The sequence below is a fragment of the Enterococcus sp. 9D6_DIV0238 genome (assembly GCF_002174455.2).
Taxonomy (GTDB): Bacteria; Bacillota; Bacilli; order Lactobacillales; family Enterococcaceae; genus Enterococcus_L; species Enterococcus_L dunnyi.
Genome location: NZ_CP147246.1, coordinates 1,743,258 through 1,800,928, shown reverse-complemented (window position 1 = coordinate 1,800,928; position 57,671 = coordinate 1,743,258). Strand labels below are relative to the sequence as shown.

Genomic DNA, 57,671 nt, shown 5'->3' with positions numbered 1-57,671 from the left:
AAGCACGTTGGCAAGATCTGTTAAACGCTGAAAAAACGATCATGGATGATAAGGGCGTTATCCCATTGTATCAAAAAGCAGAAGCACGCTTACGTTCTGAAAAAATCAAAGATGTTGTGTACCATTCAACTGGAGCAAAATATGATTTCAAATGGGCATATATTGAAGAGTAATCACTTGAATTGAATGTTTGAGACAAGAGAATAAAACAAAAGTCGCTTAAGTTCGAGTGACTGGAGTAATGGGACTGGGACATAACTCTACGAGTTACGTCCCAGTCCTTTTTAAAACGATTAAACGGTGGAAGCAGAAGTAACTCCTTCGGAAATAAGTTGAAATTCACAAAAATTTGAAAAATAATTTTCGTGAATTCCCTCTTATTTCTTGGAGTTGAACACTTCTGTTCCATCCTCGTTGTAAAATTGACGAAAAATCTGACTTTTGGCTAGTACCTATTAAGAATTGGCATTCTGGACTTTAGCTGTTGCATATCAATGAAGTCATGTGAACGGATTTAGTTGTATTAGAGTCAGAAAATTAAAAAACGAATGATATTCATTAAATATTTATAAAAAAGATAAAAAAATAATATTTTTATGTTTGAATTATCTTATTATGAAAAAAGTGAAATTTATAATAGGGAGATCGATCATGAAAAAGACAATGCTTAGTTTATTTATTCTAATTTCAGCAATTTTTTTGTTACCTTCACACAGTGAGGCTGCACAACTCAATTTTTATGACATTGTGACGCTTAATGCGCAGGAACAGGCAAAGATTATCAAAGAAAAGCCAACTGTAAGCGGCGAATACGGACAATACAATCTGATTTATGAAAAGAATGTCGATACGACTAGTGTCAGTTCCAATGCTACAGGTACATCAAATAAAGCGAATGATCAAGGAACGACGACTAAAACAACAAAGCAAGCGAATTTGCCTAAAGCTGGGGAAAACAGACAATTTCAACTAGTGCTATTTGGGACGGGCTTCATTTTGATTAGCTTTTTTATTTTATATAAATATAGAAAATATTCAAAGTTATTATTGATTGTTATCATTCCGATGGCATTTGGTCCATCTCCTATGAAAGCTTTGGCTGCAGAAGCCTCGCTCATTCCATCTGAGAAGCTGGAATTGTCTGAGGGAGAAGCTAAAATGATTGAGCCTAAGGCTATTGAAGGATATACATATGTCGGCTATTATCCATCAGAAAAAGTGGTTCTGCCAGCTGGGGAATCTAAAATAACTGTATTGTATGTGGATGAGAATAGTCAGGAGATCCATTCACCGCAAGTGCTTTTTGGGAAAATAGGAGAAAGTTATGATGTTTCAACAGAACAATACAAATTAGCGATACCTGGGTATGTACTGAATCAAATGAAATTGCCGCCGAATGCAGTTGGGACTATCAAGGAACAGGAACAAACGGTCGTTTATGAATATCAAAAGGAATTAGCTCAAAAAGGTCGAGTCACAGTTCACTACTTAGACATGAATGGTCAGGAGATTCAGCCGAAAGAGCATTTAAGTGGTGAAATAGGACAGACATTTCAGATAGAAACGAAAGAGATTTCGGGATTTTTATTCGATCATGCTGAGGGTGATTTAGAAGGAACTTTTGGAGAAACTGAAAAGGACATCCAACTATATTACACGGATGAAGTAACGGTCAATATACATTATATCGATAAATGGACGAAGCAGCCGTTGACGCTGAATTCAATCACACCCTATGCAGATTATTTAAGACCGGATATTTCTGATATCGATGGTTACTATTATACTAACTCATATAATGGCAAAACATATGCACAAGGAGAAACAGCATCTGAAGACCAGCTGACAGTCAAAGTAGGGGCAAGTTATACTTTGCCGAAAGAAATCAGATTTTTGATAACTAAACCAACTGGGGAAACGATGAACACACTTAATTTTCCTAAGCCTATTGAGGATTTAGGCTGGGCCGTTGCCATCGATAGTTACTCGAACTTCTTGTATTTCCAAGAAAAACCAGAATATATACCTGCTAATTACACAGGAGTAGCGGATCAAGCAACAATTGATGTTACGTATGAAGTAACATTTATTCCAACGGTAATTCCAGCCCCTTGATTATGATAAAGAGAGAGGTTGAGACAGAAGTGTCTAATCCCGAGAAATAAGCTAGAATTCACGAAAATTGTTTTCCAAATTTTTGTAAATTCTAGCTTATTTCCGACCTTCAAAGCTTAGGGCTTTAGCCCTTAGCATTTGATGAGATCGGAGTGCAACGTAGTGGGATTGCTTCTGCTCTCACCGTTTATCCGGATTCCAGGTGTCTGGGATTTGACTCACAGAGTTTTGTCCCGCTTTTTAAACGCGAATAAACGGTGAGAAAAAAACAGCTCCTTCGGAAAGAAACACGTTTATCTCAGTCTCTTTTGAATAAAGAAATGGAACGATTTTGCGTTGCCTTGTCGAATAGGTCAATATATAGAATAGCCATTGTTTCATTTTTATCGAGATCGAGCAGAACCAAACAGGAAAATACCCGAAAAACTTCGCAAAAGTTCGCCGTAGTGCGATTCTTGTTTATGACCAGGCGAGATATTTGGTAATTTTGGCGGTACGTTGATAAGCTGTGAGGGAACGCCATTCTTCTTTTTTCGGTAAACGAATACGACTTCCTGTGGTTCATCTTTAAACTCACCTTCCTGTGAATGAGCAGGAGTTACTAGTTCCCAAAGTTGACGATCTGCGCCCTTGGCATAATAGACGATAGTTGTCGGCTGAATGACTAATAAAGAAATCAATAAGATAATTAGAAAGTAGATCCTAAAAGAGCGTATTTTTTTCATTTTCTTTCTCCCTCAATTCAATGACGATATCAGCAAATTTAGCCCAGTCAGATGGTGTCGGAGGCTGTTTCCAGACGATTTGCTGACAAGTTGCTTTTCTTAGGCGGTAGTCGGATAGAACGATCTGCGTATCATTATTAAACCTTGTTTGCACAGCAATATTTAAATCGCGGAAGCGTTGTAGGCTCTGACAAATATATTCTGTGTAAGCTGCGCCGTGAGAAAAATCAATATAAATATTGATCGGTTTTCCAAGCTGAACAGGTTCTAGTACAGAAAGCACAGTAAACATTATGTCGTAATAAAGCTTTGCTTGATCATTTTTAGATAGTTCTAGAGATGAAAGAAAATGCTCTTTACGAATAAATCGCAAAATCAATCTATGTAAGGAAGAATATACTTCAGCAAAATAGCGATAAGCTGCTGTATCAACAAAAGTCGTATAGCTTTGTCTAAAAATAGACAAGCAAAGTAATTTTTTTAAGAACGAATCATACAATTCCTTTTTTTGAAGCTCTTTAACTGGAAAGTGTAACGTTAGGCTAGTCAACAGCTCTTGAGCTGTGCTTTGTGTCTGACTAAACAGTTCTTTATTGAATTGTAGATCGAGCTCAAGCATTTCTGAAACAAATAAGAAGGTCAACAAGTAATGACTTTCCTTGAAAACTTCGGATGTAAGATCGGCTGCTGGTGCTAAAGCTTGCTCGATCGTCCTCAGTTGACGATGATACATTTGTTGAGTCGTCTCACTAACTGCACAAAGATTTTCATTTATGATATGTCTATTTTTGATTCTAAGCTGTATGATGTGAATGAATAATGATAGCTTCTGTTTTTGAAAGAAAGTTAAGTCTAAGCTGAAATAAGAAATTAAAAGATTCAGTAATTGCTTTGCGTCACTTCTGCTTTCGGTGGAAAAAGGGTATCTTTCGCCAAAATAAAAATAAGAAATAATATCGAAAATGATCGATCGGACATGCATCTCTGGTCCGATCATTTTATTTTTTTTGATCACTATTTTTTCTTGCTTTAAACAATTCAATACTTTGGTTCGTATTTGATAAAGCGTTGTTTTGGCAATATGCTGTTCTTCCTGAAACTTGTTTAATGTTTTTTCTTCGATCAATACTTCAATAAAAAAACGGAATTTCAGTGAACGTTGGGCATAGATATGTTGTGTTTTTTGAATCGTATCATTTGAGATAGGATGATAAGTCAATTCATCGTAAAGCTCATCAGAAAGCCCTAATTCTGGACAATCCTGATTCAATTCTTTCAAATATTTTTCCAATAAAAATTTGGATAATCCTGTTAATTCTATCAGTCGTTTCTGTGTCAGGTATTGGTCATTGTAAGACTGTAACGTCATAAGAACCTTGAGCCTGTCATGGTCTTCGTCCTCTAAAAAGTCTAAGTACTCCATATGTTTTCTCCTAGCGTATTATAACGATTATTCTGTTAGTGCAGCTAACGGCCATTCTATTTTGAATGGTGTATTTTTTTTGCAGTGACTTTATAGGTTTCTCCGATTTTTCCAGTCAGAGTGTTTGGTTTAGCTATTTCATTGCCATTCTCATCGACAAATTTGACGGTTACAGAACCTACACCGTCTCTAGACTTGTTCGTTTTACGTTCACTTTTTTTAGAAGGTACCGATTTTGGCTCTCTAAAACTTGCTAAAGTGTCTGGTAGGGAAGAGAGATTCTGAGAATCCACGGTCCGTTCATTTGTATTTTCTATGTGAGGAGAAGTGCTTCCTGAAACAACAACAGGAGAAGTAATCAAATCGATCAATTCATTAGCTATAGAAGTTTGTGTCGGATCTGCAGCAGTAGGTACATCGGCGTTATTGCTATCTGGCATATTTGGCAACTCATTTTTTTTATAGATATATCGGATCGTTTGAGCTTGTTTAGTGAATGTTCCTTCAGTAGGTCCAATTTGTTGTATCAATTGATAATGGTCTATTTGCTTAGACTGCGTCTGATAGGAAGCGCCTATTTTTCCACTTAAGGTTTCAGAAGGTGCAATGGGTTGTTCATCTTCATCTGTGTATAAAACTGTGACATCTGCACCAGATGCTTTTTCATAAACAAAGGTCATTTCCTGAGCGGCTTGGGTAAATGTTCCTTCTGTTGTTTCTGGGCTCGAAAATAAAATCCAGTCAGTCAATTCCTTAGGCTGTGCAGTGAATGGTTCACCGACGTTTCCAGATAAAACGACCGGATCAGCAAGTTCCGCCCCTTTTTGGTCATGAAAATTGATCGTGACCAAGCCTCTAAGAATTGGATCGTCAATGATCGAAAAGGTCTGTAGATAGGTCCCAGAAGAAATCGAATAAAAATTAAAGTTCGCCGGTGTAGCATAGCTTCCAACGGGATTGTTGATCCGGGCATTATAGTACATGGTCGCTAGATTGTTGTACTCATCTTTTTGAACATTTAAAACAGTAATGCCATTTTCTGTAACCTGTAGGCGATTTGAAGGTAGTTGGATATCGTTCAATTTAAGGATCATTTCACTAGCGGAAGTTGAAAGTGAAAATGGCGGTAAATACCCATCAAAATTTTTTAGGCGGCTTGGCATCAAAGAAAAGGGAATAAAAATAGTTTCCTCTTCAGGTGTATAAACCAGTTCTGAACGTGTAAGAGTCATAACGGGATCCATTCTTCCGATATTTTGACCAAAAGCTGCCAAATCATTTAATGCAGGAAAATCATTGATGACGGTAAAATCTGTCACACCGCAAAATTGAATAGAGATCGATCGTAATTTAGGTAAGACTTTTAACGGTTCGATCGTCGTGATCCCCATATTTGAATCTAGATAAAGGCGTTCCAATTGTGCGAACTGTGTCAACTTAGGGAAAACCTCATTGGTCAGTTGAGCAGAACTTGCAGATATGCGAATGATGCCGCTGCTTTTTTTTAGGTCTGGAAAATTAGCAGAAGTCAGGTTTTTACCACTTAAATCAACGAACTTAAGCGAAGATAGCTGCTCTAACGGACTAAAATCTACGACATTACTTGATCCTAAGAAGAAGTCTGCTAAATTCACTGCATACTCTAACCCTGACAAGCTATTGATTTGAGCTGAGATATCTGCAGGAATGTATAAAGAGACCAAAGTCGCTAATTCCTGCTGTGTCAACGTACTTCCGGCAGGCTTGCCCAACGTGGCTAGAATGAATTCTTTTAAAGACGGATCTGGAATAAGCTCTTGTGTCAAAGGAGCAGACTGAGTGATCGTTTGTAATAAGCTATCTGCTTTAGGAGAGTTATCAGTTGCTTGTTCTCTATTTTCAATAGCTGAATCAACTGCAATGACTTCAGTAGCACTATTGTTTAAAAGGTAGAGACTTAAGCATAATGCTGAAGGCAAAATTGCACGTTTAAAAGTATTCAATAGTAAAGCACCTCGATATAAATAATAAAATAATATGTTATGAAAAATAAAAAAATATGTAATTGAAAGAATTTCGAACATTAGAAAAGAAATATTCGTTTGAAATATCTTTTTAAACTGATAGAAGTATCTTTTATAAAAGAAATCCATTAATATAATACACTTTTTAATAAAAAGCATCTAGATGAATTCCTACTTTTTTTCTTTATTTTTTCAAAAGTTCAAAAAAATCGCGGAAAATTCGGAAAAAAGAGGAAAAAAGCGAATGAGCTGTCATTGTTTTTTACTTGGATTTGAAAGAATATTAGTAAAGTGAAAGATAAATAAATATCATTTTTATTTGAAATCGAATAGAGATGAACAGATATATTTTTAATTTCACTAGAAAAATATAAATAGGAGAAGAAATGATGAAGGTAGGAATATTGGATACTGAAAAAATAATCAGTAGAGAATTTATTACTGGTCCAACCTCTACACACCTCCTTGAAGGAAAAGAGATAGTAGAGGAAAAAGATTTGAAAGGGATCGATGCATTACTGATCTGTAAAAATCAACAGTTTGGCATCCGTGAAATCTGTGAATGGGTCATTAAAATCAAAACACATGAGAGTGTACCTATTTGGGTAGCGACTACCGAAAAACAATTAGGGGAGAAAAGCATCTATTTACAGCTAGGTGTCTGCGGCATATTTGAAAAAGATTATACAGTTGAAGAAATCGATCTGTCGATCGGTAATAGTTTACAGGCAATGAAGCAAAATAAAAATACGCAAGATGAAACATACTCAGGAAAGTCCTTTATATTAGACCCTTTAAGACTGAGCTTATCTATTGGGAAAAATAACGTCCCTTTAACTAGACTGGAATATTGTTTATTAGAGGTTCTTTATGAAAACAAAGGAGAAGTTTGTACATATAAAATGCTTGCGGAAGCTTTGTTAGGCAAAGAAATGCTTGCTGATTTTGATTTGGCGCAGAGCAGGATAGCCAATATCGTGTGTAAAGTCCGAGCAAAAATTGCTCAGACGAATCGAGGAAAACAGGATTTGATCAAAACGATTCGATCAAGAGGGTATATGTTGACTCTATCCGCATAAAGAAAAAGGGTTCAACCATGGAGAGGGGGTGATACATGTAGTTTGGGGACCGATCATAAAAGATGAATTCCTACTCAAAGTAAACAGCAGTCAAATGGAAAAAGAATGTCAGTCAAAACAGTCGTTAAAAGTAGAGCATGCTCACTTCATATATGGAAGGTGTGCTCAGGAAATGTGGAGGGGAGGCAACGATGAAAAAATTGATTTGGTCTAGTATGTGTATGCTGTTCTTATTTATTCCATTTTTTGGAACGATTGCGCAAGCCTCTGGAAAGACACAAGCTGACGTTACTTTTACACAAGGAGAACAGCCTAAAAAACCGATCATTGATAAAATCATCAATTCGGATGACAAAGGAATACTGCCACACACTGGAGAACAACTAAGTTTATATTTATTAGTCATTGGGATTTGTCTTTTAAGTTGTATTATCTACTTAAAAATGAAAAACACACGAAAGAAGGAACAAGAATGAAAAACAAAGTAATCGCAAGCTTATTATTGAGCGGGCTCGTTTTGAGCTGCTCAGCCACAGGCGTTTATGCAGAAGAAAGCACAGCAAAAACAAAAGCTGAAACAGAATTTACTGCAGGAGATCGTCCTGATCCATCAAAACCAGAGGAAGGGCCTAAAGACCCAAGTCCGCTGGATCCAGATCCGGATCCGGAAGATCCATCAAAGCCTAAGCCACTGCCTGAAGTAAGCAATGTTTATGTGACTCATTTACCAGATATTTCATTTGGTTCAAATAAAACGAATTTAAAAACAACAGAATATGAAGCATTGACTGAAAAACGTACTAGAAATCAGGGCGCTGAAGCTTTTTATATGCCCCACTCAGTACAAGTTGCGGACTTATCTGGAAATAGCGCTACAAAATGGAAGCTAAGTGTACACCAAGATGACATATTCAAAACAAAAGATAGTACACCTCAAAAATTAACGAATACCCGCATTCGTATCTATGGAAATACACTAACAAGTACTGCTTATGCAGCAAGTGATCTGACAGATAAAGTTGCAGGAGTAGCAATGGATACAACAGACGAATTTGGTTCATTCTCAACGATTCCTGTTGTAGGTGACACTCAGGGTGAATTGGTTGTTTTAGAAAATAAAACAGAAGGATTTACGTTGAATTCCTATACATCTTCTGTATTTGCTGACAGCTACACAGAAGAAAATTACGATTCAGCAAAAACACCTTCTGCTGAACGTTATGAAGGGATCAAACTAAATGTACCAGCGAGTGATCAGTCACAGGCTAAAGCTTATTCAACAAACTTGACCTGGACATTGACAGTAGAACCATAAAAAAGCAACAAAGATCACTTGTCATCAGAAGAAAAGGAGCAGAAAAAATGAAAACAACTAAAATTTTAGGTCTAAGTTTAATTGCGGTGGGAGTGTTGGGCTTTTCAGTATCAGCTTCTGCAGAAACTGGCGCCGTAAAAACAGATGGGAAAGCATCATTTGTTCCCCAATCAGGAGATATCAATACGATCAAACCGGGAACTGACGAAAAAATCGATATGGTTGATGGGAATAATGAACGTGTAACGGTAGAGAATGTTCAACTAATGCACGTACCAGATTTTGATTTTGGAAACAATGAAACAAGCGTCGATACAAAAAATTATGATGCGATTTATGAGCATTACCAAAAATCAGGAGATACTACTAAATATTCCATCCCGCATTTTGTTCAAGTCGGTGACGTTTCAGGGGTTCAAGGAACAGCATGGACAGTCACAGTAGAACAAGATTCATTATTTAAAGAAACTGGAGGCCATTCCTTGAAAGCTTCTAGAATCAATGTTTATAACCAAACATTGACAAATAATGTCCAAACAAGTGTGGCGGATGTTGTGACAGGGTTGACGATTCCAAGTGATTCTGCAGTCCAAATTCCTGTAAAAGGGTCAGATACAACTGGAGCAATCGCGGTATTGACATCAAAGGCTGGTAAAACTGACCAAACCACAACAAATGGAACGATCAGTTCTGTTGTTTTCCAAAAAGAGTATGACGAGTCAAATTACGGCAAGACAGATTCGCCAGCGCTAACGGATAAAAATGCGGATGTCAAACTGAATGTTCCGCAAAGCGATGGGGTACAAGCGAAGTCTTACAGCGCTAAACTAAACTGGACATTAACAGTAGAACCATAAATGTAGTGTGTGATTGGGGTCGGATAGTTACCATCGGGTCTAAATGAATTGAAGCGAAATGAAACGGTAGGAAAAATCATTTAGAAACAATCGTATTTTACCGACCTCGATTTTGTTAGAAAGGATAAAATTATGAGAGTAAAAAACCAATCAGCGTACTTGTTTTTTCAAGTCATGTTTTTTTTAAGCCTGACTTTTCTAGTGTCGTTTTCTCCAGCATATGGAGCAGAAGTGCCGATTTCCGTTAAAGCGATTTTACCGGACAACCAGATCGCCAAAGATGCAGGTTACTATGATTTGAAAGTCAAACAAGGAGAAAAGCAAGAGCTTTCTTTTCAACTGTATAACCAAGGAGAAAAAGATGCAACAGTCAACATAGAGATCAATCCTGCTTACACTGGAGATGGGGGTTCATTTGTTTATACAGAGGATGATACAAACAAAGATTCTTCCCTAAAATTTCCCCTATCCAGTATTGCTGCATCAGAGCAGACGGTCAGTATTCCGGCAAAGGGCACGACTGTGACAAAAGTGAAGCTGGAAATTCCTGAGGAGCCTTTTGAAGGGTTGATTCTTGGAGCGATTCGTGTCACCAGCGCAGATACGAAGGAACAGGAAACGGGCGAGTCAAAACAGGGGTTTAATATCTCGAATAATTTTGCCTATTCAGTCGCAATTCAGTTAAGGGAATCTGATGATCTGCCCAAATCAGAGCTGAAGATCAAGAAAGTATTTGCCTCTCAAGTTGCTGGACGTAATACAGTCAAAATCAATTTACAAAATCCAACAGCGACGATCATCGACAACGTATCTTATGAAGCCTCTGTCAGTAAAAAAGGCGACAGCACGCCACTTCATGAAATAAAAGTGAAAGGCTATCGCGTTGCGCCGAACACCAATTATAATATCCCGATAAGTTGGGAAAATCAGCCGTTTGCGGCTGGCACATATACCGCTAAGGTAAAAGCGAAATCAGAAGATACAGGACAAGAGTGGACATTTGATCAAGAATTTGTGATCAGTGCTAAAGAAGCAAGAGAGTTAAATGAGCAAGCAGTTGATTTAGAAAAAGACTATTTACTATATGTGATCATCGGTGCTGCAGCATTTGTTTTATTAGTGATCATTTTGATCATCGTCTTGGTCATCTTATCTAAGAAAAAGAAAAAACGTAAGGCAGCAGCAAAACGGGCACGACAAAAAAAGCGTAAAAAAGGAAAAGAACATGACAAACGACCAACCAATGACAAACGAAAACAACGACCAACAAATGGAGCCGCTTCTGGAAAATCAGGAAGAGCTAAACGAAAATAAGCACTATCCATTGGCTTTTTATGTGACGCTTTGTTTGCTTATTCTTGTAGTGATTGCTGGAGGTTTCGCAGGCTATCTCTGTTACCCGTTTACTGCAAAGATCGAGGGCCATTGGGCATCAACTGATGAAACACTGAAGTTGAGAAGTACAGGTCGGTCATGGGAGCTGACGATTCCAAATTATCAGCAAAACAAAGGCTTGTCTTTGCTATACGCAGGTACTTGGAAGGCTTCTGGCATCAACACGTATGAGGGTGACCAAGTGAAATTATTGATGAAAATAAACAAGGCTGATTTTTCTAAAGAGGAACTTGATAAGCTGAAAAAAAAATCAGATATATATATAGTTTCTAAACAAACAGATAAAGAGCTCACATTACAATATACACAAAAGGGGATTCAAAAAATTCAATCACAGGCTGATTTAAATAAAGTTGTGCATGTGACATTGGAAAATATTCACTGGGATAAAAAACAAGAAAAACTATTTTTAAACAGTAGCTATTTTTCAAATGAACGGATTGAATTTGCATATGTAAAATGAAAATAAACAAGGGTTGTTGTTATTTATCGAACGAAATGAGAGGAGTGAACCATTGAAATAGCTATTATTTCAATACTTAACATGAAAAACAAAAAGTATATTCTCTCTTTGATGGTTTTAGGGGTTAGTTTAATAATGAGCTTTATTTTAATGACCTCCTTAAGTGCAAAAAATAAGCTTCAAGCACAAGAAATAAAAGCAACAAGAGCAATCACAGACAATATTTTTCAAAGTGTCAAAATCATCGTTCCAGCAGAAAAAAACCGAGTGATGAAACAAGAAGACTACCTGAAAAATAATTCAGAAGTAAAAGTAACGATGAATTTCAAGTTCACCAATAAGGATTATAAAGTCGGTGATACATTTGAAACTACATTACCGCAAGGATTTACTTATTCAGCGGTAATTGAAGGTGAATTAAGTGATACGGCGGTATACAAGATCGATCCAACGACCAGAAAACTGACATTGACTATGGTCAAAGACGTACAGTCAGCTGAATATAATTTAGATTTAGTGACACGGATCAATTTTGATACCTCGCTAAATTCAAAACAAGAGATGCCCTTTGAAACACAAACACCAACAATTTATATCTTTCATCTCTATGTGAAAGATAGCAGTCAATATTTATATGGTAAGACATTCGATAAAGAAGACAATGAGGTCAGCCTGATGCCTGATTGGGGCGGTAAATTTCCTGAAATGAATGTCAATTATATGCATGTCGATTTATCTCAAAATATGCTTCAGGTAGACTGGGGTCAAAAATTGCTCCCAAGTTACTGGACGGATGGCTATGTCAATACGACACATGACCTTAATTCTTACAAATTTTACACGTATGAAACAACGATCAATGGGGATCGAATCGGCGAGAAAAAGGAACTAAAGATCGGTGAAGATTTTACTGTTGTCCCTAAAACAGCTGGTTCTGCTCAGTTGAAGTTCAACGAACGCTTTCATGAAGCACTAGAAGTATCTGGAGGTGAAGTGACCTTTGACTATACTGGCTTCAACCCGATTTCAAACGGGAAAACAGGCTCTGTTTCAATGGCAATCTCTTTTTGGATCTATCAAGGAGAAACAACAAGCAATTTTCTTTCTCTAAGTAGATACTATTTAAACTTTAGAGTCGTTGAATTAGGCTATCTGGGCTTAGGAACGATCATCTATGACGCAAATGTCAAAGATAATGAACGAATCGTTAAAACACCGATCTATATCAATGGAACCAATCAATCGTTGAAAAAAGGGGACAGCTTTACCTTGACGAATGAAGGTGATCCGGCATTAGTGGCAATTGACACCAAGTTAGCTCAAGAGTATAAGGTAACATTCAATGCGAATGGGTCGATCGTTGAAGGGACTAAAAAGGGGATCAGTAACTGGGAAATCACTAGTGATGTCTTTGGGCAAATCACATTGACGTATTTAGGTGAAGATACAACAGATACATTTGGATTAGATATTTATGTGGGGATGGACGAAACAGTAAAGAATCCTTACAATAGTCGCTTTGTTCTTTCAGGAAATGGTTATCAAACTAGTGGAGGAACAACATTTAAAGGCCAAGACAATAATGTAAAAACAGGAACCTTCAATACAGATAAAAGTGTGATCAATTGGACTGCAACCGTCAATTCTCTGTATCAAGAAGTCACTAAAATCACAGATACTTTTGGAAATGGCGTTAAAGCTGGAACACTAAACAATCTGAAGATCACCTCTGTTCCCTTTGGGAAAAGTCTGATACAAAAAGAGTTAGTCGAAGGAACCGACTATGAGTTAGTGACTAAACCAGATTCTTTTGAGATCAAATTTTTGAAAACGATCAAAGAAAAATTGACGATTACTTACAGTACGGAAGTCGATTTACTGACGGTGGATAAATTGTACTCACGTGCAACGAACACGATCACTCCAAAGCTTAAATTTGCTTCTTCAGATGAAAAAGAATTTCCTACAGTAGGTTATGCGTATGTACCAAGCTATCTTATTACAAATGCGCCATTTTTGCTTAGTAAAAATAATTCAAATTCAATGACAGAACTCTTAAAAGAACAACCAGTAAATCAAGTGAAGCTATTGATCAATCCTGGAGGAGCCAAAGTGTCTAATAATGAGATAGTAGCCAATTTTAAAAGCTTGGACGTAACTATTTTAGATGGAAAATTTTCGGTCAATACCGTGAAACAATTTTCTACGACTGACTATAACAACTTACTATTGGGAGAAGAGCTTTCTTCTGACAATGAAGAGTATCCAGAGTTGAAAATAGAGGACGGCCAACTGGTTATAAAAAATAAAAAATTGACGAAACCGATCATTGTTAGTTTTACTTTTGCTAAAAATAACTACTATAATGTTGCTGGTGATGCTGTAAAACTTTCCCAAACAAATGAAAATACTGATCCTGTCAATCAAACATCATGGCTGTATTTCAATAATCGACTGCCGGCTAGCTTTACCTTTGCTACGAGCCAATCTTATGCAAATATTGCAGAAGCAACATTGACGATCAAAAAAAATAATGGGTTTGCTTTGATAAAAGGAACACAAGTCACAATTGCCTCGATGGTACCGGCAAATGAAATGAGGGAATTGCCGAGTCTGAGAGAAGTCACTGATGGAGGTGGCAATCCTCTGCCAGCATCGACAGTTTCAATAGGCGGAGGCGGTTATTCTAATTGGTATGTAAACATCAACGATGACCAACTTAAAAACGGATTGATCGTAAAAACGACATGGAGTTTCAATACGAGTGGAACCAAAAACTATTCTGGTGGAGGAGCTACACATCCATTTACGAACTATAATAATAATGTTACGACACAAGGTTATATGTCAAACTACTGGTCAGGAAAATTCGATATCGATAACTCTGGTGCTGGCGGCGGTGGAAATCTGATTTTGAAGGATATGACGATCAATACAGTTGACTCTGTCACGAACAAGCCGGTCGCAGGTGCGACTTATGAAGTCATCGATAAGAATGGCAAGCTTGTAGATACGGTCACGACGAACGCTAATGGTCAAATCGTTTTAAAAGACTATGTCGTAACGAATTATACATTGAAAGAAATCAAAGCACCGGACGGTTATTTATCAAATGAAGAATACGGCGAGCCTGGAAAAGAGATCGTCCTGTCACCGACACAGGAAAACAAATTGACGATTCCCTACGTCAAAGAAGGTAAAATCGTGGTTCATTTTACGTATCAGGATGGGACGGATATCGAAACGGTCACGCCGATAACGATTGCAGGCGGTAATGGTTCAACGATCGATTTAAAAGAACAAAAAGAAGTGAAAGAGCAGCTGGCAAAAATGAATACAGAAAGTGCAGATTATCGTTTCTTGAATTTTGATCAAGGAAAAGTCACAGGAACAGAAGAAGCAGCTGTATTTCCTTATGACAGTGAAGCGGTCTACTATAAATATGAAGGACTGCTGACTTTGACAGTTCCTGATTTATTGACCTTTGAAACAGGATTCGTTTCGCCGTTTGAACAGGTACTTGCCTATGATAGTACAGATGATTTTGAAGTAGCGTTAAGAGATAATCGGCAAATCACTAGTAGCGGGTCGACCAGTGCAGCTAAGACTAGAGGGAATATTCGGTTGAACGCGTTCTTATCAAAAGAATTTACGACAGCTGGAAATAAAGTGTTGAAAGATGCACGACTGATTTATCAAAACGGTACAAACAATATCATCTTGAACGGTACCGGTGGTGAACTGGTGAATAACAAGCAAGACACTAACGATAAAGCGAAAAAAGAGTTCAATTTTATCTTAGATAAAGCTGAAAATAAGAATCAAGGATTTAAATTGGAGGTTCCGGCGAAAGGAACATTAGCTGAAGAATACACAGGTGAAGTGACCTGGGAAATCATTCAAGAACCATAGACTTGTTCATAGATTGGACAGTATACAAAAATAGAGACGAAGCATCGGCAGATAACTTCGCCTCTATTTTTAGTATCTTACATGAAATGCTTAAGCTAACCCTAACATTCGTAGCAAGGTATAGGCTAATTCAAATGTAATACCAAGTGCATTTTGAACGATATCAACAATACTTAATCCCAAATGCATCCAATCTCCATACATCGCACTTTGAACAACTGCACGAATCGAGTCGAATAATCCCTGTAATGCCATTCTCTCTCCTCCCTTCATAAAACAGTATATAGATAGTACTTTTTGTTATACATCTGTTTTTTATAAGAAGAGGACGAAAAAGAGAGAAAAAGTTGGCAAAACAGGGTCATAATCGGATAAAATTCAGTAAACTGAAGAAATCATCTTTATTATCCTTGAGATTGCATAAAAATATCGCTGACTTCTCTATTTAGAAAACTGGCGATACTAAACGCTAAAGAGTCAGAAGGTTTATATCTGCCCTTTTCAATACTTTGAATCGTTTGGATCGAAACATTGACTTGATCTGCAAGTTCTTCTTGTGTGATATCACAGGTACTGCGGACTTCTTGTAGCTTGTTTGGGTTTTTACTGTTTTTTCTCATGGACTCTCCCTCTTTTTAAAGTATAAAATAAGAAATGCATTACTTATGATCGTAATAGAAGAAGACATAACATTAAGAATTTTGATCAAAGGGATCCCTTGCTCCAAAAGATGATCGTTTCTTCATATACATATCAAAGTATACCAAATATCTTCCCTTTAGTAATAATATCAAATATCCAAAATATTATAAATAGTTTATCAATAGTTTTTGTATAAAAACAAAAAGTGTATTTAGAGTTGATTTTAGTTTTTAGCTTTAATTGAGAATTTCAAATTTTTATGAAGAAAGTTGTCTGTGATACTGCTTAGATAGAAAATAGTGAATAAGTCCTTTTATTCCAATTTAAAAACCTCTATAATGAGACATAGAAATCAAAAGAGAAGAGGAAATTTTTTGCGTATATTATTTATAGGCGACGTTGTTGGTTCAATGGGGCGTGAGGCGATCAGCACTTATTTACCTAAACTAAAGAAAAAATACCGTCCGCAAGTAACGATTGCGAATGGAGAAAATGCTGCATCTGGTCGAGGGATCACTGGGAAAATCTATAAAAAGTTTTTACAAGATGGTGTAGATGTGGTGACTTTAGGCAATCATACGTGGGATAATAAGGATATTTTCGAGTTTATCGATGAGGCAAAAAAGATGATCCGTCCAGCCAATTTCCCAGAAGGTACCCCAGGACAAGGAATGGTTTTCGTGAAGGTCAATCAGCTTGAGTTAGCAGTGATCAATATGCAGGCTCGAGTGTTTATGGCAGATATCGATGATCCGTTCCGTAAAGCAGAAGAATTAGTCTCAGCAGCACGCAAAAGAACACCGTTGATCTTTGTTGATTTTCATGGAGAAACAACCAGTGAAAAACAAGCTATGAGCTGGTTTTTAGACGGAAAAGTCAGTGCTGTTATAGGCACACATACACATGTACAAACGAATGATGCACGTATTCTTCCGGCAGGAACCGCTTTTTTAAGTGATGTTGGTATGACAGGTCCTTATGATGGCATTTTAGGTATGAAGCGTGGACCGGTCATTGAAAAATTCTTAACAGCATTACCAAAACGATTTGAAGTCGTTGAAGAAGGACGCAGTATTTTATCAGCATGTATCATTGATATTGATGATCAAACAGGGCAAGCAAAAAAAATCGAGCCGATACAAATCAGTGAAGATCGTCCATTTGAAGAATAATTAAATTAAGATAGAGCCGAGCGACTGTTACATGGATGTGACAAAGAAAGTCGCTCTTTTTTTGTCTGTTCTTTCTTGAGCGTTTTTGCACAAGAGTAACGCAAAGTATTCTATAATAACAGAGAAGCATTTGAACGGAAAAAATAGATGATCATAAGGAGACTACGATGCGAAATTCTTTCATGGGAAAAAAAGAGCGGATGAAATTTGAGTTATTCAAGGCAATTGTTTTCGCAAAGAATGGGCTAAGCTTCAATGAATTACTGGACACCTATCATCTGACCAAGAGTACCCTCAGCCGATATATACATGATTTAGCAGCAGAGGTAGAGGATGCCTTTGAGGATAACGTTCACTTGATCCAAAATAGTCATACGGGTACCTATCAGATTCAGACTGAAAAAACGTTTAGTATTGGCTATTTGATCGATTATATCCATCTATTTTATGTTCAAAAAAGCGGAATATTTTTCTTGTTGGATACCTTACTGAAAAAAAATTATCCATCGATCGATGCAATGGCGCTGGATATGCATATGAGCAGCTCATCAGTGTATAAACAATTGCGGGTGTTAAAGGAAATGCTGATTCCCTTTGGCGGAAAAATTTCGTTTGAAGAGATATCCAGTCCGTTAATAGGAAATGAAATCGGTGTACGATTATTTAGTTTTTATTCCTATTGGTCTGTCTTTAAATCTACGACGTTTGATAATAAAAATTATCCTGAAGCGTGGTTGGAGACCAAAGACTTTGAACACTATTTTGACCATGCAGACTCTTTATCAGAATCTCAGCAGGCCAAATTACGATTTATCCAACTGATCACCCTTAGAAGGGCACTTTGGCAAAAGAATTATGTCGCTCTTTCGGAAGAGTTTTTAGCAGATATTGCTTACTTTGATAATAAAGAACTGGAAATATTGCCGATATTGAAACAGCATGTCTCAACAGAACAATACCACAAAGAACGGGCATTATTGCTGTTTGCAACTAGAGGCTTGATCTACAATTTAGATTCGCCTGAGACAAGAAAGAAAATCGTGGAAGCTTACCAACGCTCATCACTTGAAATTGCTAAACATACCACGAAGTTGATCGAGGAAATAAGAATAGAATTTGACTTAAACTATTCAGAGGAAGGTTACACGATATTTTATTTTTATTTGCTTATATTGCTTATTTATATCAAGCATATCACGATTGATATTTCTGGTTATTATCGAAATGATCTTTCATTTCATTCTATGATCGACTATGATGAGAAAAATGTGGAGACATTTCAGAAAATCACCACGATCATTCAGCGTCAAGAGTTTTATCCAAAGATCAAAAAGCAAGCACTCAATGGTGTAATATCGATTCTGACCTTGACGCTTTATTCAGGGATCTACCTAAACAAAAAGGCTGGCAGTTTACTGATCTGTGTGATTTTTAATAATAATTTGATTTTGGCTGAAGGAATCAAGAAGATTATTCTAGATGTTTATAATCATGAGCGGATTATATTTACTAGCGATGTACTGGCAGCAGATTTGGTCATTTCAGATTCTTATGAAAACATTGATCCAAAAACAGAGCACTTTTACTTTGACGAACAGCTAAACCCTGAGCAATGGGGAAAAATGATCGATATGATCAACCAAATTTTTTACAGGGAATTATTTCTAAGCCTATGATATACAAAAAAACATACTAGAATCAGATGATCAGGCAGATAAAACTGCTTTTTCATCATGGTTCTAGTATTTTTTTTGAAATTGAAACAAACTGTTTCAAAAATATACAGCCACTTTCTGAAAAAAAATGTATTATTTCATATGTGAATGAATGCTTGTGTTTTTATGCACATTATTAGAGATAGTAGAGGTGTATGATGAGGAAAATTAGAGTACATATTTTCTTTTTGGCCTTCCTTATACTAGGTCATTTGATTTGGGCGGATCATGTTTTCGCTACAGCAGCGACACCGCCTGCGGGCTATCCTTTAGGTATCTCGACTAAGACGAATTTAACTGCTGGCGGAACATTGTATTTCAATACGGATCAACTTCAGGACAAGCAGATAGTGGGGCAGTTTTTAGCCAGAAATATCACTTCAACAGGTTCATCAGGTCTAGCTAAGAGTGCTTTTGAAAACTATCAGAGCGCACAAAATAACTGGGCATTAGATCAATTGGATCCATCAGTTGTTTCTGAGAAAATCAGCGGTGAGGATATGATTCGTTGGTATGCCAATGACAGCAGCTTTCGGTATACCAATAAAGAGCAATTACATTATTACATAGAGAATGCGCCAACAGAAAATGAATTGATGGAAGCATTAAACTATTATCCTGATCTGAAACAAAACTTTTCTGAACGACTTTATCAAGATCCGGTGCAATCGTTTCCTTCCTTTGCGAATAATAATATATCCAACTTTTCTCAAATAACAGAAAATATCCAATCGATCAGTGACTATTATGCAGGACTGACAGACTCGAACCAAAAAATCATATTCAATTCAGCTGTTCAGACAGCAGAAATCAATACAGAACAAAAAGTCGTCAATCCAAATGATTGGGGCGGCCAATCTGCGATTCAAATCAACGTAGCTTTGAAAAAAGGGGCAGCAAATCAAGCAGTGATCATTGTAGATGTAGATGGTCAAATCGATCATTTTGAACGTGCACAGGATATTTCGATCAACTATACGAATTATGATCCAGAAACGATGCCTACTCCATACTTGATTCTTAATTATAAACATTTTCCAACTTTCAATTTTAGTGGCAGTACCTTTTTTCATGCGGCTGCTTACCCAAGCTTGCCTGGAGATGAAGAGTATAAATTTGAAGGAAACCAGGGTGTCTTTTTTGAAGGGAAATATGCAGATAAAGAAATACCGTTAGTCAAATCAGACAGTCATACGATTCCATCAGAGTTAAAAGAAAGAACGTATAAAGTAGCAACGCATCTTGTTCATAATTTCAATGATGAAGAGCAGGAAATTCAATTTAGAAGCAACGCTTCTTTATTTATTGGCACTGTTTTCGCTCCAAAAGCTTCTGTCTTTCTTGACGATACACAAGGGAAAGTGCTTGGGAGCGTGATTTCAGGACATGATATTCATACAAATATGTCGATCAGTGCGGAGGAAAGTGATGCTACGTTTGATTACAATGACTTTCCAGAGTTGGGAGATATTGTTGGCGGAGAGGAGCTGGAAGCACCGATCAAAACAGGTAGTCGTTTTGATTATATTGGCTCTGAGAAAAAGCTATTGTACCGTATTTCGCAAAAGCTTCCTGTCTATTCTCAACAAAAACCGATCCATAGTGTAGAAATCACAGATCAGTTAGCACCAGAATTGGCAGTATCTGCTCAAGATATTGTGATAAAAGACGAGCTGGGGACTGAGGTGACCGATCAGTTTACGATAACTAAAAGTGAGACGAATGAACTGAGGATTTCGGCCAATGCTGAGAGCTTAGAAGATAGTGGTTTTTACGGGAAGACATATACCATTGATCTAGTTGGCAGCGTACAAGTTGCTCAAGAAATTTTAGTAGATGCTACTATCGATAATCTTTTGATTCCGAATACGGCGGCTGTAGCTTTAAATGAAGAGGAAAAAACGAGTAACGAAGCGTTGCTCGAGGCAGATTTTATTGAAGGAAAACCGGTGACAGTAAAATATGTAAATGAGGACGGGCAGGAGATAGCACCCCAAAAAAATATAACAGGTCGAATCGGAATGAACTACCAGACTAAGGCAGAGACCATCTCGGGTTATACATTGATCAAGCAGCCGGAAAATGCTGAAGGAACTATTTCTAGTACAGACCAAACAGTTATTTACTGTTACCAGGGACATCTTGCCTTTTCGTCTGTTCCAGAACAGCTTAGCTTTGGGACTCATGAGTTGTCTGTAGAAAATAAAGAATACGCGGTTGAATCGATGGATCAGGATATCGTCGTAAAGGATACACGAACGCTGGGTTCTAATTGGCAGTTACGTGCGACATTAAATAAACCATTGACAGGTGAGCATACTCAAGCCGTTTTACCAGATGCATTAGTTTACACGAATGGTAGCCAAACTCAGACATTGCAGTCAAATACATCCACAGTTATCCATTCAGCGGTGACAACAACGCATGATGATTGTAATGTCAGTCAAGGATGGAAAACTTCTGAACAGGGCTTGAAGGTCAAGGTGAAGTCAGGTGAAGCACGAGCTGATCGCTATTCAGGAGAAATTCGTTGGGAACTGTACGATGTTGTTGCAAATGAATGATAGGAGTACGGATGTGAACAGTAGAAAAAAAGGACTTGGCTATTTGCTTCTAATTGGTATTTGTCTTAGTCAAACAGTAACTACAGCTGATGTATATGCTGCAAATGGAAAAGCAACAGTGGGTTTTTATGAAGTAGAAAAAGAAGAACAAAAATGTCAGAACTTACCTCTTACAGGAGAAAAGCAATCGACAGAATCGGTAGTAAAAACAGGCATATCCATTCTAATGGTAACAATTGGAATGTTTGCATATAGAAATTTAACATATGAGGAGCGAATTTAGATGAAAGCAAACAAAATTTTAGTAGGAATAGTAGCAGTTATGATGGTGTTAAGTACTAGTGTACTTGCTAATGCCGAAGAAGTTGACAATAAAGACTCAAAAAGCGATGTAGGCTTCACAACGCCGACAGAGGGCGCATTGACTTTAGTCAATGTTGCGGATTTTGACTTTGGTTCTAACCCTATTTCAGCAAAAGACGAAGTCTATAAAAACAAAGCAGAAACAATAACTACGGTCCAAGATATTCGCGGAACAGAAGCTGGCTGGACTGTCCAAGTTGCACAAAACGGGCAGTTTAAAGCGGATGAAAAGGAATTGACGAATGCCCAAGTGACATTAAAAACACCGACGATTTCAGCAGATTCATCAAGCTCAGCAACTGTCAAAACAGATGTTGTATTGAATACAGATGGTTCAGGAACGACGATTTTAGCAGCAGCTGCTGAACAGGGAAATGGTGTGACGATCGAAAGTTTTGCTAAAGATGCGGTAACTTTGGAAGTTCCAGGTAAAACAACAAAAGTAGCGAAACAATATGAAACAACGCTGACTTGGACACTTTTAGATCAACCAGAAAATAGTTAATCATCGTTTATTCAGGTAAGATCAGCTGGGCTGTAACTCTGAGCGTTATGCCCAGCTATCTTTTTTCATGGAAGATAAATTTATACATAGGAACAAAAAATGGAGGAATCGATATGTTGAAAAAAGTACTTAGTAAGGTGATGCTGGTATTGGGATTTATCTGTATCAGTTTTACAGGAACGATGTCGGGCTGGGCGCAAGAAGCAGAATATGAAGTCAAAGCTGTACCTTCTTCTGCACAAGTGGATACAACGAAAACATACTTTGATCTACGTTTGAAACCAGAGGAACAGCATACAGTCAAAGTTGCAGTGACGAATCGGTCAAATGAAGCTTTGACGATCGATACAGCAGTCAAAACGGCAACAACGAATACAAATGGGGTTGTAGAATATATCAATAGTGAACAAAATAAGTCTGTGAAACTACCTTATGATTTAAGTCAGCTTGTTCAGACAACAACTAAAAAAGTCACCATAGCTCCACATGAGACACAAAATGTAGATTATACGATCACGATGCCAAAACAAGTGTTTTCTGGTATATTATCCGGCGGTTTGGTTTTTACAAGTGAAGATAATGAACATCCAAAAGACTCGAACGCAGATGTGACGATCAACAATCGATTCGGTTATGTTATTGCGTTGGTTTTACATGGGGAAAAGGAAGTTCCTTCTGATCTACAATTAGCAGATATTCGCTTAGGACAAGTCAATGATCGCAATGTTGTATTTGCCCAGTTAGAAAATCCTGAAGCTGCATATTTGAATCGTTTGAACTTAAGCGCAAAAATCAAAAAGAAACATACGAACACGGTTCTTTATGAAACAAGTCAAAACGATGTACAGATGGCGCCAAATTCACAGTTTGATTATCCGATAGGTTTAGAAGAAACAGCCTTTAAGCCTGATAAATATAGTTTAACTATCCACGCAGAATCTAAAGGGAGAACTTGGGATTTTGAGAGAGACTTTGAAATCAAGGATGAAGAAGCAAAACAATTGAATGATCAAGCATATATCCATAAAAATAAAACAAATGATTGGTGGTACCTTCTTTTAGTGATTGCTCTGTTACTCCTTCTTTTCATTAGTTACATTTATAGAAAAAGACAACAAAAAATCAACGCACTAAAAGCGCAAGTAGAAGAATTGAAGAGAAAATAACGAATGCCTCACTTGTAGAACATATTTTTTATTCTGCAAGTAGAGGCTATCTTTTTTTGAGGAAATAATCTCTGTTCCGTTATCATAAGTATCCTTTTACGATCATCCACAAATTATAGGAATTTAGAAGAATGACTAAAAAAATAACGAAACTATACAACTGTGCAACATGTTGTTCAGACATTTTTTTACTGAATACTCCACCAACATATCCTCCTAATAGAGCCGCTGGGATTATTGCCCACAACATCGTCAAATCAAATCCTGCAAAGCCTGTTGAAAAAGCAATCGTTCCTAATTTTGCCAGCTGTGAGAAGAAAATCGTGATGATGGAATAAACCGTAGCAGATTTGATTTCCATACCGAAAAAGAAAATCAAGCAGGCTACATTGATCGGTCCACCGCCAATACCTAAAAAAGTAGATAATATACCCAAAAAGAGCCCCACAAAAACAAAGACGCTGCTTCGTTTGAATTGAAAGTGCCAATCAGAGAACTGGTTATATAACAGTACGAGAATTAAAGTAACCAACATGATACTATACTGGATCATTTGAACTTGTTCTTGATTCGAAGTTGCTATCAACGCTCGATTAAGCAACAAATCACCGATCATTCCACCAATCAATGACCCCATAGAAACGCCTGCAGCTTTTTTCCATTGAATATGGATCCCATTTTGATACTGTTTGTAAGTAGATGAAATCGACATTGTAAAAACGGCTACGCTTGAATAAAAAGCAATGGTATTTAAAGAATGATATCCGAGAAAGTCCAAAGCGGGTTTGATGATCACGCCACCGCCCATGCCAGATAAAGCGCCAACTGTGTTAGACAGAAAAACAGTCACAAAATAAATCAGTAAAATCTTCATAAAACCACCGCCGAATCATTTTCTTACAGTGTATCATTAAAGAAATTGAATTTCATCAAAAATATAAAATAAATTAATGTTGAAATGAAATTTCTTTTGTGTTATTCTACAGATATCAAGAGAAAGCGTATTCAAGGAAGGGGCAAAAAGCAATGACAGTATCGATCGGCATTATTTTAATTTTATGCTTGTACACAGTTGTCGGTGTTCTTGATCAAATTTCCATTCAAATTGGTCCATATACACCATTATTCGCTGCAACATTTACAGGGTTAGTTTTAGGGGATGTTCAAACAGGACTGATGATAGGAGCGACATTGCAATTAATGACTTTAGGAGTTGCAACTTATGGTGGAGCAACTGTGCCTGATTTTCTATCAGGAGCGATTATGGGAACAGCTTACGCAATTATTTCCGGTAAAGGTGCTGAATACGGAATTGGTGTTGCTGTACCGATCGGATTATTATTGACACAACTAGATATTGTAGGAAGAATGGCTAATACTTTCTTCCAGCATAAAGCAGACCGTTATGCTGAAGAGGGCAATTATAAAGGAGTAGAACGTTGTAATGTATTAGGTATTTTTCCATGGACGCTTTCTCGCGTGATTCCAGTATTTATTGGGCTAGCTTTTGGAGAACACGTTGTAAATGCTATCAACAATTGGATTCCAGTGTGGGTGATGAGTGGATTGAAAGCTGCTGGTGCTATTTTACCAGCGATGGGGATCGCTATTTTGATGCGCTATTTGCCGATAAAAACCTATTGGCCGTACTTCATTATTGGTTTTGTCTTACTAGCTTATGGCGCACAATTCTTCTCTGTGTTAGGTGTTGCATTGGTTGGACTAGCGTTAGCAGCAATTTATGTGATGAATCAAAATAAAGGCGGTGCTGCTACAACGAGCGGAACAGTCATTTATGAGGACGATGAGGAGGTTGAAATCGATGACTAGCAAATTAACAAAGAATGATATCAACAAAGTATATGTCCGCAACCTTCTTGGCTATCAATGGGGCTGGAACTATGAAAAAATGCAAGGATTAGGTTATTCATGGGTGATGATGCCTGCCTTGAAGCGTTTGTATAGTGAAGATCCAGAAGCGATGAAAAAAGCATTGAAAACACATTTAGGGTTTATGAATACGACACCTGCGATGTCACACTTGATCGTAGGCGCAGACCTGGCGTTGGAAGAAGAAATAGGAATGAAAGATGAAACAGCAATCACTGGGCTTAAAACAGGTCTGATGGGTCCTTTTGCGGGTGTAGGAGATACGATTTTCATTGCGATTTATCGGGCGATCGTCTTCTCGATTGCAGCTTATATGGCGCAAGGAGGCCAGATCGTAGGTTTACTGATTCCGCTGATTGCAGGAGCTGTAGTGCTATGGGTACGTTATAAATTTACTTGGATCGGGTACCATCAAGGAAAGAAAATAGCGACAGAATTTGCTGACAAAATGAAACTATTTACCCAAGGAGCTGCTATTTTAGGGTTAACGGTCGTCGGTGGGCTGATTCCATCAGTTATTACCTATAAGCTGGATTTGACTTATAAAATGGGGGACGTTACTTTGTCTGTTCAAGAAATGCTGGATAAAGTGTTACCAGCATTGATTCCATTGGGGATCGTTCTTTTATCCTATTGGTTATTGGGGAAAAAGAAAATGAATTCTACACGTTTGATTTTTGTCTTGATTTTTATCGGTATGATTTTAGGCAATTTACAACCAATGTTAGCTTGGATCGGCAGTTTATTTTAAAAAAATAGTATATAATAGGAGAGATTTAGTATGACAATTGTACATGCAAGAGTGGACGAGCGTTTAATTCACGGACAAGTAGCTACAGTTTGGACCAATACCGTAGGGGCGCAAAGAATCATGGTCGTGAATGATTTAGCGGTCAAGGATCAATTACAGATTGGTGCTTTAAAAATGGCTAAACCAGCAGGGGTCAAGCTATCTATTTTATCAAAACGTAAAGCGATTGAAAAAATTTTAGCAGGAAATTATGAAGATGAGAAAGTATTCTTGATTACAAAAGATATTGCTGATATGGCGGCTTTGATCGATGGCGGCGTACCATTGAACACCTTTAATATCGGCAATATATCACAAAAAGAGGGTAGTAAAGCCATTAAAAAATCTGTTGCATTGACAGAAGAAGAGATACAAACGATTCATCGATTGATTAGTCAAGGCGTAACGATCACCGCACAGATGATCCCGTCTGAGCCGGATGAATCGGTTGTAACATTTATAAAATAGAAATGGAGATGAGAAGATGGACCCGATCCGTTTAATCAGACAAAAGTATAAGGATTTTTCCAAAGTAAATAAAAGAATAGCAGATTATATATTGAAGGATCCGACCCGTCTTCTCTCGCTAACGGCTAACGAAATTGCCAGCAATAGTGAAACCTCCCCAGCTTCTGTGACACGTTTTTCGAAACAGCTTGGTTTTGATAGTTGGGAAGAGTTGAAATTATCCATTGCGGCAAAACAGGCAGTCGGTAATGGTAAAAAAGATATTGATCCGATCATCGCAGCAGATGACTCGGTAGATACGATTTGTATGAAGGTAGAGTCGTTATTAAATGCAACGATCGAAGATTTATTTTATACCGTAGATAAACAAGCCTTGCAACGGGCTATTACTCATGTGAAAAAAGCAGAAAAAATCCATTTGGTAGGAATCGGTGCGTCATCCTTGACGACGTATAATCTTTATCACAAGTTTAATCGAGCAGGCCGGCAAGCAATTTTTAATTATGATAGTCATATGATGTTAGAGTTTTTAAACTATGCGACTGACCGGGATATTTTGATCGCTGTCTCATATAGCGGATTGACGAAAGAAGCCTTACTTGCGTGTGAAATCGCAAAAAAAAGAGGCGCAACAGTCATTTTTATTACCAGTAATGATGGTGATAGCGTTCAATCATTAAGTGATGAAGTCTTGCTCGTTCCAAATAACGAACATCTAATTCGAGTGGGGGCGATCTCTTCGATTGCTTCGTCTATGGCAGTAGGAGATGTCCTGTATCTAGGATCGATCCAAGATGATTTAGACACCGAAATTGAACGAAATATGATCGAAACGAGCAAACTTGTCAGCCGCCTGAAAGAAAAGTAGGGGTGTGCAGGATGAAATTAGAAGAATTGACGACAGAAGCTAGAAATGAAGCAACAAAAAAAATAGACCAAGTCTCGACGTTAGAAATGGTTACCTTGATCAATCAAGAAGATCAAAAGGTTGCTGAAGCGGTTCAAAAAGTTTTACCGAAAATCGCTGAAGCGATCGATAAAGCTGCAGAGCGATTCAAAAAGGGTGGTCGTTTGATCTATTGCGGCGCAGGAACTTCCGGCCGTTTAGGGGCTTTGGATGCAATTGAATTGACACCAACATACAGTGTTTCGCCTGAGCGTGCCTTTGGTCTTCTAGCTGGCGGGGAAAAAGCAATGTTTCAAGCGGTAGAAGGGGCAGAGGATTCAAACGAATTGGCGATTGAAGATTTGAGGAATCATCAGTTAACGGCACAGGACGTGGTGATTGCAATAGCTGCTAGCGGCCGAACTCCATATGCTATTTCTGCCATTGAATACGGGCAAGAAGTTGGCGCATTAACTATTTCTGTGACGTGTAATGATGTAAGTCCGATGAATCAAATAGCAGAGATCGGGATTGCGCCGATCGTAGGTCCAGAAGTCGTTACAGGCTCAACTAGAATGAAGGCAGGCTCTGCCCAAAAGATGGTTTTAAACATGTTTTCAACAGGCATTATGATCAAAGTCGGCAATATTTATCAAAATTTGATGGTGAATGTACAGCCAACCAATGAAAAATTGATGCAGCGTGCAGCTAATATTATCAAAGAAGCGGCTGAAATCGATGAGATCGATGCCAAAGAATATTTAGAGAATGCTCACTTTGAAGTAGCACCAGCGATCGTTATGGCAAAAGCAAAGGTAGATTACTTTAAAGCTAAAGAATTATTAGCAGAGCATGACGGCCGTATTTCAGAAGTTTTAGCATAAATGTGATGAAAAGAGGAAGTTATGAAACCAAAATTAATTTTAATGAGTCACGGAAATATGGCTAAGGAAACATTTGCTTCTACTCAAATGATTGTTGGCGATCTAGCGAATGCTGAAATCGTCTCAATGAAAGCAGAAGATGGTTTAAGCGGTACTCAAGCTAAATTACAAGCGATTTTACAAAAAAATGGGGATGTTTCTACAATCATCATAGCAGATTTAAAAGGTGGAACGCCCTGCAATGTTGCTATGATGGCGATGGGAACCTATCCTCAATTACGAGTTGTATCCGGACTTAATTTAGCAATGGTGATTGAAGCATCTGTTTCCTCATTGGAAAATGTAGATGAATTAGCTGCTTATCTAACAACTATTGGACAACAAGCGGTTGAAATGATTGAACTACCAGAATTAGATGAGGAAGAAGGATTTGAAGAATAGTTGCTTAAATAATGTGATCGATAAGTTCAAGTTCGTTATTAATTTTCAGCTATTCAATAAACAGTCGAATATAATACGAAATGATGAAACGGTATCAGTGAGTGAATAATCACTGATACTGTTTTTGTGTATAAAATATTGAACGGTTGAAGAAAATACTTCAAACAAAAAATAACTGATCAAAGAAATCGATCATTAAGACATTTACCGTATCAAAGAGAAGTTGAGTGGTATCCTGAATCAGGATATACAGCTTTTTTCTCTCCACAAACTGTTGATTCTGCTCGAATTATGTTAAAATAAATAGACTTGTTTTAGAATAAAATCCTACTCAAGAATAAAGGTGTGAAATCATGGAGCCATCCATTACAGATAAAAAAATCAACGAAGAATTAATGAAACTACTCGCCTTGATCGGTGAAGATGAATTGATTCAACGCTACAAAAAAATAGAAGAAAAAGTTCAAAATAACGAAAAACTGACAGAGCTGGTCGAACAAATCAAAGCTGCTCAAAAAGATGCTGTCCAGTTTGCACATTATGACAAACCTGAGGCAGAAAAAGCAGCTATCCAAAGAGCAAATGAGCTGACGAAAGAATTTGATGAGCACCCATTAGTAGTGGCATATCGTGAACAACTGATGGAAGCGAATGACTTATTACAGCACGTGACGGATATGATCCAATATAGAATCAATGAAGAACTAGAGAAAGAAGGGTAACAATGCCGCAAAAGACCAAAAATACGCCAATGATGGAACAATACTTAGCAATCAAAGACCAGTATCAGGATGCATTTCTTTTTTATCGCTTAGGTGATTTTTACGAAATGTTTTATGAAGATGCGATCAATGCGTCGCAATTATTAGAGCTAACATTGACGAGCCGTAACCGTAATGCAGATGAGCCGATCCCAATGTGCGGTATTCCTCATCATGCAGCTCAAGGTTATATCGATACGCTGATCGAAAAGGGATATAAAGTCGCTATTTGTGAGCAAGTAGAAGATCCAAAGACGACCAAAGGAATGGTCAAACGTGAAGTTGTTCAACTGATCACACCTGGAACAGTCATGAACAGCAAAGGCTTAGAAGCAAAAGACAACAACTACTTGACCGCCGTAGTCGAAGCAGCTGGACAATTTGGATTAGCCTATGTTGATTTAAGTACAGGAGAACTAAAAACAGCAATCTTAAGTGATGAGGACGGATTGATCAATGAAGCATCTGCCCTGCAAACGAAAGAAATGGTTTTGGGCAGCCCTTTATCAGAAACACTTCAGGAAACTCTTAAAAGTCGGCTGAATATCATTTTTTCAGAGCAAAAAGAAGCAGAAGAAAATGCTGAATTTAATTTCCTAACAAGTGAATTGACGGAACCCTTAGAAGTAGAAGTCACAGGGAAATTGCTGACTTATTTGACTACGACACAAAAACGCAGCCTAGCTCATATCCAAAAAGCAGTGGACTATCAACCAGATCATTTCTTAAAAATGGATCATTATTCAAAATTCAATTTGGAGCTGACGCAATCGATTCGAACCGGCTTGAAAAAAGGCACGTTGTTGTGGCTGCTGGATGAAACAAAAACGGCGATGGGCGGTCGTTTATTAAAACAATGGCTGGATCGTCCATTGATCCAAGAAAAACAAATTCGGACAAGGCAGGAAATGGTTCAGTCATTATTGAATGCTTATTTTGAACGTGTTGATTTACAAGCGACCTTGACCAAGGTCTATGATCTTGAACGCTTAGCTGGACGTGTCGCGTTTGGGAATGTGAATGGGCGTGATTTGATTCAGCTGAAGACATCACTAGAGCAGGTACCGTTAGTCCGTGAATTGATCGTCGGCATCAATCAGGGAGAATGGAACGAATTACTTTTAGACTTGAATCCAGCAGAAGATATCGTTGAATTGATCAACAATGCGATCAATGAAGAGGCGCCATTAGCGATCACTGAAGGAAATGTCATCAAAGATCATTACAATGAAAAATTAGACGAATATCGTGATGCGATGCGACATGGAAAACAATGGCTAGCCGAATTGGAAGCAAAAGAGCGTCAAGAAACAGGAATCAAAACTCTGAAAGTTGGCTTTAATCGTGTATTTGGCTACTACATTGAAGTAACCAAGTCGAACTTAGCTAATCTAGCAGAAGGCAAATACGAGCGCAAGCAAACATTGGCAAACGCTGAGCGTTTCATTACGCCGGAACTCAAAGAAATGGAGACTTTGATTTTAGAAGCAGAAGAAAAATCAGTCGATCTTGAATATCAGCTATTCTTAGAAGTTCGTGAAAAAGTCAAAGCGAATATCGAACGTCTACAAAAACTAGCCAAAACGATCAGTGCCGTGGATGTGCTGCAAGCTTTTGCCACAGTCAGTGAACGTTATCAATACGTCCGTCCAACACTGAAAAGCAATAGTAAAGAACTTCATATCGTTGAAGGGCGTCACCCCGTTGTTGAAAAGGTCTTAGGTCATCAAGAATATATCCCAAACAGTGTGCATATGGATAAAGAAAATATTATCCTTTTGATCACTGGGCCAAATATGTCCGGTAAAAGTACCTATATGCGTCAGCTTGCACTTACAGTAGTGATGGCGCAAATCGGCTGTTTTGTTCCTGCTGAATCAGCAGAATTACCGATATTCGATCAGATTTTTACTAGGATCGGTGCATCAGATGACTTGATTGCAGGACAAAGCACCTTCATGGTAGAAATGATGGAAGCCAATCAGGCACTTCGTCATGCGACACCGAATAGCTTGATTTTGTTTGATGAGCTTGGTCGTGGTACAGCTACATATGACGGTATGGCTTTGGCTCAGGCGATCATTGAGTATATCCACAGAGAAGTTAAAGCGAAAACCCTATTCTCTACCCACTATCATGAACTAACAGTGTTAGATGAAAATCTGAAGGGATTAAAAAATATTCATGTTGGTGCTGTGGAAAAAAATGGCGAAGTCGTTTTCCTTCATAAAATGATGGATGGTCCAGCTGATAAGAGCTACGGGATCCACGTAGCAAAAATTGCCGGTTTACCAAGTGATCTTTTGGAACGGGCAGCGACGATTCTATCTGCTCTGGAATCAGAAGAACAACCGGTGAAGACAGTCGAATATCAAGACGAAATCAATGAAGATACAGAACAGTTATCTTTATTTAAAGAAGTGTCGACAGATGAATTGAGCGTGATCGATACATTGAAAAAAATGAACCTATTAGAAATGACACCGATGGATGCATTAAATAAATTACATGAACTGCAAAAAAGAATCTAACGAACGTGAAGCAAGGAAAGGATGGGACAGATGGGAAAAATCCAAGAATTATCAGAACAACTTGCCAATCAGATCGCTGCTGGTGAAGTCGTCGAACGTCCTGCATCCGTTGTAAAAGAACTTGTCGAAAATGCAATTGATGCTGGCAGTTCTCAAATCGATATTTTCATCGAAGAGGCAGGGCTAAAAACGATCCAAGTGATTGATAATGGTGATGGAATCGCAAAAGATGATATCTTGAATGCCTTTAAGCGCCATGCAACAAGCAAAATCCATACGAGAGACGATTTATTCCGCATTCGTAGTTTAGGATTTCGTGGAGAAGCTCTTCCAAGTATTGCTTCTGTTTCGGAAATCATCGTAGAAACAGCTGTCTCAGAAGAAGGTGAAGGCAGTTTTATTCAAATGAAGGGCGGTAAAGTCGAAGAACATCGTCCAGCAGCCTTGAGAAAAGGTACGAAAATCACTGTTTCTAATCTGTTCTTCAATACGCCGGCACGCTTAAAATATGTCAAGACGATCCAGACTGAGCTAGCGAATATTGGGGATATCGTCAATCGTTTAGCCTTGAGCCACCCAAACATCGCTTTTCGTTTAGTCCATGATGGAAATAAAATGATGAACACGACAGGAAATGGTGATCTAAAACAGACGATCGCAGGCATTTACGGCATCAGTACCGCTAAAAAAATGTTGAAAATAGAAGCGGAAGATTTAGATTTTAAATTGACTGGGTATGTCTCTTTACCAGAAGTGACGAGAGCGAGCCGCAATTATTTATCTACGATCATCAATGGGCGTTATATCAAAAACTTTTCTTTGAATAAAGCAGTGGTTGATGGGTATGGCTCAAAACTGATGGTCGGCCGTTTTCCGATCGCTGTTTTAGAAATCGAGATGGATCCTTTGTTGGTGGATGTCAATGTTCATCCAACGAAGCAAGAAGTTCGTTTGAGTAAGGAAAAAGAATTGATGGCACTCATCAGTGAAGCAATCCGTGAAGTCTTGAGTCAGGAACAGCTGATTCCAAATGCTGCAGATAATCTGCGTTTCAAAAAGAAGGTCGAGCAGCAGCCGAAAGTAGAGCAAATGGAAATCCCTTTGACAGAACAAGAGGAAACAGCAAAACCGATTCGAAAGCCGGGAAGTTTAGGTTACGATCCTACTAGTGGTAATTTCTTTGTCAAAGAAACAAAGGCAGACTTTTCAACACAACCATTACCTGAAAAGCCAAAAGCAGAAAGTTCTCCAACTGAACAAGAGAAAGAAGCATTGATGGCCCATGCATTTAGTTCGCCCTATGAAGAACGACCGATTGAAGAACCTACTGTTGAATCGACTGAGGTATCTATGGATTCAGAAAACGCAACAATAGTAGATGAACAAGTGTATGAAAAAGAATTGAGTCATCATCCAGAGTTTGATTTTTCAGCAAAGAATAATGAACGACAATTAGAGCAGGCACTTAATAAGTTATCATCTGAACGTCCGAAAGAACGTTTTCCAGAATTAGAGTATTTTGGTCAAATGCATGGCACCTATCTTTTTGCCCAAAGTAAAGATGGACTATATATCATCGATCAACATGCTGCGCAAGAACGGATCAAATATGAATATTTTAGAGAAAAAATCGGTGAAGTTTCTGATGATCTTCAAGAGCTTTTAGTACCGATCGTGATCGACTATCCGAACAATGATGCGTTGAAAATCAAAGAAGCGAAAGATACTCTGGCTGAAGTGGGCATCCATCTAGAAGACTTTGGTCAAAACAGCTTTATTGTGCGTGCTCATCCTACTTGGTATCCAGCAGGTGAAGAAGAGAGTATCATTCGAGAAATGATCGATATGTTTTTAACAACTGGAAAAGTCAGTGTGAAAAAATTCCGTGAAGCAACAGCGATCATGATGAGCTGTAAACGCTCGATCAAAGCAAATCATTATTTAAATGAACAACAGGCTAGAGTGTTGTTAAAAGATCTTAAAACATGCGAGAATCCGTTTAACTGTCCTCATGGCCGCCCAGTATTGATCCATTTTACAAATTCCGATATGGAGAAAATGTTTAAACGAATTCAAGACCCACACTAAAAATTGAAAAAGGTGACAGAAATGGCAGTAATTCTAGCTTCACAATCTCCGCGCAGACGGGAGTTGCTTGGACGAATCGTCTCGGATTTCGAGATCGTCCCGGCAGATATCAACGAAGAGGTAAAAAGCTATTTTACCCCAATGGACTATGTCTTAGAGATGGCTACACAAAAGGCAAAACACATTGCTAAGAAATACCCGAATGATTTAGTGATCGGTTGTGATACCATCGTTACGATCGATAATGAGATTTTAGGAAAACCGACATCACGAGAAGATGGTTTCCGCATGCTGAAGCAGCTTAGCGGTCGGACACATAAGGTTTATACAAGTGTGGTTTTGATGAAAGACGATCAAGAATCCTCAGCGACTGTTCCGGCAACTGTGGAATTCTATGAATTGAGTGATGAAGAAATCAATCGCTATTTAGATACTGATGAATATAAAGATAAAGCAGGAGCATATGGGATCCAAGAACAAGGCGCTTTGTTCATAAAAAATATTCAAGGTGATTACTATTCGATCATGGGACTTCCCATATCCACGCTGTATCGCATGCTGCCGGCGTTTGATTAAGAATAATAGAAAGAAGGACTATCGATGAAATGCTCAGAAACAAGAGCGATTCAAACTCATATTATTACGTATCCTTATCTAAATTTTCATAAGACATTATTTGGTGGTCAGTTGATGGCTTGGCTGGATGAAACCGCTGGGATTGCAGCTGTGCGTGTGTCAAGATCAGCCATTGTGACGGCTTCTGTGGATCATCTAGATTTTTTAGCGCCATTAAAAGCTAATCATTCTGTTTGTATCGATGCGTATGTATCTGGTGTTGGTACACGCTCAATGGAAATTTTTGCTAAAGTGATCGGTGAAGACTTATTTACAGGTGAACGTTATCTGGCGGGAACGTGTTTCATGACATTTGTTGTGCCTAAAGGTGCGGAGTTGCCAGAAATGATCGAACCTCAAACAGAAGAAGAACGCTTTATCTGCCAAGGGTATGAAACAAGAAAAGCAGCTCGACAAGCCAAACGTCAAGAAAGTATCGATCTTGCAAAAAATGTAGATTTGGACATTCCTTGGAGTTAATAAACGCTTAAACACTTATTTTCTAAACAGGAAATAAGTGTTTTTTTCTGAATAATGCTATTATTAAGATAATAAAACTAGTAAGGATGTGATTTGTCGTGGAAAAACCTTCAAAAGAAGAGCTGAAACAAAAATTGACCGATATTGAATATGCAGTAACCCAAGAAAACGCAACAGAGCGTCCATTCTCAGGAAAGTATGATGATTTTTATCAAGATGGGATATACGTCGATATCGTCAGCGGTGAGCCACTCTTTAGTTCGACTGACAAATATGATGCGGGCTGCGGTTGGCCTTCATTTACTCACCCTATAGAAAAACGCGGTGTCAAAGAAAAAGCCGATTTTTCATTGGGAATGCATCGGGTCGAAGTGCGGAGTAAAGAAGCAGATTCACATTTAGGTCACGTGTTCACAGACGGTCCCCAAGATCAAGGCGGTCTCCGCTATTGTATCAATGCAGCTGCTCTAAGATTTGTTCCAGTAGAAAAGTTAGAAGAAGAAGGATATGGAGAGTATAAATCCTTATTTGAATGATCAATAAAGCGTCTAGTGTTTTCTCACACTAGATGTTTTTTTAATTTTTTATATCACTTGTTATTTTATGTGTGACTAAAACAGTTGCTATTCTGGATTCTTTTTAGTATTATAAGAATATTCAAAATATTAAAATTTGAAAAGAAAATTATTATTTATTAAGGAGAATAAAATGAAAAAATCGAAGATGACTAAATTGATCAGTGTTATGATGTTGTCGACACTTGCTTTAGCAGCATGTGGAGGCGGAGGAAAAACCGATTCGACAGGTAGCAGTACTGGAGGGAAAAAAGCTAGTGGGGAACAGCTTTTTAGAGTAGTTGTGCAACAAGAAATGCCAAGTGCTGATTTATCAGTCGCAACGAATACAATTAGCTTTTCGGCGTTAAACAACGTTTATGAAGGGTTATATCGTCTAGATGAGAACAGCAAACCTCAGCCGGCTGGTGCTATTGAAATGGCTGAAAAAAGTGAGGACGGACTGACATATAAATTCAAACTTAGAGAAGATGCTAAATGGTCTAATGGAGATCCTGTAGTGGCAGCAGACTATGTGTATGGCTGGCAACGTACAGCAGATCCTAAAACTGCAGCAGAATATGCCTACATGTTTGAATTAGTGAAGAACGGGGCAGATGTCTCAGCAGGTAAAAAAGGGCTTGATGAGCTTGGGATCAAAGCGAATGGCGATCATGAATTAGAAGTAACATTGGAGCAGACAACACCTTATTTCGATTACTTATTAGCATTTCCATCGTTCTTCCCGCAAAATAAAAAAGTAGTGGAAGAACAAGGGAAAGACTATGCAACGAAGAGTGAAGCATCTGTTTACAATGGTCCATTCACATTGACTGATTTTGATGGTCCAGGAACAGATACAGAATGGTCATATACAAAAAATGATCAATATTGGGATAAAGACACTGTACAATTAGATAAAATCGAAGTGAAAGTGGTCAAAGAAGCACCAACCTCTCTAAACTTATTCCAAGATGGTCAGACAGATGACGTTATTTTAAGTGGTGAACTGGCTCAGCAAATGGCAGATGATCCACAATTAGTCATCCAAAAAGAAGCCCGTACTTCTTACTTGGAATTTAACCAAAGGGATGCAGATTCTCCTTACCATAATGAGAACTTAAGAAAAGCAATTTCTTACTCTATCGATCGTGATGCTGTTGTTGACCGAATTTTAGGTGATGGGTCTATTGCTTCAACAGGGTTAGTGCCGGAAGGAATGTCGTTCTCGCCAAAAGACAATAAAGATTTCGCAGAAGAAAACAAAGGAATCTTGAAATCCGACAAAGAACAAGCGAAAAAATACTGGGAAGCAGCGAAAAAAGAACTGGGCATCGATTCATTCAAATTCGATATTGTCGGAGATGATACAGACTCGACGAAGAAAATCTTAGAATATATTCAGGGTGCTGTGAAAGAAAACCTTGACGGTGTAGATGTAACAGTGACCAATGTACCATTTACCGTTCGTTTAGATCGTGGTAAAAACGGTGATTTCGAAGTGATCATGGGCGGTTGGGGTGCTGATTATGCAGACCCAAGCAGTTTCACTGATTTATTTGTAACTGGTGGCGCGTATAATAGAGGCCGTTACTCAAATAAAGAATATGATACTTTAGTACAGGATTCTGGTAAAAAGAATGCTGCAGATCCTGAAAAACGTTGGGATGACATGGTTCAGGCTGAAAAGCTGATCCTTGATGAAATGGGTGTTGCTCCAGTTTATCAAAAAGCGGAAGCTCACCTACGGAACTCAAAAGTCAAAGGTGTCGTTGCACATGGTGCTGGCGCAACTTACGATTATAAATGGACGTATATTTCTGAATAATCATAGAAAAAATAGGCTAGCCTTAAGGTCAATCTTACAGGCTAGCCTATTTTGCTCAGAATAAGCGTATTTTTGATGCTACTTCTTTTCTCTAACTTGTGTTAAAATGGAAACGTATGTGCGTGTCAGCACAAAAATATGCTGAATAAAATGTTGGAACAGTATCGCTTAGAAAGGTGAAATTATGTACGAATATATCCTTGGTAAAGTGACCTTTATCAGTCCTTATTATATTGTTGTAGAAACAAACGGCATCGGCTATCAAATCTCAGTAGGCAATCCTTACCGCTATTCAGGAAAGACAGAACTGGAGATCAAGATCTATGTTCATCAAGTCATTCGTGAAGATGCCCATACGTTATATGGCTTTAGTGATCTAGATGAGAAACAGCTCTTTTTGAAGTTAATCAGTGTTTCAGGGATTGGTCCCAAAAGTGCGCTGGCGATCATGGCATCTGAAGATCATGGCGGTTTGATCAATGCGATCGAAAGTGAAGACGCGAAATATTTGACGAAATTCCCAGGAGTAGGGAAAAAGACTGCTCAGCAAATGGTGCTGGATCTAAAAGGCAAACTCGGTGAATTAGAGACATCAGACGCAGCGGTTGAAGCGATGGCGCAGACACCACAAGCATCTTCGAATAATCAGGCATTGACAGAAGCATTAGAAGCGCTTAGTGCTTTAGGCTACAGTGAAAAAGAAATCAAACGAATCACACCAAGTTTAGAAGGTTTAGGCGTTCAGCCAACAGATGAATATTTACGTAATGCATTGAAATTGATGATGAAGCGTTAAGGAGGAAGAGCTATGACTGAAGATGAGAGATTACTTTCAGCGCAAAGCAGCGAAGGTGAAGAGTCACTGGAAAAATCACTACGTCCGCAATTTCTCGAACAATATATCGGTCAGGATAAAGTAAAACAAGAGTTGACGATTTATATCGAAGCCGCTCGAACACGTGAGGAAGCTTTGGATCATACCCTTTTATATGGCCCTCCTGGTTTGGGGAAGACAACAATGGCAATGGTCATCGCCAATGAAATGAATGTCAATATCCGTACAACTAGCGGGCCTGCGATCGAACGAGCAGGCGATTTAGTGGCTATCTTGAACGAGCTGGAGCCCGGAGATGTGTTATTTATTGATGAAATCCATCGACTGCCTCGTTTAGTAGAGGAAATGCTATATTCAGCAATGGAAGATTTTTATGTGGATATCATGGTTGGACAGGGAACGACTGCTCATCCCGTTCATTTTCCTTTACCGCCGTTTACATTGATCGGTGCGACAACTCGAGCAGGAATGCTCTCGGCACCACTTAGAGACCGTTTTGGAATCATTTCACATATGGAGTATTACGAGACGAAAGATTTGAAAGAAATCGTTCAACGTTCAGCCGACATTTTTCAGACAGAAATCGTTGAAGAAGGCGCCTTTGAAATTGCTCGACGTTCTCGCGGCACGCCTAGAATTGCTAACCGTTTGTTGAAACGTGTTCGTGATTTTGCTCAGGTGCAGTCAAATGGTGTGATCGATCGAATGATTGCCGATCAAGCACTGACCCTTTTGCAGGTGGATCATGAAGGATTGGATTATGTCGATCAAAAGTTGCTGAAAACGATGATTGAATTGTATGGCGGCGGACCAGTGGGATTAAGTACGATCGCAGTCAATATCAGTGAAGAAACTGAAACAGTCGAAGATATGTACGAACCCTATCTGATACAAAAAGGATTTATCAAAAGAACGCCAAGAGGACGTATTGCCACACCACTGGCGTATGAACATTTTGGCTATGACTCTTATTATTCAGAATAAATTAGTAAAAAATAAGACACATAGAATTGTCATTGAAGCAATTCTATGTGTCTCATTTTTTGTCTATTTTTTTAGAATTCTACGATATATTTGTAGTTGATCACTAATGGAGTACCATCTTTGTAAGCAACAAAATCAGTTCTGTCTGCACCCATATAATCAGATTCAGCTCCAGGGAAATCGATTTTTAGATCGTCAACTTTAACTAAAGAACCAACCTCAGTTGGGTGAACGACTTCTTGATATAAAACATAGTCTTTTGTATTGTCGTCGTATACATAGTGACGGGCAATTACAGGAACGATATATTGAGAAGTTGCTCCAGAGAAAATAACTTCATGAGTACCATTTTTCTTCAGTTGTGATACTTCATTTTTTTCAACGCAAACGCTAGGATTTGTCCGAGTTGCTTTTACGGTTGCATTTTCGAAAGATTTGTCAATATCCCCTAAAAGTCCACCATTTGCGAAATAGACACTTTCCGGATCAGATGACCAGTTATAGTTAGCCATATTCTTCATGTTTCTAGCCACTGTTTTGTAATTAGAAGTTAGATTAAGAGGAACATCATCCGTAATGATTAGATTTGCTTCTTTGTACTCTTCACGAACTACAGCTCCATTATATGCGCGCAGCATTTGTTTGTCTGCATGTAAAGCAGATAAAGAACTATTGATATCGTGAGAAATACCTGTGATTGAGCTCCCTGCATCTTCTGCTTGAATATGTGCAATGATTGAACGAGCTCCAGCAACTTTCCCTTCACCGATAACTGTAGCACCTTTCCATGCATAGATATCACGGTACGCGTAAATTCCTGTACCATTGCTACTTACACCTTTAAGAACAGCATCATAGTAAGGTTTGATATCATTGTTACTGTAAACACCGTACTCTGAACCAGAGGCTTCAACAGAACCGCCTTCCATTTGGATTTCATTTTCTACTTTCAATCCAATTTTTGAAGCAGAGGCAGTAACTTTCCCTTTACCATATTTAGTTGTTTTGAAAGCTCTGAAATGCGTTCCTACATTGATAGCGACATCATCTGTCGTATCTACGTTCATTTCACCATTTCCGCGTAATTCTAATGTGTGTTTTGCATTGATTGAATTCACGTTTACAGGCTTTGTATTGTTTAAAGTAATGATGATTGATGATGAACTGTAAATTTTCGCATTTTCATTTAACACGTATTCCCCTTTTTTTGTCGTTAATACGTTTGTTCCATCATTTTGTGTAGTGATCGTTGCAGCGTATCCTTTTAAATCTGTACTCTCAGTCAAAATCGAAGCGGCATCAGCAGATTGACCAGCAAAAAGACCTAAACCTAAAGCGACAAGTGATCCACCTAATATTTTTTTGTAACTAATCATTTTACCCATCCTTATTATTTTTTTCTGCTAATTATATAAATAACACTAGCAGTACATTGAATATAACATGACGGAAGAGGTTATTTTTTCCTCTTATTTTCCATTGGATAAAACTTTTTGATAAAAAAATGTCTTTTTGTTCTTTTAAAAATCATATATATTTTATAAATGGAATATATGTAGTGCTAAAGAACCATTAACAATTGTTAAAAGGATACTGCAACTTTATATTTTTCTGTCATTCTTTGGTATGATGAGTATATCTAAAAAAAAGTGAGGACAAAACGATGAGCGAAGCACAGATTACCAAAAAAGCGATTTCGTCTGCATTGATCGACTTATGCGGTAGAAAATTATTTAGCAAGATCAGTGTACAAGACATTACGAAAGAAGTCGGCTTAAACCGCCAAACATTTTATTATCATTTTACAGATAAAAACGACCTACTACGTTGGATTTACACCCATGATGCGTTGATCTATTTGGATTCACCAGATACGAGTATCGACAATTGGGAAGAGCAAGCCTTAAAAATGCTTAAAGCGATCCAAGAAAAAAATGATTTTTACTATAATACAGTCAATTCTGATTCTGAGATTTTAAGAACTTGTTTTTCTGAGATCACAAACAAATTATTTATTCATTTATTTGAACAGATGGATAAAGAAAAGCAGTTGCTTCCAGAAGATAAAGTCTTTTATGCCCGTTTCTTTTCATATGGCTGTAGCGGAGTACTGATCGACTGGATCTTAGGTGGTTATAAAGAGTCCCCGTTAGAGATTGCAACACAGCTCTTTCGATTAGCAAAAGATACAGAATTTTTCTCTTACCGTCTTTATGCACAAGAAAACGAACTATTATGACAAATCGACTAGAGTGTCTAAAAAGCTGACGGAATGGAAAGGCTATCACAAGACTTTTCTAATGAATCATTGTACGCTAGGTTCATAAAATGAATCGGAGGGATTTTCATGAAAAAAAGACATATTGGATTAGTTACTGCGGGTGTGTTAGGTGCAGCCGTTCTTGCCAAAAAAGCATCCGTCGATAAAAAAACAGCAAAACTTTCAGAAGTGGAAGAAGAAATCAATAGCCGTTATTATGGTGATAAACAAGTCTATCTCATCGGTGGCGGTATTGCGACGATGGCAGCAGCAGCTTACTTACTTCGTGATGCAAATTTTAACGGTAAAAATATCCATGTGATCGAAGGAATGAAAATTCTTGGTGGTAGCAATGATGGTATAGGTACAAATGAAAAAGGTTTTGTTGCTCGTGGTGGCCGCATGCTGAATGAAGAAACCTATGAAAATTTCTGGGAGCTATTTAGCACTATTCCTTCATTGGATTGGCCTAATCACAGTGTGACAGAAGAAATATTGAATTTTGACCACTTACACCCAACACATGCACAAGCACGCTTGGTTACAAAAGAGCAAGAAATTCTTGATGCCCATACTATGGGCTTTGACAATGAAGACCGTTTGGCTATGTCTAAATTATTGGCAACTCCTGAAGAAAAGTTGGATGGTGTGACGATCGAAGAATGGTTTGGCCCTCATTTCTTTGAAACAAATTTCTGGTATATGTGGCAAACAACCTTTGCATTCCAAAAATGGAGCAGTGCCTTTGAGTTGCGCCGCTATATGAATCGAATGATCTTAGAATTTTCTCGAATCGATACGTTGGAAGGTGTTACTCGTACACCGCTTAACCAATATGATAGCGTGATCCTACCTTTGAAAGCTTATCTAGAAAAACATGGGGTTGACTTTACACTAAATGAGGATGTTGTGGATCTAGAATTTAAACCAGGTTCCGATATTACTGTGACTGCATTAAAATTGGGCAATGGTGAAACGATCGATTTAAATGAAGAAGATGTGGTCATCATGACCAACGGTACAATGACAGACAGCTCTACCGAAGGAGACTGGAGTCATCCGGCGCCGGAAGTGACAGAAGAGTCACGTTCGGCAAGACTTTGGCGTAATATTGCGAAGAAAAAAGCTGGATTAGGAAATCCTGAACCGTTTTTCGGTAATGAAAAAGAAACCAATTGGGAAAGTTTTACTGTGACGTGTAAAGGTGACAAGTTATTAAAACGTATTGAAGAATTTTCCGGTAATATTCCAGGTTCGGGTGCATTGATGACCTTAAAAGATTCAAGCTGGTTGTTAAGTACTGTTGTGGCAGCTCAGCCGCACTTCAAAAATCAAAATCCGGATACCACGATTTTCTGGGGCTATGGCATCTATACGGATAAGATCGGTGAGTATGTGAAAAAACCAATGCGTGACTGTACAGGAGAAGAAATCTTGTATGAATGGATCTGTCAAATGGGCTGGCAGTCAGATTGGGAAGAAATCAAAAAAGACATCGTCAATGTGATTCCAGCGTATATGCCTTATATTGACGCCCAATTTCAACCGCGAAAAATGAGTGATCGTCCAGCTGTTGTACCTGAAAACAGCACAAATTTTGCGATGGTCAGTCAATTTGTTGAGATACCAAAAGATATGGTCTTTACAGAAGAATATTCTGTTCGAGCAGCTCGAATTGCGGTATACACGCTGTTTGATATTGATAAAGAGATTGTGCCAGTGACTCCTTATAACCGTGATCCTAAGGTTTTGGCAAAAGCGGCACAAACGATGTTTAGATAGTAATGAAAGTGACTGGGATATAACGCGTAAAGTTATATCCCAGTTATTTTAATATAGAAGACTAGCTATGTTACTATAATAAAATGAGGAGGGATAGGATGAAAAAAGTACTATTTGTCTGCTTAGGAAATATTTGCCGATCACCTATGGCAGAAGCTGTATTTAGAGAGAAAGTCAAAAAGCACAGGTTGGAAAATCAGGTGCAGGTTTCTTCGGCTGCGACTAGTCGCTGGGAAGTAGGCAACCTACCACATCAAGGTACACAAGAAATCTTAAAAAGGCAGGGGATTTCTTTTAGTGGAATAAAAGCAACACAAATCAAAGAACTGGATTTTTTTGAGTTTGACCTTCTTATTGGAATGGATACAGAAAATGTAGCGGATTTAAAACGGGTCGCACCTTATGGAACAGAAGAGAAGATTCATTTATTTATGGAAGTTGTAGCCGGTAAAGAGAAGATGGATGTTCCAGATCCTTATTATACTGGTGATTTTGATCAAACCTATACATTGGTCGATCAAGGAACAGATGCTTGGTTAATTTATCTGGCTAAAGAATAAAAAATAGAAAAGAAATCAAAATCTCAGACTAAAGGTGGATGTATCTTTTTTATGAATATTTTACAATAGAAAAGTAGAGCAACAACGTAAAATGATCATTAAAAAGATTGGAGGAAATAGAAGATGAAAGGCTCATATAGAACAGTTGTATTTGAGACGAGCTTGTATTATATTTTATTGGCGATTGTACTGCCCTTGATTTACGCTGTTACGTATCATGTCGCTTTTTTATCTGTGTTCACTACAGAATGGCTGGCAGTGACACTATTTCTATATCCGATCGTTTTAGTTTTATCGACCATCCGCTATGGCTATATTCGAATCAGAAAGACAAGTCATTCATAAAAAAGACTGAAACAAAAAAGAAATCTCTTTGTTTCAGTCTTTTGCTATTTTATAGGGTCAGTTGTTCCATTTGGAAAGCGTCAGTCATTTCTTTCGTCGCTTTATCGATTGGGGTAACTGATTCTAGTTCACCTTGAACTGCGATTCGAGTTGTCGCATACATGTCACCGCAAGTAATCAGCGTGATCATTTTCTTGCCGGGAACATCATCGATCAACTCCACGCGTGAAGGATCGATCTTTTCTACATAATTGATTTTATACGTATATACGTTATTCAAGTCCGTTGTGTAGATCAGCTCACCTGGTTTAGAATATTCTAATGGTGAAAATAGCGAAACCATATCTTGCACACGATGACTGGCAAGAGCATAGTTGCCTTTACCCATCTCCTGATCTGGTTTCATTGTACCAGCACCGGTCAATAGCACAACATTGTCCAGTCCTCTGAAAATCGGTAAGTTGATTTTCACATCAGGAAGCGCTACTGCTCCGATCACAGGTAAATTTCGGTTTCCAAACTGAGCTTTGATGACAGCTTCTGTACTAAGCGATTCAACAGCTTCAAAGTCAAAGGAAACATCTTTTTTATTATTTTTTTCGATATCTTCAGGCGTTAGTTTTTCTACAGCATACGCTTTTCCATTTTGCTGGATCAGCAGATTTCTAATTTGTGTGTTGAAGACTAAAGCTAAACCAACGATCAGCAATAGGAATAAAAATATATTGAGCAGCCAATTTCGTTTTCTGGATTTTTTCTTTTTAGGTACTTTTTTTCTTGAGGCCATAAGCTCCCTCCTTTTTTTATAAGTGTATCATAAGTTGATTTGAAACCCTAGCTTAAAAACTTTATTTTTTTCTAAAAGTTCGTTTTTAAAAAGGATCGTTAAAAAAACGAACGACTTTTAAGCAATGAGAAAAATAGCTTATATAGACTGCGCTAGATGGAACTTTTTTAACTCTTTGTAACTGAAACTTAAAATAAAAGACACAAGCTTTTATTACAGAAATATTGTAGAATGGAAGTAACGAAAAATGATAGGGGGATCGAACGAATGGTAGAATTGATTTATGTACATATCGACATGACCAGTAATGCAGTTTTATCAAAAGGAATCACACATGCAGATTTTACGCATTCGATCGTTCATCACCCGAAAAATCTTCTTTTGCTGAATCCATCTGCAGAAGAAGGAGAGTATGATATGCATAGTGGTTTGAAGATCATTCGCGGTGAAGAGAATGTAAATCAGTATTTTTCAACCACTCACCGCAGAAAAATGAATGAGGAAATCAAGTGGATCGATTTTTCAGATGTCACGATGCTGAAAGAGCTAACACCATTAGAAATCTCAGAACTGCTCTATTTTGGTCATATGAAGACAAGTCTTCATTCACCATTTTTTTATAAATTACAAAATAATTTTGTGTTTTTTGAATTTGTTGATCATATGACACGTATTTATTATCGCTATATCGATGAGTTTTATCGAATCTTAGCGGATAAAATCACTCGAGTGATTTTAGAAAAAGTCAATGATCGTAAAACATTCTTTAAGAGAGGGATTCCAGTTGAAAAATTGGATGTCGATATCCTAAAAGAAATGAAGACGATTTTACAAGAAGGTGTGGTCTTTTGCTTCGATCAAATGGATATCAAAGGTAAGGAGTATCACATTCCCATCCACGTTGTAGAAGATTCATTGTGGAAAACGAAAAACTTTGCTTACCGCAATGAACCTGTGATCGCTATTTTGATTTATAATACAGCCAAACGCTCGTGGCGTTTGATTCATGAAGATGATTTTGAATTTTCTGGATTCCCAAAACAAGCATAATTTAAAAACACTGATAAGAAAGCCGTAGTTGCTCTCTTATCAGTGTTTTTTTAGATGTTTTTTTGTAATCTCAGGCGTTTAGCAATTTTTTCGATCAAGAAAAGGGCAGGTAATTGAGAAGTCAGCTCGATCGTTTTGTCATGGTTATCGCTTGTTTTGTAGATCGTCTCCCGATTGATCGTATAAGGAATGTTCAAATCGGACATTCTACTGATCGTTGAGCTGTCGCTGTTGGTGATGGAAATGATCGGGCATTTTTTTGTATTCAGACGTTTGATGTAGTGGATGATTTCTTTCGTTTCACCTGTGACGGATAGGGCGATCACACATGTTCGTTCAAGGATATCATCAGGAAACCATTCAATTGGGTAGTTAGAAGGATCCTCGATTCGTAAGGCTGTTTGAGACAAATTAGTGAAATAAAGAGAACCATAAGCGGCAATCGGTTCAGATGAACCGGAACCGAGAAAAAGGACTAACCCTTTATCTGCTAAAAGTGTGACAGCTTGCTCAATTTTATGATCAAGGAAAGGCTCATTGACACGTTCTAAGAAGTGGATATGCTGAGTTTCATCGACATCAGCAATTTGAGCCTGATTGATCGATTCATAATATAAATGTAGTTTGACTTTGAATTCAGAGAAACCATTACACTCAAATTTATGACAAAAGCGTAAAATACTTGCAGTACTGGTATGTGTTTCAGTAGCTAAATCTCTGATGCGCATGTAAGTGACAGTCTTTAAATTGTTGGCGATATAGTGGTAAATTTCATACTCTAAAGGATTCAAATCAGGGATATAATCTAAAAAAAGCATAGTGGCCTCCTTGTAGTTACAGACTGTGACAAAATTGTGAGAAGTGACAAAAGCCGTCAATTATCACAAAGGAATGAAAGCGTATAACAAACATTATAATCAATGCTATACTCCAATTATAGATTGTGAAAGCGCAATCTGCAAGCAGAATAAAAAGCGTTTTAGCTAACAAAAAATCAATATTGGAGGATAAGGTGGATGAACATAGAATTTCCAAAAAGCTTCTTTTGGGGAGCGGCATCAAGTGCAACACAAGCGGAAGGCAGACAAGCAGGAGATGGAAAAGGAGAAAACATTTGGGATTATGCTTCTAAAAAGTATAATCATCGATTTTATGAAGGTGTAACGACAGAAAATACCTCGTATTTTTATCGGGATTATCAAGAAGACATTCAAAGAATGCAGGATATTTCTTTTAACTCTTTCCGGACCTCGATTTCCTGGTCACGTTTGATCCCAGATGGCATTGGAGACGTGAATCCTAAAGCAGTAGCATTTTACAATGATATGATCGATACACTGATTGAAAAAGGTGTTGAACCATTTATCAATTTGTACCACTTTGATATGCCGATGGAATTACAAAAAATCGGCGGATTTGAAAATAGAGAAGTGATCACCGCATATAAAAACTATGCGAAAACTTGTTTTGAATTATTTGGGGATCGAGTGAAATACTGGTTTACGTTTAATGAGCCAATGATTCCGGCTGAAGCAGGGTATCTTCATGATCGTCATTATCCATATGTTGTTGATTTCAAACGTGCGGCAACGGTTTTACACCATATCATCGTGGCTCATTGTGAAGCAGTTAACGTCTATCGTGAATCAAAACAGGAGGGGAAAATCGGTATCATCATGGATGTGATCCCAGTGTATCCAAGAAGCCAAAATCCGGCAGATCTGTATGCAGCAGAGATGGCAGACCTTTTCTATACAAAAAGTGTGAATGATGCGATTTTAAAAGGAAAGTACCCAGAGAAACTAAAAGAAGTGCTAGTAAAATATGATCAATTACCAGGAGTTACGGAGGAAGACATAGCGCTGATCGGTGAAACGAAAATCGACTTATTAGGCATCAATTACTATCGGCCTCGTAGAGTCAAAGCCAAAGAATGTTTACCGAATCCGCAGGGTGTTTTTTCACCTGAATGGTTCTTTGACGAATATGTGATGCCGGGCAGACGGATGAATACGTCACGAGGGATCGAGATTTATCCAAAAGGAATTTATGATATTGCTAAAAAAATTCAGACAGAATATGACAACATCGATTGGTTTGTTTCTGAAAATGGGATCGGGATCGAAGGAGAAGAAGCATTCATCGCAGAAGGGATCGTTCAAGATCAATACCGTATCGATTTTTTGAAGGAACATTTGAGGTATTTGAACAAAGCGATGGAAGAAGGAAGCAACTGTCTTGGTTATCATATGTGGACGTTTGTGGATTGCTGGTCATGGGGCAATGCTTATAAAAATCGATATGGTTTTTATCGCTTGGATTTAGCGACAGGAGAAAAGACGGTGAAGAAATCTGGGTTGTGGTTTAAAGAAATGGTGAAGGAAAATGGGTTTGATTAAAGAAAGGAAGACAGATTTTTATGATGAAGACGTTTGATAGTTTAGCAATGAAGTTACTGCCGATCGCGAATGCGATCGGTAACCAGCGGCATCTACAGGCGATTCGAAATGGATTGATTTCGATTTTACCATTAACGATTGTTGGATCATTTTTTACAATACTGCTGAATTTACCGATTCCAGGCTATTCAGAATTGATCGCTCCGTATTTGGCAGCGCTGGATGTTCCATTTCGATTTACGGTGGGGTTGATGTCTTTGTATGCAGCGTTCACGATCGGCTCTTTTTTAGGCAATACGTACAATTTAGACAAGATCACTAGTGGATTTCTTTCCATGCTGGCTACATTACTGATGGTTGTACCGATCAATCTTCAAGAAGGAGTGGATATTGCCGGCAATGCAGTTGCTGGCGGCCGTTATATTCCGATCACGCCATTAGGTTCGCAGGGACTGTTTGGAGCGATCGTTGCCGCACTGGTCTCTGTTGAGATTTATCGCTTTACTAAAGAAAAGAACTTGGAAATAAAAATGCCGGAGGGAGTTCCACCAGTCGTTGGAGAGTCTTTTGCAGCCTTATTGCCTACACTATTAGTGATTCTGATTTTTTGGATTCCTAGACATTTCTTTGATTTTAATTTGAATGATCTGCTCAGTCTAGCAATTTCCCCCCTAAAGGTTTTCTTGACTGGAAATAATTTGTTTGGCGGGATCATCACTCAATTTATGATTTGTCTATTTTGGGTCTTAGGTATCCACGGGCATGCCGTTTTAGGACCAATTATCCGCCCATTTTGGGATCAGGCAATTTTAGAAAATGCTGAATTGTTTCAAAGTGGGACCAGTGCCTTTCATCTACCTAATATTTTCACAGAGCAATTTTATCAATGGTACGCTCAAATGGGTGGAACAGGTGCAACACTAGCATTAGTATGTTTATTTCTATTTTCTAAATCAACCTATTTGAAGCAATTAGGCAAATTGTCGATTCTACCTGGAATCTTTAATATCAATGAGCCAGTGATCTTCGGAACACCGATCGTGATGAATCCTTTGCTAGCGATCCCATTTATTTTAGTGCCGATCGTGAATACGATTTTAGTCTATATAGTGACCGCTTTAGGGTGGATGCCAAAAATGATGGTCAAGCCGCCATTTTCAATACCGGCCCCATTAGGAGCACTAATCACCTCTAACTGGAATTGGGTAGCTTGTATAATGGTATTCGTTTGTTTTGCAGTATCGTTAGCGATTTACTATCCTTTCTTTAAAATGTTCGAAAAGATTCAAGTAGAACAAGAGTCGCAGGAAGCGGTAGCTGAAAGCGCTGATGCGTAAGCTAAAAAAGGAGTGGACAAGATGCTTTATATGATCTATGGTGGAATTATTTTTGCTACACATTATTGGCTAAAAGAAAATCAGTGGGTACTGCAAAAAAGATTACGCCATGTGATTTTTGTGACTCTTTTGACTATAGGTGCAGCAATAATAATCAGTACGTGGTTAGGTAGCTTGATTCCGGTTATTTTGATGACCTTAGTGGCAGCAACGATTTTACAAAGTAAGTACCTGAGTCAATTGGCTGCTCGAAAAATCAAAAAATAGTAAAAAAGTGAGTCGATCTTTTCGAACGATACTAGTCGTTCTACTCATTGACTCACTTTTTTGCTGATTCTATCTCTACTTCTTTATCTTTCAAGGCATCTTCGATTTCTTTATGCAGGAAGTAAGAAATCACTGTTCGAATCACGACCAAAATCGCCAATTTTAAAATATCTTGAAAGGTGGGCTTAATGATCGATTCGATGATATCTGCAGCAATCAGTATCTCCAAGCTTAATAAGATATAGCTGCCTAAAAAACTTTTGATGAAATTATTTTGGCGTGTCATGACGATTCGGTTTCTATTTGTGCGTTCACTTTTAACGAAGTCGATGCCGGCAACGATAACTCCCCACACTAAAATAGCGATCGAGAAGACATTCAACGCTAAAATAAACAGATCAAAAAAAGGGATCAAATCATTCATGATTGTTTGTGCTAAATCGTGCATTCAACGATCCTCCTTATTCTCACGTTATTTTTTGTGCAGAGACTAATAACATCATCGGTCTGCGTAGTTCATTTCTCATATCTGCACTGGCTTCCAGCATTTCAGGTGCCGGCATTGGCTCAACGACTCGAGTGATTCGAAAGCCATTTGTCAGTAAACCATCTAAATAGGTGGTCAATGTTTTATGGTATTTCATGACCGTTTCGCCTAAAAAAGTTGTTTCACGAATACTTTCATCAAAGTAACGGTCTACCGGCCAATAAATTGGCTGCCCATTTTGGTCATAGATCCAGTCCTCTGCTCCTTGAGCAGTGAATATTGGGTGTTCAGCAGAAAAAATAAAGTTTCCATCTGGATTTAAACACTGTTTCACTTTTTTTGCGATGTCATCAAAAGATCGAACATAATGGAGTGCTAATGAACTAATGATAATATCAAAGTGTTCATTCAATCCTTCGATTTCTTCCATCCCCATCAGCTGATAAGTGATTTTTGGAGAAGTTGTCATTTCTTTCGCTTTATTGATCATTTTTTCAGAAAGGTCGATCCCAATGACTTTTTCTGCCCCTTGGTCAACAGCATAACGGCAGTGCCAACCATACCCGCAGCCCAGATCTAAAACGGTTTTTCCAGAAAAATCAGGCAATAATTTTTTTAGTTCGTGCCATTCTCCTGCACCTTCCAGACCTTTCCTCGATCGATCCATTTGACTGTAAGCTTCAAAAAAAGCTGGATTATCGTACTCATTTTTCATCATGAAGCCTCCTTTAGACCTGTGTTTTTACTATACATTTTATTCTATCAGATTTTTAGGTGAATACCCATTAAAGAGCGTTAGCTAAAAGTATGACCACAAGTGCTTAAGACTTTGATCGCTTGCTCTTTATCTTTATTTTTGATCAATAGATAATCTGTATTATAGGTTGATAAGGCGAAAATAGAAATGTTATTTTCTGCTAAAGGGTTGGCTAATTGTGTGAGAATACCCACTAAAGAAAAATCTAAAACGCCAGTTATTTGGATAATGAACCATCCAGGATCGACAGCTAATGCATTGGTTGTATCGATCAAATCCGTTGGTGCGATGATCGAGCATTCATCATCTGTATACGTGACGCTTTTAAAGGCTTTTAGCTCATGGAAAGATTTTGGGATGTTATAAGTTGCTGGAAATTGAATGATCGAAAAATCGACTGAGTCTATTAGTGTAAGGTGCATGTATTTTCTCCTTTGAACTAAATTGATGTTTGGAAAGAAACCTGGCCATCACCGATTGGTATTGAGGGGTTTCCTGTATCTTCAAAGCCCGCATATTTACATAGGGAGCGCGTAAAATTTTTATCTTCAGTTATTAGCAGTATTAAGTGAGTAACTTCTGGGAAATGCTCTTTAACAAATTCAGGAAGTAATTGAAGCGCTCTGGTTGCGTGTCCTTTTCGCAGATGGCGGTAATCGGTTGAGATATCTTCTACGACCAAACAGTTTGTATCGTATGGCTCATCAGAACAGCGATGCAAAGTGAAAAAATTTACCAAAAGTCCATCTTCAAAGGCTAAAACAGAGAAGCGCTGCGAATCATTGACTGCTATTTGAGGTTCTCGGACATAGCGAAGTTTTCGTTCAGACAAACAGTAATTAGCAATGAGTGATTTGTGTGACTCATTATACAGGGTAAGGTACATGACTATTCCTCCTACTTCGTTAAGCGATAAGCGACAACTGATGAAAATGTATTCTATCTATAGTATAGCCTGTTTACTATTTTTTTGTAGTGATTTTCTGCCGATTGTTTAAAAAAATAAAACTGCTGGCAACGACTAGTGCTTTGCCAGCAGTTTACTTTATTTTATTTGGCGATTGTCATTTTTTGACAAGGTACTTACTTTTTTTATGTGGGCAACAGTGATCATCCGTATTTGCTGATTATCTTCTTGTAATCGTAACATGATTGAGTCTCCAATCGTTTTAGAGACGATCCATCCGGCAACTGTTTCGAATTTTTGGGAAGTCGGCACTTCTTTTAATTGTAAAACAACTAAGCTCTTTTGAGCAGAAGCAATTTGTAATTTCTTAAGAATTTCTTCACGCTCTTTATTTTTATGTTGTTTATCTTTAGCGTCGTCTAAAAATGCCGAAAAGAAACTTTGGGAAGATTGGCTGATCAATTTTGAAATGCTTTTCATTGTTGATTTGTGGTCATTATCCATTCTTCTTCCTCCTTTACGAATTTACTGCGTTTATCAGACACTGATTGTTCAGATAGTACTATTCTACCTAATAAATGTAAAAATTTCAAGAAAATATGTTCGCTTTCATTTTTCTAAAAAGGATTGCTACTTGATTTTTTCGTTAGATTCAGTAATATAAGGAGTACAGATTACTCTTTCGTGATCTGCTTTTGAAAGTACTTAGAAATGAGAAAGACTTTCAGCTTAAAAGAGGGAGATATCCATGAAACCAACTAAGAAGTCAAATACCTATATAATAGCATTACTTACCGTGACCGCTTTTGCGGGAGCACTTTTAGCAAAGGTAGCACCAATGGAAGAAGGACATGGCTTTTCAGCGGTGTTTAATGAGAAGCCGAAAGAAGAAGTGAAACCGACCGAAACAAGCGAAAGTAAAAAAGAGCCAAAAAAAGAAAAAAAATTGACTTATGTAGAACAAGTCAATGAAAATCTAACTCAAGGGAAATATGCTAACCGTATGCCGATCAAGCTGTTACTGCAAACCGATGATCGTTGGAAAGCGACACCCTACGGAATAGGTAATCCGGATGGCGATACGTTAGAAATCAATGGCTGCGCAATCTTATCTTTAGCAATGGTGGCTACTTATCTAGACCAAAAGGACCAGACACCGCAAGACATCCTGAACTGGTCAAAAAATGATTATTATTTAGAAGGTGAAGGAACAGCTTGGGCAGCTTTTTCTGATTTTGCTATGGTCAAAGGCTACCAGTTTCAAGATTTGGAAACGGATATAACAGCCGTCGAAGAACATTTAAAACAAAACCATCCAGTGATCATTTCAGTCAAACCCGGCCTATTTACAGAAACAGGCCATATCATGGTGCTTAGCGGAACGAATAATGGTAAGTTTTGGGTCAATGATCCTAACGATACAGAGGAAAAAGGACACTCTACAAAAGAATTCACTGCAGATGAACTATTGAATGAGGCGTTGAATTTTTGGGTGATTTACAAATAATTTATAGCAGAACAGGGAATGTGATTGAAGTAATTCCCTGTTTTGCTTATTTCCAATGAAAAGAAAGCGTTTTTTTAATTTGTGGAAAATCATTGACATGGGATGGTTCCCACAAAGTACAATAAAGATATAAAAAGGAAATGGAGTGAACCGAATGAAAATTATTATCGAAAAAGACTTTGAAGCAATGAGTGAAACAACGAAAAATATTTTACTTGGCCATATGAGCCAGGATAAACGTGTCAATTTATCAATTACAGCAGGGAATACACCTGTTGGCGTATATAAAAGAATGGTGGAGATCGTGAAAGATTCACCAGATTATGCGAATGTTCATTACTATAATTTTGATGAAATTCCTGTACCTGATCAGGCGGAAGGAATCACTATTTCAGATTTGAGAAAATTATATTTCACGCCTGCAAATATCAGTGAAGAAAACATTCATCCTTTGACTGTAGAAAATTATGCAGAACAAGACAAGCGTTTAGCGTTAGCTGGCGGTTTAGATGCGATGATGATCGGTTTAGGCGCAGATGGACATTTCTGTGGCAATATGCCTACGACTACAAGCTTTGAGAATTTAACCTACAAAGTAAAAGTGACTGGTGATGAGCCGTGGTTTGTTCCAGGCGAAATGATTAAAGGCATGGAATTTGTCACAATGGGTCCTGTCAGTGTATTAAAAGTGAAGCATTTGATTTTGATCGTCAATGGCGCGAAAAAAGCAGAAATGGTCAAAAAAGTTCTTCAAGGACCAGTAACAGAAGAATATCCGGCATCTGTATTACAGCTACATCCGAACTTGACAGTGATTCTTGATGAGGAAGCAGCAAGTCAATTAGATAAATAAATCCTAGAAAGAGAGCGAAAAGAACTAAGAACCAGTTTTATTTCGCTTTCTACAATTGAATAACTGGCGCGAAAAAAAGCAGTTACTACGCTACTATCCGATTACGTCGAATTCTAAGTGCTAAAGCACTAAGATTTGAGGGTTTTGGAAATAGGCTGAACATTTTTTCACGCCTCTTTTTTCACGTCGTTTACAAACGTACGTTCCCGTGTTATTCTAGTATAAACGAAAAAAGGTGGGAAAGTCTATGGAAAAAAAGCGTTGTGACTGGGCAAATGGTAGTGAACTGGAAGAAAAATATCATGATGAAGAGTGGGGAGCAGCAGAACATGACGATCGTAAGCTTTTTGAGATGTTAGTTTTAGAAAGTATGCAGGCAGGTTTGAGCTGGTCGACGATTTTGAAAAAGAGGGCGACGATGGCGCAAGCTTTCGATCAATTTGATTATGAAAAAATCGCTGAATACCAACAAGAGAAAATCGACTCCTTATTGCAGGATCCTGGGATCATCAGAAATAAGCTTAAAATTGCTGCGGCAATCAATAATGCACAAGCATTTATGCGTATTCAAAAAGAATATGGCAGCTTTGATCGATTTATTTGGTCATATGTGGACCATAAACCCATCAAGAATAATTGGACCGATATTCATGAAGTGCCTGCAACAACAGAGCTGTCAGATAAAATAAGCAAGGATCTAAAGAAGCTGGGCTTTAAATTTTTAGGGACTACAACAGTCTATGCGTTCATGCAGGCGACAGGAATAGTCGATGATCACCTGCAGAGTTGTTTTAGGAAAGAAAAAAATGAATAAATCTGCCTTAAAGTAAGGATAAAATGAATGCTAAATCTCTTTTTATAAAAACAAGACAAAAAAATACACACTACCTCTTGTACTTTTTCAGAAATAAGATAAGCTTAAGTGGATGGATTATTGATAGTTCAATGTTAGGCCACCTTTTTGGCGTTGGTTGGTAGCGCTGCTTAAGACATATTGTTTGAATAAGGAGGGATTTGGACAACTTGACAGACATATATAAAGATATTAATGCCAACTATGAAAAACTATCAGAGGCTGAGCAAGAAGTCATTGACTTTATCCTAAAATTTGAAGATGTCGGAAATCTAAAATTGAAGGATATTAAAGATAAGCTGTATGTATCGAATGCAACGATTATTCGGGCGTGCAAAAAGCTGAATTATGCAACGTTTAATGAGTTGAAATATGCTTTTGTACGTTCTGCAAAGGAAAAAAAGTCGGATTATCCAATAGAGGCTGATTTTCTTCAAATTTTAGACGGGATAAAAAAGGACACACTGACGACACTGGAGCTTGTCGATGAAGATGAGATCGATTTGATCTGTGACTGCCTGTTGCAGTCACGAAGAATTTTTTGTGTCGGGACAGGGTCTAGTTCACAAGTGGCTTCCGAATTCAATCGTAAGTTGAAACTGATCGATCTTTGGACGAATGATTATTCGGACAAATTCTCAATTGAACGTATCCCGCAAATCAGTACAGCTCAGGATGTGGTCGTTGTTTTCTCATTAAGTGGAGAAGTAAGTGAGATCAACGAGATCATGATCCGAGCGAAAAGTAACGGGACAAAGGTTATTGCTGTGACCAATATGTCCACTAATCAATTAAAATCATTGAGTACCTATTCCTTATTGACGTACAGTAGTCCCAGTAACCGTAAAAAGCTGCGTTCTCGGTTGATGCTGTATGTGATGAGCACATTGATTTATGAGAAATTGATCACGAAAATACCTAGCTTTGAGTAAAAAAGTACTCAAATAGGTATTTTTTTTTATTAGAGAACTTTTTATCTGAAAACGCTTTTCAAGCTATAGGAAATGCTATAGTGATCATGGAAGCAAAATCAGAAAGGAGTTATGAAATGAAAAAGAAAAGTAAGGTAGTTCAAGCCTTTGAACAGTTTGGGAGAGTCTTGCTATTACCGGTATCGATTTTACCAGGTGCTGGGATCATTAAAGGGATTGGCGCTGCTTTTACCAATGCAACAACACTTGAGATGTACCCATTCTTACAGAATGAAGCTTTTCAATTTTTAATGAACTTATTTGTTACATTAGGGGATGTTGTTTTCAGTAATTTACATGTGTTGTTTGCAGTAGGTGTTGCCGTCGGCTTAGCTAAAACAGAAAAAGGCTCAGCGGCTTTATCTGGATTGGTTGGTTTTATCGTGCTGCATAAGGTATTGAATTTTCTGTTGATACAAACAGGAACTTTAGTTGCAACCGCAGAATTAACACCGGCGGATGCTAAATTAGCATTAGCAGAAAAAATGCAGACTTCTGTTTTAGGTATTCAAACAATGGATTTGAATGTATTTGGCGGAATTATTACAGGCTTGGTTGTTTATTGGGTGCATAAAAAGGTCTTGACGGTCAAAGTTCCTCAAGTACTTTCTTTCTTTAGTGGTCCGCGTTTGGTACCGATGGTGGTGATTCCTGTAATGGCGATTGTGGCATCGATTTTATTCTTAGTTTGGCCATTCGTTCAGCAGGGAATCATTGCTTTCTCAGGCTTGATCGTAAAATCTGGTTATAGCGGGACTTTCTTATATGCAGTACTGGAACGGGCGCTATTGCCATTTGGACTGCATCATGGGTTGAATTTACCAGTAATGACAACTGATTTAGGTGGTTCTTGGGTGATTGGCGGTGAACGGATCGGGGGAACGATCAATGCATATATGGCTTCACTGTCTGATCCAAGCATTACAGCGATTGATCCGACCATTACACGATTCAATGCTGGAAAATTTGTGTACTTTATGTTTGGCTTACCAGCGGCAGCTTATGCGATGTACAAAACATGTAAGCCGGAAAATCGGAAAGCTGTTGGTTCATTATTGTTTGCAGCAGCTGCGACATCATTCATTACCGGAATTACAGAG

57 protein-coding genes and 1 pseudogene (2 of these 58 cut by a window edge) are annotated in these 57,671 nt (G+C 38.0%); 43 read left to right on the top strand and 15 right to left on the bottom strand.

Annotated features, from left to right (window positions below; genetic code table 11):
• Positions 1–173 carry the end of a peptide ABC transporter substrate-binding protein gene (locus A5889_RS08430; protein ID WP_087640542.1) on the top strand. 1,480 nt of this gene lie to the left of the window's left edge, so only the last 173 of its 1,653 coding nucleotides appear in the window; the start codon falls outside the window, past its left edge; the stop codon is at positions 171–173.
• 116 nt (positions 174–289) lie between these two features.
• Here A5889_RS08430 and A5889_RS08425 read toward each other — a convergent pair.
• Positions 290–409, bottom strand: a pseudogene (locus A5889_RS08425) (DUF3788 domain-containing protein); the annotation flags it as partial.
• Positions 410–651: 242 nt separating this feature from the next.
• On the opposite strand from A5889_RS08425, the gene A5889_RS08420 reads away from it, so the two are divergent.
• A complete protein-coding gene (locus tag A5889_RS08420) occupies positions 652–2,115 on the top strand; it encodes a MucBP domain-containing protein (RefSeq protein WP_087640543.1) in 1,464 nt (487 codons plus the stop codon).
• A gap of 383 nt (positions 2,116–2,498) precedes the next feature.
• On the opposite strand, the gene A5889_RS08415 is transcribed toward A5889_RS08420, so the two are convergent.
• Genes A5889_RS08415 through A5889_RS08405 form a run of 3 tightly spaced genes read right to left on the bottom strand, consistent with a single transcriptional unit; the run spans position 2,499 to position 6,245 of the window.
• The gene (locus tag A5889_RS08415) at positions 2,499–2,840 is read right to left on the bottom strand and encodes a hypothetical protein (RefSeq protein ID WP_087640544.1); all 342 of its coding nucleotides are present in this window, start codon (positions 2,838–2,840) and stop codon (positions 2,499–2,501) included.
• Positions 2,818–4,263, bottom strand: coding sequence for a helix-turn-helix domain-containing protein (locus A5889_RS08410; RefSeq protein ID WP_087640545.1), 1,446 nt, complete (start codon positions 4,261–4,263; stop codon positions 2,818–2,820). Before A5889_RS08410 ends, A5889_RS08415 begins: the two co-directional genes overlap by 23 nt.
• Before the next feature lie 56 nt (positions 4,264–4,319).
• The gene (locus A5889_RS08405) at positions 4,320–6,245 is read right to left on the bottom strand and encodes a MucBP domain-containing protein (RefSeq protein WP_176372811.1); all 1,926 of its coding nucleotides are present in this window, start codon (positions 6,243–6,245) and stop codon (positions 4,320–4,322) included.
• Between the two features lie 410 nt (positions 6,246–6,655).
• Between A5889_RS08405 and A5889_RS08400 the strand changes: the two genes are divergently transcribed.
• From A5889_RS08400 to A5889_RS08370, 7 genes are all read left to right on the top strand, one after another.
• Positions 6,656–7,345, top strand: coding sequence for a response regulator transcription factor (locus A5889_RS08400; RefSeq protein WP_176372812.1), 690 nt, complete (start codon positions 6,656–6,658; stop codon positions 7,343–7,345).
• Positions 7,346–7,536: 191 nt separating this feature from the next.
• Positions 7,537–7,821 carry an LPXTG cell wall anchor domain-containing protein gene (locus A5889_RS08395; RefSeq protein WP_176372813.1) on the top strand — a complete coding sequence of 95 codons (285 nt, stop codon included), beginning with the start codon at positions 7,537–7,539 and terminating at the stop codon, positions 7,819–7,821.
• Complete coding sequence (locus A5889_RS08390; protein ID WP_087640549.1) at positions 7,818–8,660, top strand: WxL domain-containing protein; 843 nt, start codon at positions 7,818–7,820, stop codon at positions 8,658–8,660. Before A5889_RS08395 ends, A5889_RS08390 begins: the two co-directional genes overlap by 4 nt.
• A gap of 47 nt (positions 8,661–8,707) precedes the next feature.
• Positions 8,708–9,517, top strand: coding sequence for a WxL domain-containing protein (locus A5889_RS08385; RefSeq protein WP_087640550.1), 810 nt, complete (start codon positions 8,708–8,710; stop codon positions 9,515–9,517).
• A 132-nt stretch (positions 9,518–9,649) separates the two neighbouring features.
• Complete coding sequence (locus A5889_RS08380; RefSeq protein WP_087640551.1) at positions 9,650–10,831, top strand: DUF916 and DUF3324 domain-containing protein; 1,182 nt, start codon at positions 9,650–9,652, stop codon at positions 10,829–10,831.
• Complete coding sequence (locus A5889_RS08375) at positions 10,743–11,375, top strand: hypothetical protein (protein ID WP_140405330.1); 633 nt, start codon at positions 10,743–10,745, stop codon at positions 11,373–11,375. Before A5889_RS08380 ends, A5889_RS08375 begins: the two co-directional genes overlap by 89 nt.
• A gap of 135 nt (positions 11,376–11,510) precedes the next feature.
• Positions 11,511–15,287, top strand: coding sequence for a SpaA isopeptide-forming pilin-related protein (locus A5889_RS08370; protein ID WP_087640553.1), 3,777 nt, complete (start codon positions 11,511–11,513; stop codon positions 15,285–15,287).
• 90 nt (positions 15,288–15,377) lie between these two features.
• On the opposite strand, the gene A5889_RS08365 is transcribed toward A5889_RS08370, so the two are convergent.
• Both A5889_RS08365 and A5889_RS08360 read right to left on the bottom strand, forming a co-directional pair.
• Complete coding sequence (locus A5889_RS08365) at positions 15,378–15,542, bottom strand: beta-class phenol-soluble modulin (protein WP_176372814.1); 165 nt, start codon at positions 15,540–15,542, stop codon at positions 15,378–15,380.
• Between the two features lie 149 nt (positions 15,543–15,691).
• The gene (locus A5889_RS08360; RefSeq protein WP_087640555.1) at positions 15,692–15,907 is read right to left on the bottom strand and encodes a helix-turn-helix transcriptional regulator; all 216 of its coding nucleotides are present in this window, start codon (positions 15,905–15,907) and stop codon (positions 15,692–15,694) included.
• A gap of 396 nt (positions 15,908–16,303) precedes the next feature.
• Here A5889_RS08360 and A5889_RS08355 point away from each other — a divergent pair, with 396 nt between their 5' ends.
• The 6 genes from A5889_RS08355 to A5889_RS08330 all read left to right on the top strand — a co-directional run bounded on the left by A5889_RS08355 (position 16,304) and on the right by A5889_RS08330 (position 23,414).
• Positions 16,304–17,101: a TIGR00282 family metallophosphoesterase gene (locus A5889_RS08355; RefSeq protein ID WP_087640556.1), complete on the top strand. Its 798-nt coding sequence runs from the start codon at positions 16,304–16,306 to the stop codon at positions 17,099–17,101.
• Positions 17,102–17,268: 167 nt separating this feature from the next.
• Positions 17,269–18,777 carry a helix-turn-helix domain-containing protein gene (locus A5889_RS08350; protein WP_087640557.1) on the top strand — a complete coding sequence of 503 codons (1,509 nt, stop codon included), beginning with the start codon at positions 17,269–17,271 and terminating at the stop codon, positions 18,775–18,777.
• A 197-nt stretch (positions 18,778–18,974) separates the two neighbouring features.
• Positions 18,975–21,380 carry a MucBP domain-containing protein gene (locus A5889_RS08345; RefSeq protein WP_087640558.1) on the top strand — a complete coding sequence of 802 codons (2,406 nt, stop codon included), beginning with the start codon at positions 18,975–18,977 and terminating at the stop codon, positions 21,378–21,380.
• A 13-nt stretch (positions 21,381–21,393) separates the two neighbouring features.
• Positions 21,394–21,663: a hypothetical protein gene (locus tag A5889_RS08340; RefSeq protein WP_140405331.1), complete on the top strand. Its 270-nt coding sequence runs from the start codon at positions 21,394–21,396 to the stop codon at positions 21,661–21,663.
• Complete coding sequence (locus A5889_RS08335) at positions 21,664–22,248, top strand: WxL domain-containing protein (RefSeq protein ID WP_087640560.1); 585 nt, start codon at positions 21,664–21,666, stop codon at positions 22,246–22,248.
• 113 nt (positions 22,249–22,361) lie between these two features.
• Positions 22,362–23,414 carry a DUF916 and DUF3324 domain-containing protein gene (locus tag A5889_RS08330; RefSeq protein WP_087640561.1) on the top strand — a complete coding sequence of 351 codons (1,053 nt, stop codon included), beginning with the start codon at positions 22,362–22,364 and terminating at the stop codon, positions 23,412–23,414.
• An 82-nt stretch (positions 23,415–23,496) separates the two neighbouring features.
• Here A5889_RS08330 and A5889_RS08325 read toward each other — a convergent pair whose 3' ends face one another.
• Positions 23,497–24,288, bottom strand: a complete 792-nt coding sequence (locus A5889_RS08325; RefSeq protein WP_087640562.1) for a sulfite exporter TauE/SafE family protein — start codon at positions 24,286–24,288, stop codon at positions 23,497–23,499.
• A 152-nt stretch (positions 24,289–24,440) separates the two neighbouring features.
• On the opposite strand from A5889_RS08325, the gene A5889_RS08320 reads away from it, so the two are divergent.
• From A5889_RS08320 to ruvB, 15 genes are all read left to right on the top strand, one after another.
• Positions 24,441–25,244 (top strand): PTS mannose/fructose/sorbose/N-acetylgalactosamine transporter subunit IIC, encoded by an 804-nt coding sequence (locus tag A5889_RS08320; RefSeq protein ID WP_087640563.1) that lies wholly within the window; start codon positions 24,441–24,443, stop codon positions 25,242–25,244.
• Positions 25,237–26,055: a PTS system mannose/fructose/sorbose family transporter subunit IID gene (locus A5889_RS08315; protein WP_087640564.1), complete on the top strand. Its 819-nt coding sequence runs from the start codon at positions 25,237–25,239 to the stop codon at positions 26,053–26,055. The genes A5889_RS08320 and A5889_RS08315 overlap by 8 nt, the downstream gene beginning before the upstream one ends.
• A gap of 30 nt (positions 26,056–26,085) precedes the next feature.
• Entirely contained in the window at positions 26,086–26,562 is a 477-nt protein-coding gene (locus A5889_RS08310) for a PTS system mannose/fructose/N-acetylgalactosamine-transporter subunit IIB (RefSeq protein WP_087640565.1), read from the top strand.
• 16 nt (positions 26,563–26,578) lie between these two features.
• Complete coding sequence (locus A5889_RS08305) at positions 26,579–27,430, top strand: MurR/RpiR family transcriptional regulator (protein WP_087640566.1); 852 nt, start codon at positions 26,579–26,581, stop codon at positions 27,428–27,430.
• Positions 27,431–27,441: 11 nt separating this feature from the next.
• Positions 27,442–28,332 (top strand): N-acetylmuramic acid 6-phosphate etherase, encoded by an 891-nt coding sequence (gene murQ, locus A5889_RS08300; RefSeq protein WP_176372815.1) that lies wholly within the window; start codon positions 27,442–27,444, stop codon positions 28,330–28,332.
• A gap of 21 nt (positions 28,333–28,353) precedes the next feature.
• Complete coding sequence (locus A5889_RS08295) at positions 28,354–28,773, top strand: PTS sugar transporter subunit IIA (RefSeq protein WP_087640568.1); 420 nt, start codon at positions 28,354–28,356, stop codon at positions 28,771–28,773.
• A gap of 353 nt (positions 28,774–29,126) precedes the next feature.
• Positions 29,127–29,495 carry a RicAFT regulatory complex protein RicA family protein gene (locus tag A5889_RS08290; protein ID WP_087640569.1) on the top strand — a complete coding sequence of 123 codons (369 nt, stop codon included), beginning with the start codon at positions 29,127–29,129 and terminating at the stop codon, positions 29,493–29,495.
• A 2-nt stretch (positions 29,496–29,497) separates the two neighbouring features.
• A complete protein-coding gene (mutS, locus tag A5889_RS08285) occupies positions 29,498–32,065 on the top strand; it encodes a DNA mismatch repair protein MutS (protein WP_087640570.1) in 2,568 nt (855 codons plus the stop codon).
• 21 nt (positions 32,066–32,086) lie between these two features.
• Positions 32,087–34,153, top strand: a complete 2,067-nt coding sequence (mutL, locus tag A5889_RS08280) for a DNA mismatch repair endonuclease MutL (RefSeq protein WP_422389699.1) — start codon at positions 32,087–32,089, stop codon at positions 34,151–34,153.
• A 21-nt stretch (positions 34,154–34,174) separates the two neighbouring features.
• On the top strand, positions 34,175–34,729 hold the full coding sequence (locus tag A5889_RS08275) for a Maf family protein (protein ID WP_087640572.1): 555 nt from the start codon (positions 34,175–34,177) through the stop codon (positions 34,727–34,729).
• Positions 34,730–34,753: 24 nt separating this feature from the next.
• Positions 34,754–35,248: an acyl-CoA thioesterase gene (locus tag A5889_RS08270; protein ID WP_087640573.1), complete on the top strand. Its 495-nt coding sequence runs from the start codon at positions 34,754–34,756 to the stop codon at positions 35,246–35,248.
• 98 nt (positions 35,249–35,346) lie between these two features.
• The gene (msrB, locus tag A5889_RS08265) at positions 35,347–35,784 is read left to right on the top strand and encodes a peptide-methionine (R)-S-oxide reductase MsrB (RefSeq protein ID WP_087640574.1); all 438 of its coding nucleotides are present in this window, start codon (positions 35,347–35,349) and stop codon (positions 35,782–35,784) included.
• A 172-nt stretch (positions 35,785–35,956) separates the two neighbouring features.
• Positions 35,957–37,630: a peptide ABC transporter substrate-binding protein gene (locus A5889_RS08260; protein WP_087640575.1), complete on the top strand. Its 1,674-nt coding sequence runs from the start codon at positions 35,957–35,959 to the stop codon at positions 37,628–37,630.
• A gap of 184 nt (positions 37,631–37,814) precedes the next feature.
• Positions 37,815–38,426 (top strand): Holliday junction branch migration protein RuvA, encoded by a 612-nt coding sequence (gene ruvA / locus A5889_RS08255; protein ID WP_087640576.1) that lies wholly within the window; start codon positions 37,815–37,817, stop codon positions 38,424–38,426.
• A 12-nt stretch (positions 38,427–38,438) separates the two neighbouring features.
• A complete protein-coding gene (gene ruvB / locus A5889_RS08250) occupies positions 38,439–39,449 on the top strand; it encodes a Holliday junction branch migration DNA helicase RuvB (protein WP_087640577.1) in 1,011 nt (336 codons plus the stop codon).
• Positions 39,450–39,520: 71 nt separating this feature from the next.
• On the opposite strand, the gene A5889_RS08245 is transcribed toward ruvB, so the two are convergent.
• Complete coding sequence (locus A5889_RS08245; protein WP_087640578.1) at positions 39,521–40,825, bottom strand: hypothetical protein; 1,305 nt, start codon at positions 40,823–40,825, stop codon at positions 39,521–39,523.
• Positions 40,826–41,112: 287 nt separating this feature from the next.
• On the opposite strand from A5889_RS08245, the gene A5889_RS08240 reads away from it, so the two are divergent.
• The 4 genes from A5889_RS08240 (at position 41,113) to A5889_RS08225 (ending at position 44,396) form a co-directional block, all read left to right on the top strand.
• The gene (locus tag A5889_RS08240) at positions 41,113–41,688 is read left to right on the top strand and encodes a TetR/AcrR family transcriptional regulator (protein ID WP_087640579.1); all 576 of its coding nucleotides are present in this window, start codon (positions 41,113–41,115) and stop codon (positions 41,686–41,688) included.
• Between the two features lie 108 nt (positions 41,689–41,796).
• A complete protein-coding gene (locus A5889_RS08235; protein WP_087640580.1) occupies positions 41,797–43,491 on the top strand; it encodes an oleate hydratase in 1,695 nt (564 codons plus the stop codon).
• Between the two features lie 98 nt (positions 43,492–43,589).
• On the top strand, positions 43,590–44,051 hold the full coding sequence (locus tag A5889_RS08230; RefSeq protein WP_087640581.1) for a low molecular weight protein-tyrosine-phosphatase: 462 nt from the start codon (positions 43,590–43,592) through the stop codon (positions 44,049–44,051).
• 123 nt (positions 44,052–44,174) lie between these two features.
• The gene (locus A5889_RS08225; RefSeq protein ID WP_087640582.1) at positions 44,175–44,396 is read left to right on the top strand and encodes a hypothetical protein; all 222 of its coding nucleotides are present in this window, start codon (positions 44,175–44,177) and stop codon (positions 44,394–44,396) included.
• Positions 44,397–44,445: 49 nt separating this feature from the next.
• Here the strand turns inward: A5889_RS08225 and A5889_RS08220 are convergent, their stop codons facing one another.
• Positions 44,446–45,183 carry a class A sortase gene (locus tag A5889_RS08220; protein WP_087640583.1) on the bottom strand — a complete coding sequence of 246 codons (738 nt, stop codon included), beginning with the start codon at positions 45,181–45,183 and terminating at the stop codon, positions 44,446–44,448.
• 267 nt (positions 45,184–45,450) lie between these two features.
• Here A5889_RS08220 and A5889_RS08215 point away from each other — a divergent pair, with 267 nt between their 5' ends.
• Positions 45,451–46,233 carry a hypothetical protein gene (locus A5889_RS08215; protein ID WP_087640584.1) on the top strand — a complete coding sequence of 261 codons (783 nt, stop codon included), beginning with the start codon at positions 45,451–45,453 and terminating at the stop codon, positions 46,231–46,233.
• 50 nt (positions 46,234–46,283) lie between these two features.
• On the opposite strand, the gene A5889_RS08210 is transcribed toward A5889_RS08215, so the two are convergent.
• Positions 46,284–47,051: a MurR/RpiR family transcriptional regulator gene (locus A5889_RS08210; protein WP_087640585.1), complete on the bottom strand. Its 768-nt coding sequence runs from the start codon at positions 47,049–47,051 to the stop codon at positions 46,284–46,286.
• 198 nt (positions 47,052–47,249) lie between these two features.
• On the opposite strand from A5889_RS08210, the gene A5889_RS08205 reads away from it, so the two are divergent.
• Genes A5889_RS08205 through A5889_RS08195 form a run of 3 tightly spaced genes read left to right on the top strand, consistent with a single transcriptional unit; the run spans position 47,250 to position 50,236 of the window.
• The gene (locus A5889_RS08205) at positions 47,250–48,632 is read left to right on the top strand and encodes a glycoside hydrolase family 1 protein (RefSeq protein ID WP_087640586.1); all 1,383 of its coding nucleotides are present in this window, start codon (positions 47,250–47,252) and stop codon (positions 48,630–48,632) included.
• Positions 48,633–48,655: 23 nt separating this feature from the next.
• On the top strand, positions 48,656–49,969 hold the full coding sequence (locus A5889_RS08200) for a PTS sugar transporter subunit IIC (RefSeq protein ID WP_087641520.1): 1,314 nt from the start codon (positions 48,656–48,658) through the stop codon (positions 49,967–49,969).
• Positions 49,970–49,990: 21 nt separating this feature from the next.
• Positions 49,991–50,236: a hypothetical protein gene (locus A5889_RS08195; protein ID WP_087640587.1), complete on the top strand. Its 246-nt coding sequence runs from the start codon at positions 49,991–49,993 to the stop codon at positions 50,234–50,236.
• Positions 50,237–50,288: 52 nt separating this feature from the next.
• On the opposite strand, the gene A5889_RS08190 is transcribed toward A5889_RS08195, so the two are convergent.
• From A5889_RS08190 to A5889_RS08170, 5 genes are all read right to left on the bottom strand, one after another.
• Entirely contained in the window at positions 50,289–50,684 is a 396-nt protein-coding gene (locus A5889_RS08190; RefSeq protein WP_087640588.1) for a DUF1622 domain-containing protein, read from the bottom strand.
• Between the two features lie 19 nt (positions 50,685–50,703).
• Positions 50,704–51,438 carry a class I SAM-dependent methyltransferase gene (locus A5889_RS08185; protein WP_087640589.1) on the bottom strand — a complete coding sequence of 245 codons (735 nt, stop codon included), beginning with the start codon at positions 51,436–51,438 and terminating at the stop codon, positions 50,704–50,706.
• An 80-nt stretch (positions 51,439–51,518) separates the two neighbouring features.
• Positions 51,519–51,902: an ACT domain-containing protein gene (locus tag A5889_RS08180; protein ID WP_087640590.1), complete on the bottom strand. Its 384-nt coding sequence runs from the start codon at positions 51,900–51,902 to the stop codon at positions 51,519–51,521.
• Positions 51,903–51,919: 17 nt separating this feature from the next.
• Positions 51,920–52,366: a GNAT family N-acetyltransferase gene (locus A5889_RS08175; RefSeq protein ID WP_087640591.1), complete on the bottom strand. Its 447-nt coding sequence runs from the start codon at positions 52,364–52,366 to the stop codon at positions 51,920–51,922.
• A 159-nt stretch (positions 52,367–52,525) separates the two neighbouring features.
• A complete protein-coding gene (locus A5889_RS08170; RefSeq protein WP_087640592.1) occupies positions 52,526–52,891 on the bottom strand; it encodes a hypothetical protein in 366 nt (121 codons plus the stop codon).
• Positions 52,892–53,135: 244 nt separating this feature from the next.
• Here A5889_RS08170 and A5889_RS08165 point away from each other — a divergent pair, with 244 nt between their 5' ends.
• From A5889_RS08165 to A5889_RS08145, 5 genes are all read left to right on the top strand, one after another.
• Entirely contained in the window at positions 53,136–53,894 is a 759-nt protein-coding gene (locus A5889_RS08165) for a C39 family peptidase (protein WP_087640593.1), read from the top strand.
• 154 nt (positions 53,895–54,048) lie between these two features.
• Positions 54,049–54,747 carry a glucosamine-6-phosphate deaminase gene (locus A5889_RS08160; RefSeq protein WP_087640594.1) on the top strand — a complete coding sequence of 233 codons (699 nt, stop codon included), beginning with the start codon at positions 54,049–54,051 and terminating at the stop codon, positions 54,745–54,747.
• Between the two features lie 247 nt (positions 54,748–54,994).
• Positions 54,995–55,561 carry a DNA-3-methyladenine glycosylase I gene (locus A5889_RS08155; RefSeq protein WP_087640595.1) on the top strand — a complete coding sequence of 189 codons (567 nt, stop codon included), beginning with the start codon at positions 54,995–54,997 and terminating at the stop codon, positions 55,559–55,561.
• Between the two features lie 209 nt (positions 55,562–55,770).
• Positions 55,771–56,532 (top strand): MurR/RpiR family transcriptional regulator, encoded by a 762-nt coding sequence (locus A5889_RS08150; protein WP_087640596.1) that lies wholly within the window; start codon positions 55,771–55,773, stop codon positions 56,530–56,532.
• 116 nt (positions 56,533–56,648) lie between these two features.
• Positions 56,649–57,671 carry the 5' portion of a PTS transporter subunit EIIC gene (locus tag A5889_RS08145; protein ID WP_087641521.1) on the top strand. The gene runs 624 nt beyond the window's last position, so 1,023 of the gene's 1,647 nt are visible here — the first part of the coding sequence; it begins with the start codon at positions 56,649–56,651; its stop codon lies beyond the right edge, outside the window.

What these genes read in the sequence shown, in the direction of transcription:
- A5889_RS08420 (WP_087640543.1), top strand. Translation starts at nt 652, where the DNA reads ATGAAAAAGACAATGCTTAGTTTATTTATTCTAATTTCAGCAATTTTT.
- A5889_RS08415 (WP_087640544.1), bottom strand. Translation starts at nt 2,840, where the DNA reads ATGAAAAAAATACGCTCTTTTAGGATCTACTTTCTAATTATCTTATTG.
- A5889_RS08410 (WP_087640545.1), bottom strand. Translation starts at nt 4,263, where the DNA reads ATGGAGTACTTAGACTTTTTAGAGGACGAAGACCATGACAGGCTCAAG.
- A5889_RS08400 (WP_176372812.1), top strand. Translation starts at nt 6,656, where the DNA reads ATGAAGGTAGGAATATTGGATACTGAAAAAATAATCAGTAGAGAATTT.
- A5889_RS08395 (WP_176372813.1), top strand. Translation starts at nt 7,537, where the DNA reads ATGAAAAAATTGATTTGGTCTAGTATGTGTATGCTGTTCTTATTTATT.
- A5889_RS08390 (WP_087640549.1), top strand. Translation starts at nt 7,818, where the DNA reads ATGAAAAACAAAGTAATCGCAAGCTTATTATTGAGCGGGCTCGTTTTG.
- A5889_RS08385 (WP_087640550.1), top strand. Translation starts at nt 8,708, where the DNA reads ATGAAAACAACTAAAATTTTAGGTCTAAGTTTAATTGCGGTGGGAGTG.
- A5889_RS08380 (WP_087640551.1), top strand. Translation starts at nt 9,650, where the DNA reads ATGAGAGTAAAAAACCAATCAGCGTACTTGTTTTTTCAAGTCATGTTT.
- A5889_RS08375 (WP_140405330.1), top strand. Translation starts at nt 10,743, where the DNA reads ATGACAAACGACCAACCAATGACAAACGAAAACAACGACCAACAAATG.
- A5889_RS08370 (WP_087640553.1), top strand. Translation starts at nt 11,511, where the DNA reads ATGAGCTTTATTTTAATGACCTCCTTAAGTGCAAAAAATAAGCTTCAA.
- A5889_RS08365 (WP_176372814.1), bottom strand. Translation starts at nt 15,542, where the DNA reads ATGGCATTACAGGGATTATTCGACTCGATTCGTGCAGTTGTTCAAAGT.
- A5889_RS08360 (WP_087640555.1), bottom strand. Translation starts at nt 15,907, where the DNA reads ATGAGAAAAAACAGTAAAAACCCAAACAAGCTACAAGAAGTCCGCAGT.
- A5889_RS08350 (WP_087640557.1), top strand. Translation starts at nt 17,269, where the DNA reads ATGCGAAATTCTTTCATGGGAAAAAAAGAGCGGATGAAATTTGAGTTA.
- A5889_RS08345 (WP_087640558.1), top strand. Translation starts at nt 18,975, where the DNA reads ATGAGGAAAATTAGAGTACATATTTTCTTTTTGGCCTTCCTTATACTA.
- A5889_RS08335 (WP_087640560.1), top strand. Translation starts at nt 21,664, where the DNA reads ATGAAAGCAAACAAAATTTTAGTAGGAATAGTAGCAGTTATGATGGTG.
- A5889_RS08330 (WP_087640561.1), top strand. Translation starts at nt 22,362, where the DNA reads ATGTTGAAAAAAGTACTTAGTAAGGTGATGCTGGTATTGGGATTTATC.
- A5889_RS08325 (WP_087640562.1), bottom strand. Translation starts at nt 24,288, where the DNA reads ATGAAGATTTTACTGATTTATTTTGTGACTGTTTTTCTGTCTAACACA.
- A5889_RS08320 (WP_087640563.1), top strand. Translation starts at nt 24,441, where the DNA reads ATGACAGTATCGATCGGCATTATTTTAATTTTATGCTTGTACACAGTT.
- A5889_RS08315 (WP_087640564.1), top strand. Translation starts at nt 25,237, where the DNA reads ATGACTAGCAAATTAACAAAGAATGATATCAACAAAGTATATGTCCGC.
- A5889_RS08310 (WP_087640565.1), top strand. Translation starts at nt 26,086, where the DNA reads ATGACAATTGTACATGCAAGAGTGGACGAGCGTTTAATTCACGGACAA.
- A5889_RS08305 (WP_087640566.1), top strand. Translation starts at nt 26,579, where the DNA reads ATGGACCCGATCCGTTTAATCAGACAAAAGTATAAGGATTTTTCCAAA.
- murQ (WP_176372815.1), top strand. Translation starts at nt 27,442, where the DNA reads ATGAAATTAGAAGAATTGACGACAGAAGCTAGAAATGAAGCAACAAAA.
- A5889_RS08295 (WP_087640568.1), top strand. Translation starts at nt 28,354, where the DNA reads ATGAAACCAAAATTAATTTTAATGAGTCACGGAAATATGGCTAAGGAA.
- A5889_RS08290 (WP_087640569.1), top strand. Translation starts at nt 29,127, where the DNA reads ATGGAGCCATCCATTACAGATAAAAAAATCAACGAAGAATTAATGAAA.
- mutS (WP_087640570.1), top strand. Translation starts at nt 29,498, where the DNA reads ATGCCGCAAAAGACCAAAAATACGCCAATGATGGAACAATACTTAGCA.
- mutL (WP_422389699.1), top strand. Translation starts at nt 32,087, where the DNA reads ATGGGACAGATGGGAAAAATCCAAGAATTATCAGAACAACTTGCCAAT.
- A5889_RS08275 (WP_087640572.1), top strand. Translation starts at nt 34,175, where the DNA reads ATGGCAGTAATTCTAGCTTCACAATCTCCGCGCAGACGGGAGTTGCTT.
- A5889_RS08270 (WP_087640573.1), top strand. Translation starts at nt 34,754, where the DNA reads ATGAAATGCTCAGAAACAAGAGCGATTCAAACTCATATTATTACGTAT.
- A5889_RS08260 (WP_087640575.1), top strand. Translation starts at nt 35,957, where the DNA reads ATGAAAAAATCGAAGATGACTAAATTGATCAGTGTTATGATGTTGTCG.
- ruvA (WP_087640576.1), top strand. Translation starts at nt 37,815, where the DNA reads ATGTACGAATATATCCTTGGTAAAGTGACCTTTATCAGTCCTTATTAT.
- ruvB (WP_087640577.1), top strand. Translation starts at nt 38,439, where the DNA reads ATGACTGAAGATGAGAGATTACTTTCAGCGCAAAGCAGCGAAGGTGAA.
- A5889_RS08245 (WP_087640578.1), bottom strand. Translation starts at nt 40,825, where the DNA reads ATGATTAGTTACAAAAAAATATTAGGTGGATCACTTGTCGCTTTAGGT.
- A5889_RS08240 (WP_087640579.1), top strand. Translation starts at nt 41,113, where the DNA reads ATGAGCGAAGCACAGATTACCAAAAAAGCGATTTCGTCTGCATTGATC.
- A5889_RS08235 (WP_087640580.1), top strand. Translation starts at nt 41,797, where the DNA reads ATGAAAAAAAGACATATTGGATTAGTTACTGCGGGTGTGTTAGGTGCA.
- A5889_RS08230 (WP_087640581.1), top strand. Translation starts at nt 43,590, where the DNA reads ATGAAAAAAGTACTATTTGTCTGCTTAGGAAATATTTGCCGATCACCT.
- A5889_RS08225 (WP_087640582.1), top strand. Translation starts at nt 44,175, where the DNA reads ATGAAAGGCTCATATAGAACAGTTGTATTTGAGACGAGCTTGTATTAT.
- A5889_RS08220 (WP_087640583.1), bottom strand. Translation starts at nt 45,183, where the DNA reads ATGGCCTCAAGAAAAAAAGTACCTAAAAAGAAAAAATCCAGAAAACGA.
- A5889_RS08215 (WP_087640584.1), top strand. Translation starts at nt 45,451, where the DNA reads ATGGTAGAATTGATTTATGTACATATCGACATGACCAGTAATGCAGTT.
- A5889_RS08210 (WP_087640585.1), bottom strand. Translation starts at nt 47,051, where the DNA reads ATGCTTTTTTTAGATTATATCCCTGATTTGAATCCTTTAGAGTATGAA.
- A5889_RS08205 (WP_087640586.1), top strand. Translation starts at nt 47,250, where the DNA reads ATGAACATAGAATTTCCAAAAAGCTTCTTTTGGGGAGCGGCATCAAGT.
- A5889_RS08200 (WP_087641520.1), top strand. Translation starts at nt 48,656, where the DNA reads ATGAAGACGTTTGATAGTTTAGCAATGAAGTTACTGCCGATCGCGAAT.
- A5889_RS08195 (WP_087640587.1), top strand. Translation starts at nt 49,991, where the DNA reads ATGCTTTATATGATCTATGGTGGAATTATTTTTGCTACACATTATTGG.
- A5889_RS08190 (WP_087640588.1), bottom strand. Translation starts at nt 50,684, where the DNA reads ATGCACGATTTAGCACAAACAATCATGAATGATTTGATCCCTTTTTTT.
- A5889_RS08185 (WP_087640589.1), bottom strand. Translation starts at nt 51,438, where the DNA reads ATGAAAAATGAGTACGATAATCCAGCTTTTTTTGAAGCTTACAGTCAA.
- A5889_RS08180 (WP_087640590.1), bottom strand. Translation starts at nt 51,902, where the DNA reads ATGCACCTTACACTAATAGACTCAGTCGATTTTTCGATCATTCAATTT.
- A5889_RS08175 (WP_087640591.1), bottom strand. Translation starts at nt 52,366, where the DNA reads ATGTACCTTACCCTGTATAATGAGTCACACAAATCACTCATTGCTAAT.
- A5889_RS08170 (WP_087640592.1), bottom strand. Translation starts at nt 52,891, where the DNA reads ATGGATAATGACCACAAATCAACAATGAAAAGCATTTCAAAATTGATC.
- A5889_RS08165 (WP_087640593.1), top strand. Translation starts at nt 53,136, where the DNA reads ATGAAACCAACTAAGAAGTCAAATACCTATATAATAGCATTACTTACC.
- A5889_RS08160 (WP_087640594.1), top strand. Translation starts at nt 54,049, where the DNA reads ATGAAAATTATTATCGAAAAAGACTTTGAAGCAATGAGTGAAACAACG.
- A5889_RS08155 (WP_087640595.1), top strand. Translation starts at nt 54,995, where the DNA reads ATGGAAAAAAAGCGTTGTGACTGGGCAAATGGTAGTGAACTGGAAGAA.